Here is a 55,583-nt window from a genome sequence, read left to right on the forward strand (position 1 = left end):
ACCGCTGGAGTTTGTCACGGGATTTTCGTGCGCTGTTCGGCACCAGTCCGCATCGCTATCTGACCATGCGGCGTCTCGATCTCGTACGGGAACTCGCCGTCAAGGGGATATCGCTTGCCGATGCGTCGGCGGCAGCCGGCTTCGCCGATCAGGCCCACATGACGCGGCATTTCAAGCGCGCATGGGGCGTCGCGCCGGCACAGTGGCTGAAGATGCTGGGGCCGTCGGCTTCCGGTACCGGTACCGGGATGCACGAGGCGATGAACCGCCTGGCCTAGCGCCGCATTGAAGCCGCGCGCACAAACGTACAAGACCCGACAGCGCCTCACGCCCTACGCTCCAGGCTGGAACTGACCGCTCAGGAGGAGCACCGCAATGTCCAACGTTCAAGCGATTCAACGTCCTTACCGCGCCATCAACTTCGCTGAAAAACTGCAGCTTATCAACGACCAGTGGCTGCCGCGCGTCGTTGCCGAAATGAACGACTACCAGTTCAAACTGGTGCGGATCGAAGGCGATTTCGTCTGGCACGAACATGCCGACACCGACGAAACCTTCATCGTGCTCGAGGGGCAATTGCGCATCGACATGCGCGATGAATCCGTGCTTCTGTCAGCAGGAGAAATGTTCGTGGTGCCCAAAGGCACGGAGCACAAGCCGTACGCCGAACGCGAAGTCAAGCTATTGCTGATCGAACCGCGCGGCGTCAAGAACACCGGCGAAGAAAGCAACGAACGCACGGCGGCGAACGACGTGTGGATTTGAAGCGAGTCACGCTCGTGGCTCGCGTTCGTAGTAAATGTCCCACTCGCTTTCGGCCGTTTTGACGAAGCCATGCCGCTGGTAAAAGCGATTCGAATCGCTGTCGCGCAGCGCGCCCACTTTGAGCGGCAGCGATTTGGCATCCGCCTCGGCAAACAGTTCGGCCAGCACGGCCTGGCCGATCCCTCTGCCTTGCTGCGTTGGAACGACGTACAGATGATCCAGTAGCAGATGGTCGGCGTTGTGCCTCAATAGCACAAAGCCGGCACGCTCTCCGTCGGCCAGAATGAAGCGGCAAAAACCGGGATCGAACGACGCAACAAAGCGTTCACGCGCCCGAATGGGATCAAAGCGGCCGATGCGTTCCAGACTCTCTCGCATCGCCGCGATACGGATGTTCACGAGCGTATCGACGTCGGCGTGCGTGGTGTTGGCAAAACTCAGGTTCATGCGCTTCGGCTCTCCGGATCTTCTCTGGGATTGACGCGACGATGCCGCCCTCGGAACCGAAGAAGATAACCCGGATGTGAAAGCCCGTGCTGAACGGCGCGAACACGCGCGGGAGCGCACGTCAGACGCCGGCGCGCCGCGATTCCGTCAAATTGGCGAAGGTGCCGCGACGTGTCCGCGCGAAGGCTTGCGCAACGGCCGCGCGCCCTCGACGGGCGGCAATGCCGACACCGGCAGGTCGTCCGCATAGACAGGCGCCCCGGCAACCGGGGACCGCCCAGCCGAACGCACCGGCGTCATAGCTCGCGGATCGCGCGATTGAGCTTCGGTCTGCTGGAAATGCGCGACGAGATGGTCGATAAACGTGCGCACCTTCGCCGGCAAATGCAGGCGGCTCGGATAGGCAATCGTAATTTCGATCTTCGGCAAATGGTAGTCGCCCAGCAAGGGCACGAGTCGCCCGGACGCCAGATCCCGGCCGATCAGATAGCTCGGCAGAATCGCCACGCCCATGCCCAACAGGGCAAACTGCCGCAGCATCTCGGTGTTGTTCGCCGCAATCGCGTTGGTGGGCCTCACCCGCACTTCGCCGTCCGGTCCGGTGAATACCTTCTCGTCGCTACCCTGCTCGGCAGGCCGGCTCAGACACGGATGTGTCAGCAAATCTTCAGGGCGGGTTGGCGTGCCGTGCTGCTCAAGATAAGCGGGTGTCGCGCAGACCGTCATATAGCCGGTGGTCAGACGCCGCGTGACGATGCTCGCACTGCGCATCTGCCGCGCCACCATGATCCCCACGTCGAAACCCTCCTCCACCAGATCGACGTGGCGATCCGCCAGCGTGACGTCTGGCATCACGTCCGGATAACGCTCCGCGTACGACTGCACCACCGGCGCGAGGCTGTGCAACCCGAACACCACCGGCGCGACGACGCGCAAGGTCCCAACCGGTTCCTGATTACGCGCCACCACCATCTGCTCGACGCCTTCCAGGTCGTCGAGAATGTGGCGCACGCGTTCCAGATAGGTCGCGCCGGATTCGGTCAGCGAGAGACGGCGCGTCGTGCGATTGAGCAGCCGCACGCGCAGACGCGCTTCCAGATCCGCGACGTGACGCGTGACGACGGCAGTGGAAAGATCCAGCGCGCCCGCCGCGCCAACGAAACTGCCCAGATCAGCCACCTTGACGAAAACGCGCATCGACTGCAATTGATTCATGGGACGACTCCTGCCTCGGTGAAGCCGGGCCGGCGCGACGCTGCCGCCTGTGTCGACCCGAACGACAAGGTGCGCACGGGTTTGCCCAACGATTCGATTGTATCGATCCGACCTGTCCCAACCCTGACCCGAACATGACAATCCGGTCAGTTTCCCGAGGCGCTCGCGACACTATTGCGAGGCGTACTGTGGACGAATTGCGGACGAATTGTGGATATTGGGTAGGTATAAACCCTTAGATGCTGGTAATATAGCGCCCGAAAGGAAATTTATCGCTATGCCACATCGTTTTCAGCTTTTCGAAAAAATCGCGTTTTCACTGGTTTGCTGGTCCGCCGCGGCCTGTTCGGCTTTCATCGCTTACGAGCGGTGCCCGGACATCAAGGTCGTCCTGCACGCGGGTGAAGAAGTCCTGCGCTACAGCGGGCAGTATTCGTTCGTCTGCGCCACGCCGGTTGCGGACGCCTGCGCGCAGTTGCCGGCGAGCTGATTCGCCGGCATTGGTATTACGCAATTCGTATTACGCATCGCGCCCGAACACCACGCGCGCGAAAAACCCCGTCAGCACCTTTTCAGCCACTTCCCCCGACACGTTCTGCGGATCGACCGTGTAGAAAAACTGCACGCCGTCGCACAACCCCATCAGGCCCATCGCCAACGTCTCTGCCGGCAACGGTAATGGCGTGCCGACCAGCGCCGAAAATTCGCGGATGTACGCGCTCAACTGTTCGAGCTTCTCGTGCAGGAACGCGTTGAAGCGTACCCGGAAGCGGCCGTCGCGCACGGCGAGCAGCTTCGCCTCCACCCACAGCAGAAAACACTTGTTCTCGCGATGCAGGCTGCCGTAATAACGCAGCACGCGCTCTTCCATCTCTTCGCGCGAGGCCGCGCTTTCGAAGATGGCCTGCAGCCCCGCCTGCATGGTCTCGTGGTCGCGCCGCAGTAGTTCGAGGAACAACTCGTTCTTGCTGCGGAAGTTCGAATAGAACGCGCCGCGCGTATAACCCGCCGCCCCGGCGATGTCTTCGACACTCGCCGCGACAAAGCCTTTCTTCATAAAAATCGCCTGCGCAGCGTCGAGCAGACGCTGGCGCGTCTGGTCTTTGCTCTGCTCGCGTGTAAGTCGTTGCCGTTTCATGGGCGCAAGTCTAGCACCGAAAAGATTTCCAATTCACATCAACATTCAGATACAGGTGTGTATTAGAATTCAGCCATCCATTCGAAGTCAGACGCGTATGCCAAATGCATGTTTCGGCCCACGCGTCTTCGCTGGCGGGCCGCTGCGGCTTGCCGTGCTCGTTTGCTGTCTCCAGTTGGGGTAATTGTGAAGCGTCCCGGTCTTCCCGCATCGCCTGCGATGCGCCAGCAGTTCCTTCCGCATGCCCGTCCCGCGCACTTGCGCCGCGCAGCATTCGCCCTCGCTCTCGCCGGTATCGTCGCGCTCGCCGCCTGCTCGAAGAAAGAACCGCCTGCGCCCGCGCCGCGTCCGGTGGTCGCCGTTGCCGTGCAGTCAGACGGCAGCGCATTGGCCGCGGCATCGTTGCCGGGCGACGTGCAGGCGCGCTATTCCACACCGCTGTCGTTTCGCGTCGGCGGAAAAATCATCGAACGGCGCGTACGTTTGGGTGACGTGGTGAAGAATGGGCAGATCGTCGCCCGGCTCGATCCGGCGGATGCGCAAAAGAATGCCGCCAGCGCGCAGGCTCAGCTGGAAGCCGCGCAACACGGTTTCGTGTATGCGAAGCAGCAACTCGATCGCGATCAGGCCCAGGCGAAAGAAAACCTGATCGCGCCCGCGCAGCTTGAACAGACCACCAACGCCTACGCCTCTGCCGCCGCGCAGCGCGATCAGGCCGCGCAACAGGCGGCGTTGTCGAAAGACCAGTTGCAGTACACCGCGCTGGTTGCCGATCACGCCGGCGTGATTACCGCCGAACAGGCCGACACCGGTCAGAATGTGTCCGCCGGTCAGGCCGTCTACAACCTCGCGTGGAGCGGCGATATCGACGTGGTCTGCGACGTGCCGGAAAGCGCGCTAGCCGCGCTCTCGATCGGGCAGACCGCAAAGGTCACGCTGGCCGCGCTGCCGGGCCGCAGCTTTACCGCGCGCGTGCGCGAACTGTCGCCCGCCGCCGATCCGCAAAGCCGCACGTATCGCGCCAAGCTCACGCTCGACAATGCCGGCCCGGACGTGCGTCTCGGCATGACCGCCGACATCGCGCTCGCCGCAGCTTCGCCTTCGGACTCCTCCGGCAACTCGGATGCGAACTCGGCTACGGGCGAGAGCAGTTCCTTCACCGTGCCTGCCACCGCCCTGTTCCACGACGGCACGCAGCCGGCTGTGTGGGTCGTGCGTCCCGCGGACAATGCGCCGGGCGTCGGTACGCTAGAACTGCGCCGCGTGACGGTCATCCGCTATAACGAGCGCACGATCGTGATCGGCCAGGGGCTCAAAAATGGTGAACGCGTCGTGCTGCAAGGCGTGCATACCGTGACCGCCGGCGAAAAAGTCCACGTGATCCCGCCGTTGCATCCCGAGGACTTCGCTTCATGAGCAATACGCATGAAGAAGGACGCTTCAACCTGTCCGCATGGGCGCTGCGCCATCAGGCGCTGGTCGTCTTCCTGATCGCGCTCGCAACCGCGTTCGGCATTCTCGCCTATACCCGTCTCGCCCAATCTGAAGACCCGCCTTTCACGTTCCGCGTCATGGTGATCCGCACCTTCTGGCCGGGCGCGACCGCGCGCCAGGTCCAGGAGCAGGTCACCGACCGTATCGGCCGGAAATTGCAGGAAACGCCCGCCATCGATTTCGTGCGCAGTTACTCGCGCCCCGGCGAATCGCTGATGTTCTTCTCGATGAAGGACTCGGCACCGGTCAAGGACGTGCCCGAAACCTGGTATCAGGTGCGCAAGAAAGTCGGCGATATCGCGGCGACCTTGCCGCCGGGCATTCAAGGTCCATTTTTCAACGACGAATTCGGCGACGTCTACACCAATATCTACACGCTCGAAGGTGACGGTTTTTCCGCCGCGCAACTGCACGATTACGCGGACCAGTTGCGCACGGTGTTGCTGCGCGTGCCCGGCGTCGGCAAGGTCGATTATTTCGGCGATCCGGATCAGCACATCTACATCGAGATCACCAACACGCAACTCACGCGCCTTGGCATCTCGCCGCAGCAACTCGGCCAGGCCATCAATTCGCAGAACAGCGTCTCGCCCGCGGGCACGCTGACCACCACCGACGACCGCGTGTTCGTGCGCCCCACCGGCCAGTTCAAGGACGTCAATGCGCTCGCCGACACGCTGATCCGCATCAACAACCGCTCGTTCCGTCTCGGCGACATCGCGACCATCAAGCGCGGTTACGACGATCCGGTCGCCACGCAAATGCGCTCGGGCGGCAAGGCGGTGCTCGGCATCGGCATCACCATGCAGCCGGGTGGCGACGTGATTCGTCTGGGCAAAGCGCTCGATCAGGAAACGGTCAAACTGCGGGCCTACCTGCCGGCGGGCTTGCAACTGGTCGAAGTATCGAGCATGCCGAACGCGGTCGCGCGTTCGGTCGACGATTTTCTCGAAGCCGTCGCTGAAGCGATTGCGATCGTGCTGGTGGTCAGCCTGCTGTCATTGGGCGTGCGCACCGGCATGGTGGTCGTGATCTCGATACCTGTCGTGCTCGCCGTCACGGCGCTGTGCATGTATCTGTTCGACATCGGGTTGCACAAGGTCTCGCTGGGCACGCTGGTGCTCGCGTTGGGGCTATTGGTGGACGACGCGATCATCGCGGTCGAGATGATGTCGGTGAAACTGGAGCAAGGCTGGAGCCGCACGCGCGCCGCCGCCTTTGCGTACACCAGTACCGCCTTTCCGATGCTGACCGGAACGCTCGTCACCGTCTCCGGTTTCCTGCCGATTGCGCTGGCGAAGTCGAGCACCGGCGAATACACACGCTCGATCTTCGAAGTGTCGGCGATCGCGCTGATCGCGTCGTGGTTCGCGGCCGTGGTGCTGATTCCACTGCTCGGCTATCACATGCTGCCGGAGCGCAAACGTCAGGAACACGAAGCGGAAGATCACGAACACGACATCTACGACACCCGCTTCTACAAGCGGCTGCGTGGCTGGATCGGCTGGTGCATCGAGCGGCGTTTTGTCGTGCTGGCCATCACCGTCGGACTGTTCATTCTGGCCATGGCAGGCTTCACGCTGGTGCCACAGCAATTCTTCCCGAGCTCGGACCGTCCCGAGTTGCTGGTGGATGTGCGCTTGCCCGAAGGCGCTTCGTACGATGCGACGCTGCGCCAGGCAGAGCGATTGGAAAAAGCGCTGGTGGGCCGCCCGGAAATCGATCATACGGTGGACTTCGTCGGCACCGGTGCGCCGCGTTTCTATCTCCCGCTCGATCAGCAATTGCCGCAGCCGAATTTCGCGCAGTTCGTCATCACGGCCAAATCCGTGAAAGATCGCGAGAAGCTCGCGCAATGGCTCGAACCGGAATTGCGTAATAACTTTCCGGCGATCCGCACACGCCTGTCGCGCCTCGAGAATGGGCCGCCGGTCGGCTATCCCGTGCAGTTCCGCGTGAGCGGAGACGATATTGCCACCGTGCGTTCGATCGCCGAGCGCGTCGCCGCGACCCTGCGCGCCGACCGCGGCACCCGCAACGTCCAGTTCGACTGGGACGAGCCTGCCGAGCGCTCGGTGCGCTTCGAAGTCGACCAGAAGAAAGCACGCGAACTCGGCGTGACATCTGAGGACGTGTCGAGTTTCCTCGCCATGACGCTCTCCGGCTACACCGTCACGCAGTATCGCGAGCGCGACAAGCTGATCAGCGTCGACCTGCGCGCACCCAAAGCGGAACGCGTCGACCCCGCGAAGCTGATCACGCTGGCGATGCCGACGCCGAACGGTCCCGTGCCGCTCGGCACGCTCGGTCATCTGCGCAACGACCTCGAATACGGCGTGATCTGGGAACGCGACCGCCAGCCCACCATCACCGTGCAGTCCGACGTCGCGCCGGGCGCGCAAGGGATCGACGTGACACATGCCGTCGATAAGGCATTGAGCCAGATTCGCGCCGCGCTGCCGGTGGGCTACCGGATCGAAATCGGCGGGTCGGTCGAGGAAAGCGGCAAGGGGCAAACGTCGATCAACGCACAGATGCCGATCATGATCATCGCCGTGCTGGTGCTCCTGATGATCCAGTTGCAGAGTTTCGCGCGGGTGCTGTTGGTGGTGCTGACCGCGCCGCTCGGCCTGATCGGCGTGGTGCTGACCCTGCTTCTTTTCGGCCAGCCATTCGGTTTTGTCGCGATGCTCGGCGTAATTGCCATGTTCGGCATCATCATGCGCAACTCCGTGATTCTCGTCGATCAGATCGAGCAGGACATCGCTGCGGGATACAAGCGCTTCGACGCGATCGTCGGCGCGACGGTGCGGCGCTTCCGGCCCATCACGCTCACCGCGGCGGCCGCCGTGCTCGCGCTGATTCCGCTGTTGCGCTCGAACTTTTTCGGCCCGATGGCAACCGCGCTGATGGGTGGCATTACGAGCGCGACCATTCTCACGCTGTTCTATCTGCCGGCCCTGTACGCAATGTCGTTCAGAGTGCGCGACGACGAGCGCGAACCACCGCCGCCGCCCGGCACGACGCATTCGGGGAACTGAGATCATGGCTACCTTTGCATTCCCTCTGCACCTGCGTCTCACGCTGCTCAGCGGCGCCGCACTGGCCCTCGCCGCCTGCTCGTTCGGCCCGAGCGGCGAGCCGCCCGCGATGCCGCAACCGGCCCACTACGGCGCCGAAGCGCAGCCGGCGCAGACCGTGCCCGCACAAGGCGTCACCCAGCAATTCGTGGTCGGCGCGAAGCCCGTGCCCGAATGGTGGAAGCTTTATCAATCGGAGGCGCTGAATGCGCTGGTCGACGAAGGCTTGCGCAACAGCCCGACGCTTGCCGCGACCGACAGGAGCCTCGCCGCGGCGCGCGAGCAACTGCGCGCGCAGATTGGCAGTTCGCTGCTGCCGACCATCGACGCCGGCGGCCAGGCCACCCGCAATCGTGCGCTGGCGATCCCCGAGGCCGGTCCGAATACGTTCCTGTACAACATCTTCGTCGGTCAATTGCAGGCGCACTATACGCTCGACCTGTTCGGCGCCTCGCGTCTCGCCGATACCGCGCTCGCGGCTCGCGTGAATGTGCAGGCCTATCAGTTCGATGCCGCGCGCCGCGCGCTGGCTGCCAACATCGTGACGGCGACGATCACGAGTGCGGCATTGCATGCACAGATCGACACGACCGAGCGGCTCGTGACGCTTGCCAACGATCAGGCGCGCGACACACAACGGCGCTACCTCCTGGGCGCCGTCTCGCACGCCGATCAGTTGAGCGCGCAACAAAGTGCGGCGAGTCTGTCCGCGAGTTTGCCGGGTTTGAAGCAGCAATGGCTGACGACGCGCCATGCCCTGGCGGTACTGCTCGGCCGCACCCCGGACACGGCCCCGGACGACCTCGATCTTGCGCAACTGCACGTGCCTGAGCAGGTGCCCGTCGTAGTGCCATCCGAGCTGCTACGCACCCGGCCCGACATCCAGGCAGCGGACGCCGCCCTGAAGGCCGCGGCGGCCGACGTCGGCGTCGCGACCGCGCAGATGTTCCCGAGTCTTTCGCTGAGTGCATCGATGGGCCAAGGCGGCTTTAGCTGGCCGGTGGCGCTATCCGGCGCCGGGGCCATCTGGAGCCTTGGCGCGTCGCTGTCGCAACCGCTGTTTCACGGCGGCGCCCTGTTCGCACAGCGCCGCGCGGCGGTCGACACCTACGACGCCACGGTTTCGCAGTACAAGCAGACTGTGCTGACCGCGTTCCAGAACGTCGCCGATACACTTGCAGCGTTGCAGCACGACACGCAATCGCTCGACGCGGCGAGCATTGCCGCGCGCTCGGCGCAAGGAATATTTGACGAGACATCGGGACGGTACCGGCTGGGTGCGTTACCGATTGCGTCGACACGGACGAGTGAGCAGCAGTTCCGCAACGCGCAGCTTGACGAGATCCGTTACACGAGCGCGCGGCTGACGGACACTGCGGCCTTATTCCAGGCGATGGGAAATCCGCCATTGGAGCCGGGACCCTCCGCGACGGCATCGGCATCGGCGGTTCCAGCGTCGAGCGTGGGGGTATCCAACTAAACCTGGGATTCCGTACTGACGGCAGCGGAGTTATCCCCAGTTTATGTTGACAGGGCTGTTGATAACTCCGGGGCTACGCGCTTAAGTGCTTGATGCGGATCGGTTTGTTGCTTGCGGTGCGGGCGAACGCAGGGGTGATCGACCGGGCAGTTTGCGGGGATGGGCGTATTGCGGGGGAGAGACGTTATCCACAGATTTTGTGGAGAGGCGTGTTGATAACACCTGGACATCCACCGTAAGTCGTTGAATGCGCAACGGAATCGGACGTAGATATTACGGACGCAGCCCACAGCGAATGGCCATGTGAGGTACCGCCTCGGCGCGCGCAGCGCCGCCGGAAGAATGACGCCTTTGTCACTGACGCGGAGTGCGCGAGAACACGGATTCCAGATGCACCACTACCGTGGCTGCGCGGGGGACCCGCTTAAAAATTAGCGGTTTGAGCCGCTTTCTTTTGCCTACTTTTCTTTGCGGCAGGCAAAGAAAAGTAGGTGCCGCCCCGCACAGGGGCAACGCAAATAGACCACTAACAAAACAAGGAAAGGCCAACACCATAAAAACACAGCCCCCCAAGCGCCACGCGCAAAAAACCCCGATCAATAAACCCCAGCCTCCCCCACAGGCCGATTCTTAAACCGCTTATGCACCCAATAATATTGATCAGGAATCCGTCGCACTTGCGTCTCGAGGAACTCGGTAATCCGCCGTGCGTCAACCGTCACATCATCCGAAGGAAAATCGCTTAGCGCATCAAAAATGGTGAGCTTATAGCCACGATAATCCGGCAACACTTCAGTCACAAACGGCACCACCCGCGCATTGCCGGCCTTGGCCATCCGCGAAACAGAAGTCAGCGTGCAAGCCGGCACGCCAAAAAACGGCACAAACACCGAATCCCGTAGCCCAAAATCCATATCGGCAGCCAGCATCACCGGCGTACCATCACGCAAGGCACGCAAAGCCTTCCGCACACTATCGCTACGCGGAATCATCTCCGTGCCGAAACGCGCCCGTTGCCGCTTGGCCATCGCATCGAGCAAAAGATTCGACATCGGCGTATACAGCGACGCAACCGGATGCCGCGTCGAATACATCATGCAACCCGCTTCGATGCCGACAAAATGGAAGCCGACAAAAATCGTCGGCTTGCCTTCCATATCGTTGAGATCAATCGCACTCTCCACTTCGACAAGACGCGCCAGCGCCTGCGCATTGCCGAACCATTGCGGACCGCGCTCGACATAGCTGCGGATCACATGACCGAAATGCGCGCGCGCGAGGCGTTCACGCGCCTCGTCGCTCATGTCGGGAAAACATAGCTTCAGATTGGTATGCACGACGCGCCGGCGCGCGCTGGGAATCCGGTACAACAACGCACCGATGCCAGTGCCGATACGCGCGACAACGCCGTACGGCAGGAAGGCAAACGCACGCAGCAGAGCTGTCATCAGACAGATGAGAATTCGACTTTTCACGCGGTAAAAACCCGGTGGATGCTAGATGACAAACACGCCGGCCGCGGCAACCTGATAGTTGCCACGGGCGAAGTGGCAAGCGCGCGCGTCAAACGGGTCTTGCGCGGCGCGACTTTCGAAGGTGGCTGCCTCGCTCGAGGCGAGACAACACGGCGCTGGAGGCTGATACCTCTTAGGACTCGAGCGTCCCTATAAGACCCAATATGGACTCAATATTATAAAAGCGCCACAGACGTGATTAAAACACACCGCGGAAGGTGGGCACAAAAACTGCTGGCGGGGCTTACCCGAATAGCGCTGCCCCATCCGCGCCAGGCAGCGATTTCCCTGCCCTTTCAGAAACTTGCGTGTGCGGCCTGGACAAGCCGCACACACTCGTTACGCCCCTGGCTGGCTCCCCGAAGGAAGTCCCCTTTGGGGATTGGGGATATCAAGGCTTGTTCGTCTCGAACAGATCCATGATCTGCTTCTTTTCATTCGACGAGACGCTCGGCGGCGGCACCGCTGGCGGTGTCATACCCGCCGGCCCCACGCCGCCCACCGCGTCGCTCGCGCCGGCAGTCGGATTCGACGAATCGAGACCGATGCTGGCCACGAAACCGTTGCCCGGCGTCATGTCGGTGTAGAACAGTTCGCCGTCGACCGCGGTCACGCCGTCCGGCTGCGCGGGCTCGCCTTGCGGCACGCCGCGCAGCGCGCGCTGCATGTACTCGACCCAGATCGGCAACGCGAGCTGTGCACCGAACTCGCGGCTGCCGAGGCTCTTCGGCTGGTCGTAACCCATCCACGCCACCGCCACCAGCGATTGCTGATAACCGGCGAACCAGCCGTCCTTCGCGTCGTTGGTCGTACCCGTCTTGCCCTGCAAGTCCGAACGATGCAGCACGTTGGTACCCGCGCCCGTGCCGGCCGTGGCCACCGAATGCAGCAGGCTGTTCATGATGTACGCGTTACGCGGTTCGAGCGTGCGCGGCGCATCGCGGCCGGCAGTCAGCGGCTGTGCCTTGGAAAGCGGCTCGCCGCGTGCATCCGTCACCTCGCTGATCAGATACGGATTGATGCGGTAGCCGCCGTTCGCGAACACCGAGTAGGCGCCCGCCGATTGCAGCGGCGTGACGAGGCCGGCGCCGAGCGCCAGCGGCAGATACGGCGGAGTCTTGTCGGCGTCGAAACCGAAACGCTGCGTGACGAAATCTTGCGCGTACTTGGTGCCGATGAACGACAGGATGCGGATCGACACCAGATTCTTCGACTTCTGCAACGCAAGGCGCATCGGCATCGGACCGTCCGGCTGGTCGTCGTCCTTCGGCTCCCAGGCGTCGCCGCCCGGCGCGCTCGGCGGGAAGTACAGCGGCGCGTCGTTGATGATCGTGGCCGGTCCGATCCCCTTGTCGAGCGCGGCCGAATAGATGAACGGCTTGAAGCTCGAACCCGGCTGGCGCCACGCCTGCGTGACGTGGTTGAACTTGTTCTTGTTGAAGTCGAAGCCGCCCACCAGCGCGCGAATCGCGCCGTCCTGCGGAGTGAGCGAAACCAGGGCGCCTTCCACTTGCGGAAGCTGCGTGATCTGCCAGTTGCCGTTCTGGTCGGCAACGAGGCGCACGATCGAGCCTGGCTTGATCTTCGTGGCGGCCGCCGCGCGCGCGGAGAGCGCGCCCGCTGCAAAGCGCAGGCCGTCACCGCTGATCGTCACCTCGGTGCCGTCCACCAGTTGCGCCTTCACCTGCTTCGGATTCGCGTCCGTCACCACGGCGGCGATGATTTCGCCGTTGTCGGGGTGATCGGTGAGTGCGTCGTCGATAGTCTGATCGCGGTCGTCGCCCGGAGCGGGCAGTTGCACGAAGCCTTCCGGTCCGCGATAGCCGTGGCGCCGTTCGTAATCCATCACGCCCTTGCGCACCGCGCGATAGGCGGCGTCCTGGTCGGCGGAATCGATCGTGGTGGTGACGTTCAGGCCGCGCGTATAGGTTTCATCCTTGTACTGCGCGTACATCATCTGGCGAACCATTTCGGCGATGTACTCGGCATGCACGCTGTATTCGTTACCAGAATTTTTGGTGTGAATCTCTTCCTTGACGGCCTGGTCGTACTGATCCTGGCTGATGTATTTCAGTTCGAGCATGCGCTTCAGAATGTATTCCTGACGAATCTTCGCGCGCTTCGGATTGACCACCGGGTTGTAGGCGGACGGCGCCTTCGGCAAGCCCGCCAGCATCGCGGCTTCAGCCAGCGTGATGTCTTTCAGATCCTTGCCGAAATACACGCGTGCGGCCGCGGCAAAACCGTACGAGCGCTCGCCCAGATAAATCTGGTTCATGTAGACCTCAAGGATCTGATCCTTGGTCATCGCGCGCTCGATCTTGTACGCCAGCATCATTTCGTAAATCTTGCGCGTGTAGGTCTTCTCGCTCGAGAGGAAGAAGTTACGCGCCACCTGCATGGTGATCGTGCTCGCCCCCTGCGAGGCGCCGCCATGCGTGATGTCGGAAATACCCGCGCGCAAAATGCCGACGAAGTCCACGCCGCCGTGCTCGTAGAAGCGATAGTCCTCGATCGCGAGCACCGCCTTCTTCATCTGATCGGGAATGTCCTGGAAGCGCACGATGCTGCGCCGTTCTTCGCCGAACTCGCCGATCAACACGTGATCCGCGGTGTAGACGCGCAACGGCACCTTCGGGCGATAGTCGGTCAACGCGTCGAGCGACGGCAATTGCGGCCCCATGACCACGAGCGCGTAACCGACGATCAGCGCGCCCACCACGGCGACAGTGGCCAGCAGGCCGACGAACCAGATGGCGATGGCCCCACCGATCGACCGGCGGCCGGCCTCGGCGTCGCGCGAAGCAGCGTTGCGTCCTGGAGTGCGGTGGTAGGCGTTCCGGTCTTCACCGGCCGGAGAATTTGAAGAATGCGGTCGTTTGATGATTGGCATGACTGGAATAGTGGGCGCGTCACTGCAAGCGGGCTGCATGAGGCGCAAAGCACCGCGCGGCCCTTACGCCCCCGGGCGGCCGCACGGCACGCCCAGAGCATCGTCCGGCGCAACGTAACAGCGCATTTTAAAGAAATCAAGCGCCGTCCAAGACAGTTTTTTTGTAAGAATTCCCTTCGTGTGATGTCGCGACAGTAGATCGCGGCAGTCAGACAAGTGCCCGGCGCCGCCTGCCGGGGTTATCCCCAGAAAATGTTGAAAGGCCTGTGGACAAGCCCGCCGGAAACGCTACAACTCCTTGATGTCACGGGATTTTCATGTCGCGCCCGTTCCGCATCGGTGCAACTCGTCATATGATGGACTCGGCGCGCGAGTCGTCACCGGCGCGCGCGACGGCGTACACCAAATACACGCCTTGAACCGCCAATGCTAACAAGTATGCGAGCCGACCATGAACAAGCCCAGCGAACGCATCGTCGTATTTGTCACGGCCGCGCAGAAACGCGCGATAGCCGCCACCGCCGAAGACCTGGGCATTAGTGTCAGCGAACTGATGCGCCGCGCGGTGTTGAGCTTCGGTGCCACCAGCGAGCAGGTGAAGGCGGCCAGCATCGTCGACCGGTTGCGTGCGCCGCGCGCGCCGGATGCGCTCGACGCGGCGCTGCAGCGTGTCGCGCGCGGCACGCGCCATGCCCGGGCGGCGCTCCCGCCGGCCTTGCAAACCCACGGTGATAACGAAGCCCCCGCACCGGCGCAAAGCGCGGCCGCATCGCAAGCGGATGCATTGCTGGGCACACCTGCGGGTGCGAGCCCAGGGCCATTGCTGCCGGCCGGTGTCATGGCCGCGCTCACCGCTACCGCCGAGGAAATAGAAGCCGCTGCGGCAGCCGAAGCCGTGGCGCGCGTCGCCGCTGCCAAAGCAGCGTCCATTGCGGACTCGGCGCCGAAACCGGGCGATGTGGAAGCGCCATTGCGCAACGTGTTGAAGCGCCCGCGCGCCGGCGCCGCGCGGGACGAGGACGATCCGCAAAGCGATCCGAGCACGGAAGGCGGCCGCTTCGCCTGAATCGAATGCTGCGCGGCCAAACGGCGTGGGCCGCCGCGCATCGACTTGCATCGAAGTACGGCGGCCAAAGCGCAGGCACACCCCCCACGTGCCTCGCCTGTTCACATGCGCGACACCCGTCGCGCGGACACTCGCGCTCGGATGCCCGCCGCGCTCAAAGCGGGCAATCGCGTCATCGCGCCCTTTAAGACGGTTTTAAGAGTATGCGTGGTGTAATATCCGCGAGCGGCTGAATGATGCACCGCGCGTTTTAACTGCCGAGGCTGTTTGCAAAACGCTGTTTGCAATTCAGTTTCAAAAACGTAAATTTACGGCGCCGCTATTGCAATTGGCGAACGCGCCCCTAAATCCGGTCCGAACGTTGCGCAGCTTCTCGCGCAGCGGCGTAAAGTAGCATTTGAAAGCAGTTAAAGCGCGTGGGAATTATTCAGCGCCGATTTCATTCTTTGGAGGTTTTCATGTCGCTTTTTGACAGCATTTCGCGCACGCTTAAAGGTCTCCTGAACGACGCAGCCGATTCCGTGCAAGACCCGTCGCGCGATTCGCGCCAGATCGTGCGCGAACTCGACGAGAGCATCGCTAAAGCCGAGAACTCGCTGATCGAGATTCAGGCGCAAGTCGCCACGCAGCAAAGCAAGCGCGACGTTGCCGCCGACAAGGCCAAGAAATACGAAGACGGCGCGAAGCGCGCGCTGCAATCCGGCGACGAAGCGCTCGCGCGCGAAGCCCTCGGTGCGCAAGCCACGGCCGAAGCCGAGCGCGATGCGCTGGCGAGAGAACTGACCACGCTGGAGCCGTCGGTTGATCAATTGAAGAGCCAGATCGACGACATGCGTACGCGTCGTAACGACCTGAACGCGCGCTCGAACATTCTGCAAGCCAAGCAGCAGATCGCCCAGGCTAAAGATGTCGCAGCCACCGCGCTGGGCGGTATCGGCGGCAAGAATCTGTCCGAAGATTTCCAGAAGCTGGAAGACAAGGTTGCGTTGTCGAATGCCCGTTCCGACGCGCGCCTGAATACGGCCGACGTGAAGAGCGGCAAGGCGCTCGACGACAAGCTCGCGGATCTGAGCCGCGGCCCGTCCGTCGAAGATCGTCTCGAAGCGTTGAAGAAGCAGATCAACACGCCTGCCCAGTAATTGTGTCAGCAGTGAAGACCGGCTGCCGCGACAAGCGCAGCCGGTCTGCCGGGCCACCGGAGCGCCGGCCGCCGGAGTGCCGGCCACCGGAGCGCCGGCCGCCGGAGTGCCGGCCACCGGAATCGACTGAAGGAGACGGGTGCACCGCACCCGGTCCGTAAATGAAAAAATTTCTCGCAAGCGCATTCGCCTCACTGATGTTCGTGTCTGCCGCGGCGTTCGCTGTGCCGACGGTCCAGCAGATCGAATCCGCCATGGCGCAAGGCAACTGGCAGCAGGCTGACGCCGGTTTGAGCGAAGTGCTGCAGGCGCATCCGAACAATGCGCGCGCGCACTATCTGTACAGCCAGGTGCTCGATCGCGAAGGCCGTTCTGCCGACGCCCTCGCCCAGGTGCAACAGGCCAAGACGCTCGACCCGCAAATCCGCTTCACCGACCCGACCCGCTTCGCGCAAACCGAAGCGCGGATCCGCAAGAACGCGGAACGTGCCGGCGCCGCCGGCGGCAACACCACCACTCGCGCGGCCAATCCGTTCGTGCAGCAGAATTCGCCGACCGTGCAGCAGCAGTCGGCGATGATCCCGCAAGCGCCGCAACGGCACGGTCCTGGCATCGGCATGTGGGTCGGCATCCTGGTGCTGATCGGCGTGATCGCGCTGGTGCTGCGCTGGACATTGCGTCGCGCCCGCTCGCAAGACGATTCGCGCGCCGAGGACGATCGTCGTGTGCAGCTCAAGCGCGCAACCGAGATGCTCAACGCCGTGCGCTCGTTGAAGCTCGACGTGAAGCTCTCCACCTTGCCAGGTCATGAGGCGCTGGAGAAGGAAGTCGAATCGACCGAAGAGCAATTGCGCGGCCTCGTCGAAACCCTGTCGAACAGCAAGAATCCGGTGCCGCCGTATCAGCTCGACGAACTGGAGCAACGAATCGGCAGCATGCGCGCGCGCGCCGAGGGGCGTCCCGATCCGTATGCCGCACCGGCAGCCGCCACGCAGCAATCGCCTTATGCGCAGGAAGCCGAGCGTTTCGGCAACCCGCCGCAGGCGCCCTATCCGCAGCAGCAGCCGCAGGTTATCGTGCAACAAGGTGGTGGCGGTTTCGGCGGCGGCATGGGCGGTCTGCTGACCGGCGTGCTGCTCGGCGAGGCACTGAATTCCGGGCGTGATCGCGTCGTGGAGCGCGAGGTTATCGTCGATGACGAAGCGCGCCGCCGAGGCGGTGACGGCGGCAACGGCGGCGGCCTCGACTTCGGCCAGGGCTCGAACGACTGGAGCGACAACAGCGGCGGTGGCGTCGACCTGGGCAGTAACGACGACTCCGGCGGCTGGAGCGATACCTGAGCAACGCAGCACTAATTTGCTTGAGATGCAGCTAATCAAACGCTGAACAATCAGGCTGCAATGAAAACAGGCTCCTGCACGGAGCCTGTTTTTTTATGCCGATTCCCTTTCCATTTCTCTTCAGGCCCTCACTGACGCAGGCGCCCTCGCCGGCTCATGTTGCGCCAGCAGCACCGAACCCGCGAACAGCCGGACGATGAAACGCTCCGAATACGCGATCAGCGCTTCCTGGCGCGCCGCATCCCCTTCGATATACTCCGCCGACAGATGAAACAGCTGCAGCACGATCTGCGTGCAGACTTCATCGACGGTGGCGCGAGCGAGCGTCGGCATCAGCGCCAACTGCACGACGTCGTCCGCCATTTCCGCCGACACCTCGTGCAGATTCGCCCGCACCGCTTCACGCAGCGCCCGCGAGGTGCCGTGATACTCGGCCAGCGCGCTCAGAAACGCCTCGCGATTCTCGAGCGCAAACGCAAAGAACGCCACACACGCGCGACGCGGCACGCTTTGTGGTTCGTCGTGCGCGGCCAGCCAGCGCTCGCGCCGCAGCATCGGCCGCAAGCGGCGGCTCACCGATTCGACCGCCTCGCGCGCCAGGTCGTCGAGTGTGTCGAAGTGGCGGTAGAACGTGTTGGGATTCAGCCCCGCCTCGCGCGCCAGTTCACGCAGGCCGAGACTTGCGAAGCTGCGCCCGCCCGCGGTCAGACGCAATGCGGCTTCGATCAGTTTGCGCTTGCCGGGCGCGAGGTCCTGCCCGGCAACAGCGCCATGGCCGGCGGCGGACGGCGCTTCAGGTACGGGGTTCATGAGCATTCAGTCACAGCGCGGCTCGCGCGTTTAATAGTCGTACTCTAAACGATCTTGACGCGACGTGTACAGTTGTCTACCCTGCGCGTTATGCGAGTGTAGACATATGTAGACACCCGAATTTTGCCTATCTCCGGAGACCCGCCGTGACGCCTGCATCATCCGCCCAACCCGCCGCGCCACGCATTGCCATTGTCGGCAGCGGGTTTGCGGGCATTGGCATGGCGATCCGTCTTCTGCGAATGGGCATGACGTCGTTCACGGTCTACGAGGCGGCCGGCGATATTGGCGGCACATGGCGCGACAACACCTATCCCGGCGCGGCCTGCGATGTGCCGTCGCATCTGTATTCGTTTTCGTTCGAGCCGAATCCCGCGTGGTCGCGTGCGTTCGGCGGCCAGGCGGAGATCTTCGCGTACCTCAAGCATTGCGCGCGCAAATACGGCGTCGATCGCCATGTGCGTTGCAATGCGCGCGTGGCCTCGGCCCGTTTCGACGAAACGCGGCAAACCTGGCAAGTCGAGATCGAATCGAACGGCACACGCGAAAGCATCGAGGCCGATGTGGTGATCGCGGCAAGCGGTCCGCTATCGCGGCCGGCCATGCCGCAGATCGCGGGGCTCGACAGTTTCGAAGGCAAGCTGTTTCATTCGGCGCGCTGGGACCATGACTATCCGCTCGAAGGCAAGCGTGTCGCAGTGATCGGCACGGGCGCCAGCGCGATCCAGTTCGTGCCGCGGATCCAGCCGCGCGTCGCGCGCCTCGAGCTGTTCCAGCGCACCGCGCCGTGGATCATGCCGAAGCCGGACAAGCCGGTCGGTCCGCGCGCGCATTGGCTGTTCCGCCATCTGCCGTTCACGCAGCGCTTCGTGCGCAATACGATCTACTGGCAGCTCGAATCGCGCGCGATTGCGTTCGTCGTCAATCCGAAACTGATGAAATTGCCGATGAAGTTCGGCCTGAGCTACCTGGAGCGGCGCGTCAAGGACCCCGCGCTGCGCGCCAAGGTGACGCCGAACCACCGGCTCGGCTGCAAGCGCGTGTTGCTGTCGAGCGATTACTATCCGGCGCTTGGTCAGCCGAACGTCGACGTGGTGACGAGCGGCATCCGTGAAATCGTCGCCGGCGGCATCGTGACCGACGACGGCGCGCACCACCCGGCCGACGCGATCATCTGCGGCACGGGTTTTCAGGTCAACGACGTGGGCGCGCCATTCGAGGTGACCGGGCTCGACGGCGCGGATCTCGGCGCGATGTGGCTGCGCGACGGGCCGGAGGCCTACCTCGGCACCAGTGTCGCCAACTTCCCGAACTTCTTCATGATCGTTGGCCCGAACACTGGGCTCGGTCACAACTCGATGATCTACATGATCGAGTCGCAAGTGCGGTACATCGCGGATTGCCTGCGCGTATTGCGCCGACGCGAGGCGCGCACGATGACCCTGCGGCCGGACGTCCAGCGCGATTTCAATGACCGTCTGCAAAGGCAGATGCAGCACTCCGTGTGGGTCAGCGGCTGCCATAGCTGGTATCAGACGAAGAGCGGCAAGGTCACCGCGTTGTGGCCGGGCTTCACATTCAGCTTTCGCAAACGCACGCGGCGTGTACGGCCGCGCGATTATCGTTTTGCGCCTTGAAGCGCCTTGATGCGCCTTGAAACCGCGTGGGGCGGTTGAGGGACCGCTCGCAATGCGCAGGCCGAGGATGAGACGGATGCGATCTAACTCGAACTAAAGGGAGACAACAACCATGGCAAGCATCGAATCCGCGACATCCGCATCAACAGCACCGCTGCCGCCCCGCTCGCTCGCCGCGCGCCTCGGCATCACCAGCGTGCCGCGCGCCGAATTGCAGCGGCGCTACACACAGAGCGGTTCGAAGTTCGTCAAAATCATGGGCGCCGACGTGCACTACGTCGACGAAGGCAGCGGCGACACGATCGTGATGATTCACGGTTTCGCCTCTTCGTTGCATACATGGAATCGCGTCGCGGACGAACTCAAGCGCGAGCATCGCGTGATCCGCCTCGACCTGCCGCCGTTCGGCGTGACCGGGCCGCTGCGCTCCAGCGCCGGCGAAATCGAAACGATGAACCTGCCCACCTACCGGCGTTTCATCGACACGTTCATGCAGGCACTCGGCATTTCGCGCGCGACGCTGATCGGCAACTCGCTCGGCGGCCTGATTTCGTGGGATTACGCCGTGCGCCATCGCGATGCCGTCGAACGGCTCGTCCTGATCGACTCGGCCGGTTTTCCAATGAAGCTGCCCATTTACATCGGTCTCTTCAATAGCGCGCTGGTGCGGGTCAGTTCGCCGTGGTGGCTGCCCGAAGCCATTATCAGGAGCGCGGTGCGCAACGTGTATGGCGATGCGCGCAAGCTCGATGCGGTGACGCTGCGGCGTTACATCGAATTCTTCCACGGCGAAGGCACGCGCGCGGCAATCGGCAAGATGGTGCCGACGCTCGACTTCAAGGACGTCGACACCGACGTGCTGAAGACGCTCAAGGTGCCGTCGCTGATCCTGTGGGGGGCGAAAGATCGCTGGATCCCAACTGCGCACGCGGCTGAATTTGCGAGCCGCATTCCAGGCGCGAAATCCGTGATGTACCCAGGGCTCGGCCACATTCCGATGGAAGAAGCGCCCGAGCGCGTGATGACCGATCTGCGCGCGTTTCTCGGCACGAACGCCGTCGTAGCGCCCGTGACCGAAGACACGCGCCGCGCGCAAGTCTGACCGTGGCCGATTGCGCGGGGTGCGCTCAACCGCCCCCGAGCAAGCGCAGCAGTCCCCACAGGAATTTGCAGAGCAGTACGATCAGCTCCCACAGGTGATAGAGCTGCTGCCAACCTGAAACGCGTGCGAAGGAGTCAATCATGGCTGGCTGGTAGGAAAACGAATGGCGGCGGGCTTGCACGGCGAGTACACATCATAACGACTGCGGGATACCCCGTATCAAGTCGAACGAAAGTGTGCCGTCAATGCATTGAGAAGACGCGGCATCCGCACCGGGTGACCGCGCTAATCGATTGCACCCAATCGAACCCAACCGCACCAATCGCACCCACCGCGCCATGAAGGAGACGGGTATGTCGCGTTTCAGCTTTCGCCGGGCCGGCCGTTCACAAACGGTCGTCGGCGATATTGCCGCGCAAGCCGGCAAACTGGGAATTGAAATCTGCGACGTATCGGGACACGTCGAAGAAGTTGCCGCACGCGTGCAGCATCAGGCACAGGTATGCCGCGCACTGCGCGAATCCGCCGCACAGACGCTGGCGGGCAATCATCGCATTGCCACTGCCGCGCGCCAAATGCGCAGCGTGTCGGCTGAAGCCGCAACTGGCGTGCAGGCGTCGCAGCAGACATTGGAGGCATCGCTCGCCGACATCCACGGGCTGGTGGAAGGCGTCACGGTGATCGAGAGCCAGATTGGCGCGTTGCGTAGCGCGTTGGCCCATGTGAGCCGCGTCTCCGAGGAGATTTCGCTGATTGCCCGCCAGACGCATTTGCTGGCGCTGAACGCAGCGATCGAAGCCGCCCGCGCCGGCGACTCCGGCAAGAGTTTCGCGGTGGTGGCAGCCGAGGTGAAGAACCTGTCGGCGAAGACCGCGCAGGCGACGGGCCAGATCGAGACGACGCTGGCGCAGCTCACCCAGCAGACCGAGAAATTGATCAGCGAGGGCTCGGTGAACACGGCGCGCGCGCACCGCGTACGCGAAGGCACCCGCAAGATTGGCGACGTCGTGCATGCGACGGGCGATGCGATTACGCAGCTCAACGATGAGGCCGGGCAGATCGCCGCTTTGACCGGCGAGATCGAAACGCAATGCAACGGGCTTGAGGCGCAGGTGCTGGAGATGGCGAGCGGTGTCGAAGATTCGAGCGAGAACTTTGTCCAGGCGAAGGACCGGCTGGGAAATTTGCTCGGCGTGTCTGAGACGTTGATCGAGTTGACTGCGGCAACGGGAGTAGAGACGAGCGATACGCGGTTTATCGACGCCGTGCAGCAGGCCGCGGCCTCGGTGAGCAAGACATTCGAAACGGCCGTTGCCCGGGGCGAAGTGTCGATCGAGGATCTGTTCGATCAGCACTATGTGCCCATTGCGGGGAGCAATCCGGCTCAGTTCGTTACCCGGTTTACCGCTTTTACCGACCGGGTCTTGCCCGCTCTTCAGGAGCCGTTACTCGGACTCGATCCACGCGTCGCGTTTTGTGCTGCTGTCGATGCGCGCGGTTATCTGCCTACGCATAATCTGAAGTTTTCTTTGCCGCAGCGCGAGGATGGGGTCTGGAATATGGCCAATTGCCGGAATCGGCGGATGTTCGACGATCGCACCGGGATTGCGGCTGCTACGCATGTCAAGAAATTCTTGCTGCAAACGTATCGCCGCGATATGGGCGGTGGGCAGTTTGTTTTGATGAAAGATGCATCGGCACCCGTGTTTGTTGCCGGGCGGCATTGGGGTGCGGTTCGGATCGGCTATAAGGTTTGAGGGATTCCGCCTGCGCGACCCGTGCCTGTCTGTATGCCTGCGGCATTGGCCTTTCCAGGTTCAAGTCAAGGAAGGGCCAACGCCGTCCGTTCACAATCAAAACGCGCAGCAAAGGCCCCCGTTAATCCTCATCATCCGTCCAGGGAATATCCACATCGGAAATAAAGGCCACCGTTGCAAACGGCCCGCCATCCTGACGTCCGATCTTTCCATCTGCCCGCTGCCATTCGACCCTGAACACCGTGGCAGGATCGTCGGCAATCAACCTGACCGTTCGAACTTCGTCCGGATCGGCTTCCTCGACGGGACCGTCGAGCGAGACCTGTAATTCCTGTGGCCATAGCCCGTCGGCGGGATCGTAAATCTTGTCGCCGTCCGGAATCAGTGTGAATGCCTCTACACCGATGGTGGCCGATGCCTCGACAATCATCTTGCCCAACGCGCGCAGCAACGCAGTTGCCCGCGCCGAGTTGGCCTGGCGAATTGCAAGATCCCCGCGCGTCAGAGCCTGCTCAAGTTTTGGGTTTGTTTTTTGTTGCGCCATTCGATGTCCTGAGTCCTATTGCTCTGTTGTGGACGGCACGCCGATTCTTTGCGCGCCGCGCTCCATTTTTTCGGGCTGAATCCTACCACTGGTGTGGGCCGCAGCCTCGCGAGCCGCACAGGAGATGCCGTACAGCCCGTCCCGTCCCCACAGTTTAGGACGTGATTCGCCGTCCGGCAGGGAGATTTGCCTTTCAAAACGATCAAAGTGTCCGGCCGCGCTTTCGAGCCGTCTTCGGCACTGCAGCATCCGCAGGCTTCGCGCCGCCGATTTCCGCGATCAGATGGTCGCGGAACGCCTTCACGGACGGCGGCAACTCCCGTCCGGCCATCGTCTGCACCTGAATGCTGCGCTGGCGCATCTGCGGGTGCGTCAACGGTATCGCGACGAAGCCGTCGCCGGCGTAACGGTCGCGTACCGACAGCAGCCCCGTGAACATGATCGCCCCGGATTTCTGCGCGTAGCGGTACATCGCGCCGCTATTGTTGCAGGTGAGATCCGGCTCGAGCAGCACGCCTTCGAGCGCGCAGGTGATGTCGATCAACTGCCGGATCGTCGTGCCCGGCTCCGGCAGCACCAGCGGATAGCGCCGCAAGTCGGCAAGCGACACCCGCGCCCGCATGGCCAGCGGATGATCGGCGCGCAACAGCGCCAGCACGGGGGCGCGCTCGGTGTGTTCGACCTTGACGCCCTTTTCCGGCGCGAGACTGAACGTCAGCGCGAGATCGGCATCGCCATCGCGCACCCGGCGAGTCGCCTCGCCCGGCGGCACCACGGAGAGCGTGAAGTCGATTCCCGGATAGTGGCTGCGGAACGCCGCCATGGCACCGGGCAGGAAGTCCGCGGCGAAACCCTCCGAGCTCGCGACCTTGATCATGCTGCCGTGCAACGCCTCGAGGCCGCCGATCTCCTTCATCACGTGCTCCGCTTCGAGCAGGCTGCGCTGCGCGTAGGCAAGCAGACGCTCGCCCGCTTCGGAAAGCGACATGCCGCGCGGCCGGCGCTCGAACAGCGCGACGCCGAGCTCGCTTTCGAGCCGCGCGATCTGCCGGCTGATCGCCGAAACCGCCACATGCAGCCGCGCGGACGCGTCGCTGATCGAGCCGGTGCGAGCCACTTCAACGAAGTAGCGCAATGCGATGCCGTGCAATGAAAGAGCCATGAGCGATGCCTATGCGGGTGAACGCGCGAGCGTATGCGGCTGTGTCCGGAGGTGCTTAAGCTTTGCCTTTTCGGCAACGCAAGCTTCGAAAGACGATCATTGTGACAAAAATAACGGCCTCCTAGAATCGTTTCGAAGCTGATAGCCGCGAACCAGAGGCGCCCCGTAGGGCGCCGCGTCGCCGCCATCCCCGCACCCAGCCTCGGAGACAACCATGAGCCGCGACCAGGCCATCGAACACGCCACCCATCATTTCGAATCCGGCGCCTTTCTTGAGAACCTCAACCGGCGCGTCGGATTTCGCACCGAGAGCCAGGAAAGCGACCGCGACGCCACGCTGCGCGCGTATCTGACCGACGAAATCGCGCCGGAAGTCGAAGGGCTCGGCTTCAGCACGCGCATCGCCGACAACCCGGTCGAGGGCGCCGGGCCTTTCCTGCTCGCCAATCGCCACGAAGACGACCGTCTGCCCACCGTCCTGATCTACGGCCACGGCGACGTGGTGCGCGGCTACGACAGCCAGTGGCGCGCACCGCTGACGCCGTGGGCCGTGACCATTGAAGGTGAGCGCTGGTATGGCCGCGGGACCGCCGACAACAAAGGCCAGCACTCCATCAACCTGGCCGCGCTCGCCAGCGTGCTGGCCGCGCGCGACGGCAAGCTCGGCTTCAACGCGAAACTGCTGATCGAGATGGGCGAGGAAACCGGCTCGCCGGGGCTCGACGCGATCTGCCATCAGCACAAACGGGAACTGGCTGCGGACGTGCTGATCGCCTCCGATGGCCCTCGCCTCGCCGCCCGCCGCCCCACCGTGTTCCTCGGCTCGCGCGGTTCGGTGAACTTCAAGCTCTCGCTGAATCTGCGCGATGGTGCGCACCATTCGGGCAACTGGGGCGGTCTGTTGCGCAATCCGGCCACCGTGCTGGCGAACGCCCTTGCCAGTCTGGTCGACGCGCGCGGCGTCATCGCGGTCGACGGCTTGCGTCCGCCGCCGATTCCCGAGGCGGTGCGTCGTGCACTGGCCGATATCACGGTAGGCGGCGGCCCAGGCGACCCGGCCGTCGACGATAACTGGGGCGAGCCCGGTCTCACGCCGCCAGAACGCGTGTTCGGATGGAACAGCTTCGAGGTGCTGGCCTTCAAGGCGGGCAATCCGGAGAACCCGGTCAACGCGATTCCGTCGTCGGCGTTCGCGCATTGCCAGTTGCGCTTCGTGGTCGGCACGGACTGGGAAAACCTCGAGCAGCACCTGCGCATGCATCTGGATGCGCATGGCTTCTCGCTGGTCGAGATCAGCGTCGAGCGCGGTGCGCCGGCAACCCGTCTGAATCCCGACGACCCGTGGGTCAAGTGGGCTATCGCCTCGCTCGAACAGACCACGAACAAGAAAACGGCGGTGCTGCCGAATCTCGGTGGCACGCTGCCCAACGAAGTGTTCGCCGATACGCTCGGCCTGCCGACCATCTGGGTGCCGCATTCCTACCCGGCCTGCTCGCAGCACGCGCCAAACGAGCATCTGCTCGGACCGGTGGTGCGCGAGGGTCTGCAGATCATGGCGGGGCTGTTCTGGGATCTGGGCGAGAACGCGCCGCACGCAACGGCAACGCCACCCAAAGCCACTGCCTGAGCGATCAGCGCAACACGCCCGCAGTTTGTCAGCAGTTCCCTGTTAGCCGCATCCGCCACGAGGCACGCCCACGATGATCACGTCCACCTTGCCCGCCAGCGCCGCGCGGCCGTCCGCCGCGAAGGTCCATCGCATCATTCTCGCGGCATCGATCGGCAATGCGCTTGAATGGTTCGACCTCGTCGTCTACGGCTTTTTCGCGGTCACGATCGCGAAGCTGTTCTTCCCTGCCCGTACGGAAGCGATTTCGTTGATGCTCACGCTCGGCACCTTCGGCATCTCGTACATGATCCGGCCGCTCGGTGGACTCGTGCTCGGCTCGCTCGCGGATCGCGCGGGACGCAAGGCGTCGCTGCTGCTGTCGATCGGCCTCATGATGATCGGCACCTTGACGATCGCCGTCATGCCGCCGTATGCCGCGATCGGTTTGTGGGCGCCCGCCGGCATCATGCTATCGCGGCTGGTTCAAGGATTCTCGGCGGGTGGCGAGTTCGGGGCTTCCACCGCGTTTCTGGTCGAGCATGCGCCGGAGCGGCGCGGCTTCATGGGCAGTTGGCAGTTCGCGAGCCAAGGCCTCGCAACGCTGCTCGCCTCCGGTTTCGGCGCGCTGCTGACGAGCCAGCTCACGACGGCACAACTCGAATCGTGGGGCTGGCGCATTCCGTTTCTGTTCGGCCTCGCGATCGGCCCGGTCGGCTTCTATATTCGCCGCTACGTGGACGAAGGCGCCGAGTTCGACACGGAGCCCAAAACACTCACACCGCTGCGCGATCTGTTCGGCACGCAGAAGGTCCGCATGCTGCTCGCGGTCGGCTCGCTAATCATTTCGACCGCGGCCAACTACATGATCCTGTACATGCCGACCTACGCGATCAAGCAACTGCACCTGTCCGCTTCGACCGGTTTCGCGGCCACGCTCGCAACGGGAATCGTGCTGACCGTGCTGACGCCGTTCGCGGGCCATCTGTCCGACAGCGTGGGACGGATCCGCATCATGGCGGCCGCCGCGACGCTGATGCTGCTGACGGTCTATCCGGCCTTCGTGTATATGAATGCGCATCCGTCGTTCGCCACCATGCTGCTGGCGTTGATCTGGATCGGCGTACTGAAGGCGACGTACTTCGGCGCGCTGCCCGCGCTGATGTCCGAGATTTTCCCGACGCAGACGCGCGCGACCGGTCTCGCGGTCAGCTACAACATCGGCGTGACTGTGTTCGGCGGCTTTGCGCCCTTCGTGATCACCTGGCTGATCGACGCGAGCGGCAATAAACTCGCGCCAGGTTTCTATCTGATGTTCTGCGCGGTGGCGAGTTTGCTGGCACTCTATGCGGTCCGCTCGAAGCTGAAGATTCGCTGAGCGAGGAGCGGGATTAATCGCGCGTGAGCGAGTGCAATTGAGCGGGATTGACCGAGGTCAGTGACTGCGATTGAGCAAGTTTGCAGCGAGCAAGGCGAGTCAACTCGCCTTGCTCCCGACAACTACGTCAAGGCGCCGGATTAGGCTGCAATTCATGCAGCTTGTCGATCTCCGCGAGCGCTTCCGGCGAGAGTTTCACCTCGGCGCTGGCAATGTTTTCCTTCAGCTGATCGAGCGACGTGGCGCCGATCAGATTGCTCGTCACAAACGGCCGGCTGTTGACGAAAGCCAGCGCGAACTGCGCGGGCGACAACCCGTGACGCTTCGCCAGTTCCACATAGCGCGTGGTGGCCTGAACCGCTTGCGGCTTGCTGTAGCGTTGAAAGCGCTCGAACAGCGAAATGCGGGCGCCGGCCGGACGCGCGCCGCCTTCATACTTGCCCGACAGCCAGCCGAAGGCGAGCGGCGAATACGCCAGCAAGCCGATGTTGTCTCGATGCGCGTACTCGGACAAGCCCGCTTCGTACGTGCGGTTCAACAGGCTATACGGATTCTGGATACTGACGATGCGCGGCAAGCCGAGCTTTTCCGCCGCGCGCAGAAACTGCGCGACGCCCCACGGTGTTTCGTTCGACACGCCGATATGGCGAATCTTGCCTGCCTTGACGAATTCGGCGAGCACCGACAGCGTTTCTTCGATCGGCACCGTGTACGCGTCGTCGACCCACGGATAGGCGGGACGGCCGAACGTCATCGTGCTGCGATCCGGCCAATGCAACTGATACAGATCGACGTAGTCCGTTTGCAAACGCTTCAGGCTATCGTTCAGCGCTTCGGTCAGGTTCTTGCGGTCGAACTGGTTGCCCTCGCCGCGAATATGGCGCGGATTATGCGGTTGACGCGCCGGACCGGCGATCTTGGTGGCCAGCACGATCTTCTCGCGCGCGCCGCGATGCTGTGCGATCCATGTGCCGATATAGCGCTCGGTCGAGCCTTGCGTCTCGGGGCGCGGCGGCACCGGGTACATTTCCGCGGCGTCGATCAGATTGACGCCGTGGTCGAGCGCATAGTCGATCTGCGCATGCGCTTGCTGCTCGGTGTTCTGCTCGCCCCACGTCATGGTGCCGAGACCGATCAGGCTAACCTTCACATCCGAGTCGCCGAGTCTGCGGTATTCCATCGAACTTGTCCTGTTGATTGTGTATGCGGAAACCGCTGACGTTACCACGCCGGCGCAATGCCTGCAGCGCAGGCTAGAATGCTGCTTGAGCAGGCGCTCGCACCACCGCGCTCAACGAACTTTCCGCCACCCCATCTGCGATGAATCCCGAACACCTCGAACTGCTGGTCACGCGCGTGATGCCCTACGGAAAATACAAAGGCCGGCTGATCGCCGATCTGCCCGGTCATTATCTGAACTGGTTTGCGAGCCAGGGCTTTCCGCCGGGCGAAATCGGCCGTCTGCTGGCTTTGATGCACGAGATCGATCACAACGGTTTGTCGGCGCTGATCGAGCCGTTACGCAAGCGCTGAGCGCGCCCTCGATCGCGAAAACCACCGTGCCGGCCAGGTCGGCCGCCAGGACGAGCGTTTCGACGTTCAGCCTGATTTTTCGTATCGACAATGTCGGCATCGACGCATCACCCCTTCCATTCACGAGTAGCCGGAAAGGTATAGCGAAATGTCTGGCGCCGGGTGGAAAATTTGCGCGCTAGAAAAGCGACACGGCCCCCCCGCACTGACTATTTCGCGAGGCGCGGCTTGCCAAGCCCGCTCTCTCCCGGCAGGCAACCCATGGCGATCAGAGGCACAAGCAGGCGGTCTACCGCCTCTTCGACCGAAACCCGATCGGTTTCGATCATGACATCGGGGGCCAGCGGCACTTCGAACGGGCCGGAAATACCAGTGAAATGTGGAATCTCGCCGCGCCGCGCACGCGCGTAAAGCCCTTTGACATCGCGCGATTCGCACACCGTCAGCGGCGCATTCACGAACACTTCGACGAACCCGGCGCCGACGATCTCACGCGCCATGCGCCGATGCCCATGCTCGGGCGAGATCACCGCCGCAATCACAATGAAGCCCTGTTGCATGAACAGCGCCGCGACATGCGCGACCCGCCGCAGATTTTCGGCGCGGTCTTCGGGGGTAAAGCCGAGGTCGGCGGTCAGGCCGCGCCGCAACGCGTCGCCGTCGAGCACAACCGAAGCACGCCCGGCATCTTTCAGACGCCGGTGCAACGTATCGGCCAGGGTCGATTTACCGGCACCGGACAAACCCGTCATCCATATGACGGCCCCGCACGATGCGCTCATGATTTCCGCTCCGAGCCCGGTGCCACGCTGCCGACATCCGCCAGAGGCGCACAACCATGCATGCTGACGCTGTCAGCCGGCGCCAACGCCGGTCCCAACCCCTCTAACAAGGGTTGCAGCAACGCCTGCTGCGGCTGCCAGCGCTGCACCGACGTCTTGTAGAGCGGACGGCGCACCTGCGCGGCGCTGGCCGTGCTCACCTGCCGCGTGGCCTGGTGAAACGACAGGCAACGCTCGTCCCAGTCGAGTCCGCAATGCGCGAGCAGGCGCCGGACATTGCCTTCGAGATCTTCGACAAGCTCTTCGTACTTGATTTCCATCATCGTGCCCTCGGGCAAGACGGATTGCCAATGTGCCATCAACGCATCGTACGCACGATAGTAGCGGCCCAGTTCACCGAGATCGTAGCTGAACGGCACGTCGTGAAAAATGCGCGAAAAAATCGACAGGCAGCTTTGCAGCGGCGAGCGGCTGCTATGAATGAAGCGCGCATTCGGCAGCGCCAGATGAATCAGCCCGACGTTGATGAAATTGAACGGATATTTGTCCGTGAAGCGTGGGTAGCCCGATGCTCCGCTTTGCATTTCCGGCAGCGACGTGTGCATGCGGCGCAAATAGTCGGCGCCGAGCGTGCGCCATTGCGGGGCGCCGACGCCCTGCAATGCTTCGATATCGATGCGCAACGGATCGTCCAGATCGCGGCCGATGCAATTGACCAGCGCCTCCCCGAACTCCGTTCGCTCACCCGTGCCGAGAACCTGCGGATGACTCGCGAGGATCTGTTCGATCAGGGTCGAGCCGGAGCGCGGCATGCCGACGATAAAAATCGGCGCGGCCGACGGATCGCCCAGACCGCGTTTGTCCGCCAGCACCTCTGAAGTCAGAAGCTCGGGCAAATGCGCGAACAGGCCGAGCGACGCAGCTTCGTCATAGCGTACGCCGGCGTGGTGCAATGCGTTGCCCTTCAGGAAGTGGTCGAAGGACGCATCGTTGCGGCCCAGATCGGACAGCGCCTGGCCATAGGCGAAGTGAATCTCCGCCTGATTGGCGGGCGTGAGCGAAGCGGCAACGCCGACGAGTTGCTCAAGCGCGGCGAACACCGGATCGTCGGCGGTCAGGCGCCTGGATTGCACGAAGTTGCGGTAATACAGCGGCACCTGCGGGGCGGCTTCGATCGCGCGGCGATAGGCTTCGTGCGAGTCGTCGATGCGACCGAGTGCCTGCAGGCAATTGCCCATATTGTTGTACGAGCCGTCTGCGTTCGGATCCAGCCGAACCGCTTCGCGATAAGCGTCTATCGCCTGCTCGAGCCGGTGCATCTGCTCGAGCGACCAGCCGAGGCCGTGATGCAAATCCGTGTTGCACGGATCGAGCGCAATGGCTTCGTGATAGCGGGCGATGGCTTCGGAAAAGCGGTTCAGCGCGGCGAGCGTCGCGGCGATGCGCTCATGGAGGACGACGTCGGCGGGATCGAGCGCGCGCGCTGCCTCGAAACATTGGAGTGCGGCCTGGAGTTCGCCGCGAGCGGCTAAGGCGTCACCTTCGGCGAGCCATTCAGATGCGGTTGCAGGCTGTGGATCGTGCTTCATTGACGGCCAGGTTTTTGCAGGCTTCGCATCAGGCGGCCAGGCAATGTGGAATGCGTTCGTCGTCGTCCAGCGTCAGCGCAGGCATGAGTCTGGATTCAAGGGGAAATTGTCTGACGGGAAAATATCAGGCGTACCCTACAGTTACGTTTCGAAAATTTTACTAACTGTTACAAGGCAATGAATCCGTCATGGTTTGAAAGATTGCCGCAACGCGCAGCCGCTATGGCGTTGGATCGGGGCGCGGGCATCGTGGAGGCACGATGGTGCATCCGCCCCGTAATTTGCCGACACAAATCCGGCTGAACTCCCGGGCACGCCATTTTTCTGAATCTTATAGGCGGGAACGCGGGAGAAGATCGTGAGCAGGCTCGTTGCATCAGTCGCGATGTTGGCCGTGGCGGCCAGTCTCACCGGGTGTGTGGTCGCACCGGGCTATGACTACGCCTACGCGCAGCCGTATTACCCCGACTACGGTTATGCCTACGGGCCGGTGTATGGCCCGCCTTACGGCGCGGTGGACATCTGGGGCGGTTGGGGTGGCGGATGCTGTTACTACGGCCATGGCGGATACTGGCATGGCGGTGGGTGGCACGGCGGCGGTTGGCACGGCGGCGGCGGCTGGCATGGCAACGGCGGTGGCAGCTGGCACGGCGGGAGTGGCGGCTCCCACGGCGGCGGCGAGTCGTGGAGCAGTAGCGGCGGCCACGGGGGGCATGGGCATTGACCGCCAGCGCCTGTCCTTCAACGCCCCGAGTCCCCCGATTCCGCCAGATACCGGTGAACGAACGTGACCGCCATCGCCCCTTCCCCAACGGCCGACGCAACCCGCTTGACTGACCCGTAGCGGACATCGCCGGCCGCGAAGGAGCCGGGGATGCTCGTTTCCAGAAAGTAAGGGCGCCGCTCAAGCGGCCAGCACGTCCCAAACTGGGGAAAGTCGCTCAGATCGGCGCCTGTCACAAGATACCCATTCCGGTCCCGGACGATCGTGGTGTCTTTTGCCCACTCCGTGTTCGGTGCGCCGCCAATGCACACGAAAAGGCGATCCGCCGAAACAACCTGAGTGCCACCCGACCTGTTCATGATCTGCAGCGCTTCAAGCTGGGTGTCGCCATAGATCGCCGAGACAGACGATTCAAAAACAACCCGGACGTTGCTCGTGTGGGCAATGCGATCCAGCAGGTAATGCGAGAGCGTTTCGGCAAGAGACTCGCCGCGAACGATCAAGGTGACGCACTTTGCGGTTCGCGCGAAATTCATCGCGGCCTGCCCCGCAGAGTTTCCGCCGCCTACGATGAAAATCCTTTTGCCGGCGCACATGGGCGCTTCGCTTGCGCCAGCGCCGTAATACAACCCCGCGTTCAACAGCCTTTGCTCGTCGGGAATTCCCAGACTGCGGTACTCGATACCCGTTGCGCAAATATTGGCGCTTGCCCTGAGCAAGGTTCCGTCCGCGAGATTGACTTCAATCTTTCCATTCACAAAGGTGGCGTGCACACCCTCGCGCATCATGAGCAGCTCGACGCCGAACTTCACGGCCTGCTGACGCGCACGTTCCGCCAACTCCGCACCGGCGATGCCCTGCGGGAAACCCATGTAGTTTTCAATGAGCGAACTGGTGCCCGCCTGGCCGCCCACCGCAGCCCGTTCAATGACGACGGCCCGCAGTCCCTCGGATGCCGCGTAGACCGCAGCGGATAATCCCGCGGGCCCAGCGCCGTATATCGAAAGATCGTACTCCTGATAGCGCGGGCGCGACACCCATCCCAGCTTGGCGGCAATGTCCGCCAAACTCGGCGCCTCCAGCCTCGAGCCATCCGGAAAGACGACAACGGGCCAGTCTATTTCGTCAAATTTAGCAACGCCTAGCTCCCGGAGGCACGCTTCGTTCGACGCGATTTCGGACCATTCATATTCGACGACGCCTCGGGAGAGGAAGTCGCGGATCTCATACGCTTCCTTGCTGTGTGCCGCGCCCAGAACCCTGACCACGCTTGCGCCGTCCATCGCCCGCCTCCGCTGCAAATCCGCCGCGCCCGTCGAGATTGCCTTGCGTGGGCGGCATCGCTGCACATTGTTCACTGTGCATGCTGACCCAATGCAATCTCGCAGTCGAATTAAAGTTTCTGAATGTGTAGCGCGAGCCGGGCTGCCGCCCGACCTTCCAGGCAAGCAGCCCATGGCCACCGCGATGCAGCTTATTCAGCGATCGCACGCTGTTTCAAGGCACCTTCAAGCGTTGCCCGAAACAGCGCGACAGACTGTGCGCCGCTGATAACCTCGTCGCCAATCTTCACCGACGGTACCGAGTTGACACCATGCTCGATTTGCCGGGCTTCAAGCGCACGCACTTCGTCCACGCCACTTTCCGATGCGAAAAACGCTTCGACCTTGTCTTTCTTGAAGCCCGCGGCTACCGCGATCTCCGTCAACACGGCGACGTCTCCAATATCGCGGCCGGCGGAAAAATACGCATGGAAGATTGCCTCCACCAGCCCGGTCACGTCATGTCTTTCCTGCAACACCCAAACAAGCCGATGTGCGGCGAGCGTGTTCGGCGTGCGCTGCGCCAGCGCATAGTTGAATTCAAGACCGACCTGACGTCCGGCCTCCGTGACCTGAGCATCCATGACTTGCGAGCGCGCCCAGCTCCCGAACTTCGCCGACCGGTATTCTTTACGGTCGAGACCGCCCACGGGCATAGTCGGATTCAATTCGTAAGGAACGAACACGAGTTTCGTCTGCTCGCCGGCGTTCGCCTCGCGAATCGCCTTCTTCAGCTTTTCCTCGCCAATCCAGCACCACGGACAAATGAAATCGTAGGTAACCTCAATATTCAACCTGTTCATCGAACATCTCCAAAAGGGATTGTTTGCAAAAGCACAATAGCGCGGCTGCCAGCCGACCGGAATGGCAACGCGAGGCAATGCACTTTTGCGTGACAGGCAATGAGATGAGGATGACGCTTCGCCGTTAGCAACTGACTGGAAAAGTGATGGTCCCCGATACGGACCCCAGTGGCAGGACCGCCGGAGATCGAGGCCTGGACGGGCTTCAGACGGGCTTTAGACGGCCCTTAGAAACGGTGGGCTAACCCTATCGTATCCACAACCTGCTGGTTTCTCGCCGACGGCGTCATCCCCGCAATCGAAGCAACCGCGCTTTGTCGCAGCGAGTTCGTTCCGGAGGCACGCTGATAGGCGGCGACCATATACACGTCTGTGCGTTTGGAGAAGAAGTAGTGGACGCCGGCAGTCACCTGCTGATAACGGGCACTCTGATCATTGGGACCATCGTCTTTGGTGAACGAATACGCCAGTCCCACCGATACGGGTACCGTCACCTGATATTGGAGGTTCGCTTCAACCGTGTTGAAGGTAGAGCTACCCGAGTACGACAGCGGATTCGGTCCAGAAGACGAACCCAAACCGGCAAACCGCGTGTTGGTATAAACAAGGCCCAAAGTTGCCGGGCCAGCCACGTACGAACCGCCCATACCGAAGATCTGCTCCCGGTGCGCCGAAGCGTAACCCGCGATAATCGGGTTTCGCTGCGCGGTTGTCGCCGAACCGAAAGATCCAAAATTGTTCGTGGCGGCACTGCCCGCTGTTGGCGTTGATCCATATATCGACGTATTGGGCTCAAACGCATCCACAAACGCGATCCCCAGACGCAGCGCGCCTCCCGTATAACCCATCCCGACGGACCAGATCTGATTCTCCGAGAAACGACCCGCGACGCCCCCGGCTGAATACAGTTCATTGGCGCTCACGCCGTTCCAAGTGGGCGAGGTGTATTTGAGCGAGTTGTTCTGCCGATTCGTACCACCGATATTGTCGAGATCGTCCGGATGGGAGCCGAGATAGCCGGCCCACTGGGTAATCACCGCGAGCGGCGACACGAAATCCCACAGCGACGAATACTGGCGGCCAAACGTGACACGCCCCGCGGCTGCCGACAAGCCGACAAACGCCTGCCTGCCAAACAGCAGCCCTCCTTGGCCCAGCGTGCCATTTGCCGCATTAAATCCGTTTTCGAGCGTAAACAGCGCGGTCATCCCCCCGCCAAGATCCTCCACGCCCTTCAGGCCGAAGCGACTGCCAAAGTACGCGGATGTCGTTGCGTCCATCATCGAGACTTTCGGGTAAGACATGATCAATGTGAAAGCTACTGATATCTAGCAACTGGCGTGTGTAAGGGCACTTTCCAGAATGCGCCTCATAGAAGGCCTCTCGCTCTGCTGCGGAGAATTTTTGGTTTGACATAGGCGGTGCGTTGTTTGTGTTTTTGTGGGAAGGCAAGCCTAACTGGCGTGTCGGTCTGCTGGTCGTAAACGAGCGGCCTATAGACCCTTCAAAACTTCGGCGCGCTTTGCATCATATTCATCCTTGCTAATGAGGCCGCGCTTGTAAAGGTCGTCCAAGTTCGCGAGCCGTTGTGATGAATTCAATGCCGGGGTCGCGGCGACACTTCCTCTCGCTGGACAGGCCTGAACGCATAGTTGCATAGCATCCGTGCATTGGTGTTGCGCCATGAGGGGGAAGAGCGTGAACTTGCCCAGACATTCGGAATAGTTCGCCGTGCAAGAGTGGGCGCAATCGGGATCGGCCTTGCTCGTATCGATATCCGAAACGCTCGCGCATCCTGCCAGCAACATCGCCACAAGAAGCAACGCATTTTTCATTGTTGTTTTCCCCGATGACCGTCAGTCAAAAATCGCTTGTCTTCAGAAGTGCGCGCGCATTGCTTGGCAAGCCATCTTTGCGGGCGGCAACTTCGCAGACGCGAGACCCAACCCGATGAAACGCATCAATGAGTTCCGCGCCGTGGAGCTTTTGAGGTGCCTTGACCAAATCTTCAATCGCTTCGCTGCTAACCTGAAAGTGCTGAATCTTGCCGTCATCGATTTCCATGTCGAAGTCAACGCCAATGTCATCGCCCGCTTCGCGCACTGTGATTAGTTTGTACATGCTTTTGGTCTCCGGTGATTGTCTCCGAACTCTAGCACCGTGGCATGCATCGCTGTGCCGCGCGGCAATCGGCTATCGTCAAATTAGCGCCCAGACCGCCTTCTACCTGTCAATAATTACAAAATGCAGACTATCGCAACGCTCGCAACTGACCTGCCACGGTTAGCGCCGATCCGGTGCAGGCAGAACCGGCAAGCTGTGCTGAAATTGCGTTAGTCTGCTGCAATGCAGATAACGACATGGGGGAAACATGGCAGCAGGAAAGGCACAGTCCGCACAGCCGCAGGCCGCTAATCTCAGACCCGATCAGATGCGCGCGGCCATTCCCACGCTTCACCGTCGAATTGAAGAGCTAAGGACGTTTGATCCTACGTCAATCCAACAACGAAGCGATCCCCGTATCGAGACGCTAGACAAGAAGCTGGACGAAACAATAGCCAGCATATTCGGCATGGGTACGCAGGAATATTTGAGGTACGCGCCGCGCGACCTTGACGGCGCTGGCTACAACCTTGCCTATCCGATCCCGCTTTCAGAGGTGATGGCGAGTCTAGTTGAAAGCAAGGCGCGCGAAATCGCCAATCTACAGGCCATCATTGAGTCATTCGAAGAAAAGCTTGCAGACGGTAGCGAGACGCCAGCGACCAAGGCGCGCCGCGCGTTCGGTGATCTCGATCTTCATCCCGACATCGCGCAAGAATCCACAAAGCTGTTTGAGGATGGTCACTATTCGGCGGCAGTCGAAACCGCGTGCAAGGTGCTGGAGATGCTGGTGCAACGGCGAAGCTTAAAAAACGACCTGAGCGGAACCGCACTAATGCGTACAGTCTTTAGCGTGAAGACGCCGATCCTGACGTACAACGACCTGCAAAGCGAAACTGGAAGAAGCGAACAGGAGGGCATGATGCACCTGTTTGAAGGTGCGGTGCTGGCACTACGTAACCCGCGTGCGCACGGGATAATTGACGACCATCCCGAACGCGCCGTGGAATACTTGAGTTTCCTGAGCATGCTTGCCCGGTCGCTGGACCGGACGCAGCGCGTGTAATGATTGTGATTGCAATTGACTGTGACTGAGCGCGTGGCATTTAAACGGACTTCCTCGACAGCGCGGCGCTTTTTTGAAAGCAGAAACCTCCGCCGCGTATTTGACGAAAAGGTCTTCCATGAGGGTGTCGCCCACCGCTGACAGGTCGATGAATTCGCCCTTGCGCATCAGCCATATACAACTAGGCGACTACTTCACAACGGGGATCGAGCATCGCAAAAAGCGAACTGCATGTGCGTACGGCTCGCACGAACCCCGCCGCGTTGACCGGAAATGCCTACATGATGCCTACATGGATTCCAGAAAACAAAAAGCCCAGTCGATTGACTGGGCTAAGTGCTTGATTCTTTTGGGGTGGCTGATGGGGCTCGAACCCACGACAACAGGAATCACAATCCTGGACTCTACCAACTGAGCTACAGCCACCACTGACATCTGCTTGACTTGCTTAGCAACTCATTGCTGAGAAACTTGGCTCGTCGATGAAGAAACGAGATTATACGAACAAGAATTCCATTTGCCTAGCCCTTTATTCAAAAATTTCGATGGGCTCCCGCAGATGCTGTCTTGCCTCGTCGAAGATGCTCAGATCGCGCAACGCGAGGCGTTTGCTATCGGACAGCACACGGCGCCAGCCACGCGCACCGGCCTCGCCCCGGTAGAGACCGAGCGCATGACGCGTGATCGCGCCAAGGTACGTGCCACGTGCCATTTCGGCGGCGCAATATTCGATCAGCTTCGCTTCGACCTGCTCGCGCGTGAGCGGCGCATCAGTGGCGCCGTAAAAGCGTGCGTCGACATCGGCCAGCACATAGGGGTTGTGATAGGCCTCGCGCCCGAGCATCACACCATCGACGTGCTGGAGATGCGTCTCCACTTCATCGAGCGTCTTGATGCCGCCATTGATGATGATCTCCAGATGCGGGAACTCACGCTTCAACTGATACGCGTAGTCGTATTTGAGCGGCGGAATCTCACGGTTCTCTTTCGGGCTCAAGCCTTTGAGAATCGCGTTGCGCGCATGCACGACGAACACGTTGCAACCGGCATCCGCTATCGTGCCGACGAAGTCGCGCACAAAGCCATATTCTTCCACCGCATCGACGCCGATCCGGTGCTTGACCGTCACCGGTATCGACACGGCATCGCGCATTGCCTTCACGCAATCGGCGACGAGTTTCGGCTCGTTCATCAGGCAAGCGCCGAACGCACCGCGCTGCACGCGCTCGGACGGGCAGCCGCAATTCAGATTGATCTCGTCATAGCCCCATTGCTCACCCAGCCTGGCCGAACGCGCGAGGTCGTCCGGCTCACTGCCGCCGAGTTGCAAGGCAACCGGCGCTTCTTCGGGCGTAAACGCGAGATGGCGCGGCACGTCGCCGTGCAGCAACGCGCCGGTGGTGACCATTTCGGTGTAGAGCCACGTATGGCGCGATATCACGCGATGCAGCGAGCGGCAGTGACGATCGGTCCAGTCCATCATCGGCGCGACGCTAACGCGGCGCGGACTGGGAGTTTGAGCTGAAGACATGGGGCGGCCAGACGGCTTGAATCAAACCGCAATTTTACCGCAAGTGGCCAACTGCCCCTGACACGCCGAGCACAAGCCGGGAATTCCCCCGAAATACAGCCGATAACCCGCCCTGCCAAGCGGGTCTTTCAACGCCGAAAACGCTTGGCCGGCGGGGTCGGACCACCGCGAACGCCTGTCGCATAACCCTCCAGGCGATTATTTCAGTAGCAAGAACAGTAATTTCAGATTATCGATACAAATTTTCGATAGTAGGGGTATACACTGCCTTCCATCGACGTTGCAGATACCACCCATCGGCCCCTGCGACGCTTTCCTGAAATGAAATCGAAACGTTACCGGAGTCATACCATGAAGACCAAGCTTATCGCCGCCCTGTTGGTTGCTGCTTCTGCCTCGATCGCTGCCCCCGCATTTGCTAGCGGCTATGGCCCGGCACCGTTCTATCGCCCGTCGGTCGGCGCACCGGCTTCGCAACAAGGCCAGAGCGCGCAAACCGTGGCGGCTGAACGCGCTAACGCCGATTCGAACGCATACGGCGGCGTGAAGAACGTGTCGTCGCAATCGGGTACGCGTGCACCGGCTTCGTCGGGCCCGCAATCGGTTTTCTTCGGCCAGTAATCTGTCGCCGCTGAAGGCTGACGTCCACAAGACGTCAGCCGAACTGGGCGCCGCGTTTGCAGCGATGCAGGCCGGCGCCCAGTGCTGTTTACCGTCCGGTTGACTGCCCCGGCTAAACGGCTGCTGCTGCTGCGGCTGCGCCCGCAACACCCAGCCCCAGCCCCAGCCCCGCTTCATCACGCCCCGCGCGCTTCCTCTTTCGGCGATTCGCAAAAACGAATCCGGTTGCCGAACGGATCGACCGTCTCCAGCACGTTCCCCCACGGCAGCGCTTCAACACCCGGTTTCCCGTATTTGTAGTCTTTACGCTGAAGTTCGGCTTGCAACGCGCCGATGTCCTGCACCGGCACGAAAATCGTCGAGCCCGGCGTCGCGTCGCCATGATGCTCGCTCAAGTGCAAAATCAGATCGGACCGGCGCACCTGCACATAGAGCGGAAAATTGGCCTCGAAGCGGTGTTCCCAGTCGATGGTGAAGCCGAGAAAGTCCACGTAAAACTCTTTGGCTTTCTCTTCAGAGAAAATGCGGATGATCGGAATGGCAGGTGCCAGGTGCACAGCGGTCCCTAGTCGGTTGAAAGATCCGTCAGCTTAATAGAATGCGCTTGCCGGCTCGCGTGCTTTTGACTAGGTGGCGAGGCCGGCATCGATCGTTTCGCGCGCCGCCCTGAAGCCCGCCTCCGCCGCGCCATGCTCGGTGGACCATAAGGTGTCGATACGCACCAGCCGCCAGTCGACCACCACGGCGTCGTTGCGCAACACCCGAAAATGCGCCTTGACACCGGTGAGCACCTGTTCGACCGCGACTTCGATGTCGTAGTCCCGATAGCGCTCCTGGTAGTCGCCCATGTCGAGGCCCTTCGGCTCCATGATCGTCTCCCTGGTGTAGTGCGTGTGCCTCGCGAAACCGCGGCCACACCTGTCCACCGGGCCGTCGTCGCGGCTCGGAATACGCACCGGCTGGCCCCCATCTGACGATCAGTCGCAATCGCCGGATAGGTACTGCCGGCCGCTACAGGTGATTTCGACGTCGCCTCCGCTCGCTTCGGCGGCAAGCCCGCTCGCCAGCAACTCCGCCGTGACGGATTGCACAAACTTCGGCATGGGCTGTCCGACGCCGACATCGTTCAGGCGCCGCAATGCTTCAATCGCTTCAGGACTTAATGACTTCGACATGGCCGTCTCCGTCGTGACGCTGAATTTATCGTAGCAAGTTTCGCGGCAGTACGCAGGGGCGTGTCGAAGTATGGCGAAACCGGGCTTACAGACGCGCGATCGACACCTCCGTCGACTTGACCAGCGCAACCACCTCCGAGCCGACCTTCAGGTCGAGTTCGTCGACCGAGCGCGTGGTGATCACCGAGGTGACGATGCCGAACGGCGTATCCACATCGACCTCGGACACCACCGGCCCGCGGATGATTTCCTTGACCTTGCCTTTGAACTGATTGCGTACATTGATTGCGGAAATGCTCATGTCGAGTGACTCCAAAAAAGCGATTAAGAACAGTCAGTCAAGGGATATCAGACGGCCCAGCGGACGTCTGTCGGCCGCGTGAGGCGGCCCTCGTCACGTGCGACGTCAGCGCGATGGGACAGCGCGCCGTCGTTCGGCGCCGTCTTCAGTACGCGTTGCAACACATGTTCTTCCAGCGCGGCAAAACCGGCCGATGCACGCGCCCGTGGACGCGCAAGCGGCACCGGCTGATCGAGCGCGATGTGGCCCTCCTCGATCAGCAGAATCCGGTCGCCTAGCGCGACGGCTTCATGCACGTCGTGCGTCACCAGCAGCGCGGTAAATTGATGCTCGCGCCACAGGCGTTCGATCAGCGCGTGCATTTCGATGCGCGTCAATGCGTCGAGCGCGCCGAGCGGTTCGTCCAGCAGCAGCAATTGCGGCCGGTGCACCAGCGCACGCGCCAGCGCCACACGCTGACGCTGACCGCCGGAAAGTTGCGCGGGCCAATCATTGGCGCGTTCAAGCAGGCCGACTTCGGCGAGCACGGCGCGCGCATCTTCACGCGCGCTGCGGCCGAGGCCGAGCATGACGTTTTGCAGCACGCTCTTCCACGGCAAAAGCCGCGCGTCCTGGAACATGATGCGGGTGTCGAGCGGCCGGCCGTCTTCGGCGCACTTTTCGAGCACGCCCGACGTGGTCTTTTCCAGACCCGCGACCAGCCGCAGCAAAGTCGATTTCCCGCAACCGCTGCGCCCGACAATGGCCACGAAGCTGCCGCGCTCGATCGACAGATCAAAATCGGCCAGCACCTGGCGCTCGCCGTACTGCTTACCGACGCCGCGCAGTTCGACCGAATAATCGGCGGACCGGCTTGCGTCGTTGCGCGCCGATGCTCCCGCCGCCAGGGGCACGACGCCCACGCGATGGTGATCGCGCGCCGGATCCGCGCGGTCGAAGCCGGCAGCCTCGTCCGCGTTGTGGTCTACGGTGCGCGGTTGCGCCAGTTCGGCCTCGAGATCGCTGCCCGCGATGCCGCCGAACGACGCCGACAAAGTCGTTGCGTTCATGCTTTCGCTCCTCGTTGATAGGCCGGATGCCAGCGCAGCGAGACGCGCTCGAGACCCTTGGCCAGCACGTCGGCGAGTTTGCCGAGTGCTGCATACAGCAGGATGCCCACCACCACCACATCGGTTTGCAAGAATTCGCGGGCGTTCATCGTCATGTAGCCGATGCCCGATTGCGCGGAGATGGTTTCAGCCACGATCAGCGTGACCCACATCAGTCCGAAGGCGAAACGCACGCCGACCAGAATCGATGGCAACGCGCCCGGCAGAATCACGTGCCGGTAAAGTGCGAAACCCTTCACGCCATAACTCCGCGCCATTTCGATCAGGTTGGCATCGACCGAGCGGATGCCGTGAAACGTGTTCACGTAGATCGGAAAAAACACGCCCAGCGCGACGAGAAACACCTTGGCCTCCTCCTCGATACCGAACCACAGGATCACGAGCGGGATCATCGCCAGCGCGGGAATGTTGCGGACCATCTGCACGGTCGAATCGAGCGCGATTTCGGCGGGTTTGAAAAGACCCGTCGCGAGCCCGAGCACGAGTCCGATACCGCCGCCGATCGCAAAGCCGGACACCGCGCGCCACGTGCTGACCTTCACATCGGCCCACATTTCGCCGGACTGGATCAGCGACCAGGCGGCCTTCACGACCGCGAGCGGTTCGGGCAGCACGCGCGTGGAGAGAATGCCGCTCTTCGCCGCGAATTCCCACGCCAGCAGAATCGCCAGCGGCGCGAGCCACGGGGCAACATGCGCGCCGATGCGGCGCAATACGGCAAGACTCGCGCCCCGGCCCGCGCGTGGCCGCGTGCCTGCGTTCAGGTCCGCATTGACGTCCGCATTGACGTTTGTAAGCGTGCCTGCGTTTGTGCCTCGTTGCGCACTCACAGTGGATTGAGCCATGATGATTGTCCTCAGTGCTTATCGATGGGAGTCCTTGCCGAACCGAGCGAAAACGCTCAACTCGAACTCGCCGCTTTCGGCAGATAGTTGTTGCCCACGATCTCGCCGAACGGCCCCGACAGCGGACCGCCCGAAGTCTTGCTTTGACGGCCCGGCAGCAACGGAAACACCAGTTCGGCGAAGCGATACGACTCTTCGAGATGCGGATAGCCGGACAGAATGAACGTGTCGACGCCGAGCGCCGCGTACTCGTTCATCAGCGCCGCCACCTGCTCGGGATTGCCGACCAGCGCCGTGCCTGCGCCGCCACGCACGAGCCCCACGCCCGCCCACAGATGCGGATAGACCTCGAGCTCCGCGCGGCCGCCGCGCTTGCCGCCGTGCAATGCGGCCATGCGGCGCTGTCCTTCGGAATCCATCTTCGAGAACGAAGCCTGTGCACGGGATATGGTTTCGTCGTCGAGCTTGCTGATCAGCTTGTCCGCGGCGGCCCATGCTTCTTCTTCGGTCTCGCGCACGATGACGTGCAGACGAATGCCGAATTTGATCTTGCGGCCACGCGCTTCGGCACGGGCGCGAATGTCGGCGATTTTCTTCGCGACGGCTGCGGGCGGCTCGCCCCACGTCAGGTACGTATCGATGTGATCCGCCGCGATGTCATGCGCAGCCGCCGACGAACCGCCGAACCATAGCGGTGGATGCGGGTTCTGCACCGGCGGATACAGTGCCTTGCCGCCCTTCGAGGTCAAATGCTTGCCGTTGAAATCGATTGCGTCGTTGGTGTGCGCGGCGGTGAGCAGCTTGCGCCAGATATGCAGGAATTCGTCGGTGATTTCATAGCGCGTGTCGTGATCGACGAACACGCCGTCGCCTTCCAGTTCAGTCGAATCGCCGCCCGTCACGACGTTGATCAGCAGACGTCCATTCGAGAGCCGGTCGAAGGTCGCCGTCATGCGCGCCGCCAGACCCGGTGACGAAATGCCCGGACGGATCGCCACCAGAAACTTCAGGCGTTGGGTCGCGGCAATCAGGCTCGACGCGACGACCCATGCGTCTTCGCACGAACGGCCGGTCGGCAGCAGCACGCCCTCGTAGCCGAGCGTATCGGCGGCGACGGCGATCTGCTGGAAATAGTCGTAATCGGCTGCGCGTGCGCCTTGGGCCGTGCCGAGATAGCGGCTGTCGCCGTGAGTCGGAATGAACCAGAACACATTCATGTGCTGCTCCTGCATAGTCGAAACTGAATTGAATGGAGACGTGTATAACGACGGTGCGTCGAGTGAAAGCGCACACGCTGGCCGCGCACCGCTGGCCGCGCGCATCCCTCCGGCACAAGGCCGGAGATGCAGGCTCAAAAAAGGACGGAAATACTGCGGTGAAACGCGGATTAGTTCCGACAGCGCATCCACAAACGCGCGTGCGCCATGGAGCAGTTGAAGATCGGCATCAGGCAGGACATCGCGACGGCTTCCCTCGACCAAACGTGCGCGTGACGCGCTCGATTAAACAGGCGACGGCGGCAAACGCCGTCTGCATGGAGAAACAGTCTATGGATCGGGACCCGGCTTTTGAACGATTTTTTTTAGCTTAGGTTTTCCACTTTCGTGATTAGCCCGACGTTCAAGCATACGGATGTTGCGTCTGACTCACGCTGAAAATGGGATACCCCTATATATAATGGCGCCACATTTCCAATAATCCGGTGCAGGCCGCGCGAACCGCGCCGCCTGAGCTCTCGCGGTGCAATGCATGCAAAAACTCATCCTGCCGTTCGTCGCCGGCTTTCTGGCTTCGCTGTTCTTTCATGAATCGACCCTGGCGCTGCTGCATGCAGCCGGTCTGATCGACCCAACCGGTTTTTCGACCGCACCGTTTTTGCCACTCGGGTTGCCCGAGTTCATTGCAAACGCAATCTGGAGCGCGTTCTGGGCGGTGCTGATGGCGTGGCTATTGCGCGTTGCGCCGGAGCGGCGCGCGCCATGGGTGCCCGCCTTCGTATTCGGCGGCATTGCGTTGACGGCGGCGAGCGTGTTCGTGGTCGATCCGCTGCGCGGCATCTGGCCGAGCGGCAACATGCTGCCGCGCCTCGCGGTAGGTTTCGCGGCGAACGCCATGTGGGGCTGGGGCGCGCTGGTGTTCATGCGCGCCTTCATGGCGAGCGAAGACGAAGAATGAGCGGGGACTGAGCGAGGGCTGAGCGTCTTTACGCCGCCTCGCAAGGCTATGCTGCCCGGGTAACCGGCCGGGCTTCTACTGCTGCTGTCACGGTTGCCCGAACCTGCTCAAGCCCGCAGATCGCGCAACGGGTGTTCGTTTGCCGGCCACGGGCTTTCGAACATCGCCGTCACCTCGGCGTCGCTCACGTCTTCAATACGCGCGAAACGCCAGCGCGGCGCGTTGTCCTTGTCGATAATGCGCGCGCGAATCCCTTCGATCGTGTCGCCCTGTGCAAAGCTCGTGCGCGTCAGATCGAGATCGCAGCGCAGTACATCCGCCATCGAACCCTCGGCGCGCGTCACCACTTCCAGCGACACGGCCATCGACAACGGCGAACGTTCGCGCAACACGGCGATCGTCTGCTCGGCCCAATCGGCGGCCTCGCCGCCCTGCTCCCGTTCCTGCTCCAGCGAAGCGAGAATCTGCTTCATGTCCGGCAATGCGAAATGCCGGTCGATCAATGCACGCGTGCTCGCCAGCAGCGAAGCTTCGGGTGCCGGCACGACCTGATACGCCGCTGTCTCGCGCTCGATGCACGCCACCACGTCTGCGCCACGCTCGAACAGTTCGGCGCGCAGCGTATCGACTAGCGCGGGCAAGGCCGCGTCGTCGATATAGGCGTCGGCGAGGCCCGCATAGAGCGCATCGGCTGCGCCAATCGTTTCGCCGGTGACCGCCAGGTAGCGGCCCAGCGCGCCGGGCGTGCGCGCCAGAAACCAGCTCGCGCCGACGTCGGGAAAGAGGCCGATGCGGGTCTCGGGCATCGCCATCTTCGTCGAATGGGTTACCACGCGCAGGCCGCCGGTACGATGCGCGCCCTGCGAAATCCCCACGCCGCCGCCCATGACGACGCCGTTCGTCAACGCGATGTACGGCTTCGGGTAGGTGAAGATTGCGTGATTGAGACGGTATTCCTCAGTGAAAAACGTATCGCGCGCGTCGTGCTCGCCGCGCTGCGCCGACTCGTATAGAAAGCGGATATCGCCGCCCGCGCAGAACGCGCGCGGATGCGCGCTGCGCACCACCACGGCGAGCACGTCGGGATCTTCGCGCCACTGATCGAGCGCCGCATGCATCGCGCGGATCATGCCGGTCGACAGCGCGTTGAGCGCCTTCGGCCTTTCCAGTTCAATGAACCCGATGCGGTTGGCTACGTAAGTTGCGACTTCGTCGCTGACGGCAGGCGAGGTGGAAATGGACATGGAGAGCTAGGCACAGTGGCGCAAAATGAATCGGAACTGAACGTTATCACGCACTCGCGGCTTTGGGCCGGGTGGCGGGTTTGGCGTTGGATTGAGTATCCGCTTCGGCAGACTTCTTTTTCCGCGAGCGGGAAACGCTTGTGACGTCTCGCGGCTGCCCGGCGCCTTGCGTGCCGAGCCAGGTATCGAGCGCGACACCCACCACCGTATCCAGCGGCGCGCCCGGAAACACGGGGCAGGTGAGATTGAGCGCGACGATGCCGTGCAGAGTCGCCCAGAACGCCTCCGCCCACACCCCCACGTCCATCGACGCGGACAAGCGCCCCGCCGCTTTCAACTCCTCGATTGCGGAGATCATGATGGTCAAGGCGGCGTCGCCGGGGTCGTCGTCCGGTTTCGGCGGCGCGAGGCTCGCTTGTCCGGACGCGGCAGAACCCACGGCCGCGGTTTCCGGCGCCGTGATCCCGGCTGCTTCGACCGGCGCCCCCGTATCCGCGATTGCGGCCACCGGCGTGCCCGCCCCCGCTGCCCCCGATGCAGCCGCCGCGGCGCCCAGCGCCGCGCCCGTGTAGCTCGGATCTTCCATGAAGATCAGCCGGTAGGTTTCCGGATGTTCGACCCCGAATGCCACATAAGCACGCCCGAGCGCCTTCAGGCGCTCAGTGGGATCGGCGATCTGCGCGAGCGGCACGAACGTCTGCAGCAATTGTGCATAGCCTTCCGCGCACAACGCCTGGGCGATCTCATCGCGGCTTGCGAAGTGAAGGTACAGCGTGGCGGGCGAATACTCGATAGCGTCGGCAATCTTGCGCATTGACAACGCGGCAAAGCCTTCGCGCATGACGATGCGCCGCGCTGCATCGAGGATGCGCTCACGCAGCGCCTGTTTCTGACGGCTTTTTCGTTCGACGATTCCCATGCGATACATTTTCAGATTGACAAACTGAAAAGTCAAATTAAACTGAACACTGTTTACTGAACGGTGTTCAGTAAATTCTCATCGGTCAGCCAGCATCATCCGGGCGCGATACGGCGCCACCTTCAGGAGTCGTCATGCAAACCACAGGAACGGTGGGTTTATTCGGTGCCGCGGGCGCGGCAGGTCAAGTCATCGCGGCCGCGCTGAGCGCGGCGGGCCGGGATTACCGGGTGGTCGGCCGCTCGCGCGCGCCGCTCGAGGCGGCATTCGGCCACGACCCGCATGCGCAAATCGTCACGTGGAATCCGGACGATCCGGCTTCGATCAAGGCCGCGGCAGCCGGTTTGCAAACCGTGATCTATCTGGTCGGCGTGCCCTACGATCAGTTCGCCGCGCATCCGCCGCTCATGGAAAAAACGCTCGCCGGCGTGACGGCGGCGGGTGTCGAGCGCTTCATTCTGATCGGCACCGTGTATCCGTACGGCCGGGCGCGCAGCAATCCGATTAGCGAAAATCATCCGCGGGAACCCCATACGTTCAAAGGCAAGATGCGGCTCGCGCAGGAAAATCTGGTGCTGGCGGCACACGGGCGCGCAAGCGGGTCGACCCGCCTGTCGACACTGGTGCTGCGCCTGCCGGATTTCTACGGCCCCTGCATCGAACGCAGTCTGCTGAACGGCGTGTTCGAGGGCGCGGCACACGGCAAGCGCGCGCAAGTGCTCGGGCCGGTGGATGTGCCGCACGAATTCATCTACCTGCCGGATATCGGACCTGTGGTCGAGACGCTCACGCGCACACCCGACGCATACGGCCGGTGGTGGCATCTGGCCGGGACAGGCACGATCACCCAGCGCGAGGTGGTGAGACAGACTTTTGCGCTCGCGGGCCGCGAGCCGAAGATGATGGTTGCCGGCAAGACCATGCTGCGCGTGCTCGGTCTCTTCAATCCGATCATGCGGGAACTGGTGGAGATGAACTATCTGCTGACCGAACCGGTTGTGCTTGACGACTCGGCATTGACGAAGCTGATCGGCCCAATCGCAAAAACCTCATACGAGGAAGGTATCCGTCATGCGTTCAACGCTGCGCGCGAGGCGGCGTCGATGAGCACCGCGACACATGGGAAGACGGCAAAGGCAGCGTGAGCCGCCACTTAAACCGCCATGTTGCCGGGTGGGAAATGACCGCTCCTGAGCAGCACGGGTGTGCCATTGCTGATCTGCAAATGTTCGCGCGCAACCGCCTCGATGCGCGGGCGCCCGGCGTCGAATGCGCGCATCCAGCCATCGAGATCCTCTGAGTACGCGCCGAAGTGATCTTCGAGCGCCTCGACCGAGATCGCGCACGGCACCGGCTCGCCGTCCACGAGCGCGGGAAACACAACCGTCAGATTGGAATCGCGGTAAGCAGGCGCATCCGCGGGAAACCTAATTTCCATGGCCGCCTCATCAGAAGTATCCGGCAGTAAAGGGACGCCGGTATAAACCGGCCGCCCCCGGACATGCCCGTTATGGTACTCGCGCGGCTGGACCGCGGTCCAGCCTCCCTCGCCCTTCTGCCCGATGGCGCGTGCCCCGGGCAGACAGGTTCCGCATGCGAAACGATACGCCGTGATACGCCAGATTGCACTTGTGCCGCCTGCCTCTGTCGAACCGGTTCACCAGCACACCGGTGCTGGCGCAATGACGCCATTTCGAATTCAACGAGCGCAATATGGGAAAATATTTTCTGAACAACCGCGAACTGCCTGAGCCGGATGCGGCAAATGCATGGTTTGCCTACGCTGAAAGCCACGGTATCGACATTCCGAAAGCCATCAGCATCTGGGAAGACGCGGCGACCGGGAGCGGCGTGGAAAGCCACCAACAGGTTAGCGCGGCAGGCATCACGATCGAAACGGCTTAGCCTCCCAGGCGCTCACTTCCGGTGTGCGCGGCGAGTTTCGCTATCTGAGTCTCGAACCCTATTTGAAAGGAAAACTTCACGATGCATTTCATGACACCACTGCGCCGTTCCGGCCGATTCCGACCCGGCAGTGCCGCGCTTGCTCTGGTCCGCAGGGTGTCCCTGTCCGCCGCCCTGCCCGCTGCCGTGCTGCTCGGCGCGGGCCTGAGCGGCTGCGCGTCGTCGAACACCACTTCGCTGATCAATCTGCCGAACGGTCAGACCGGTTTTGCGGTGAACTGCAGCGGCGCCGACGCCGCTTCAAGTTGGGCCTCCTGCTACGTGCAGGCCGGCAAGGCATGTGGCGCGACCGGCTACGACATCATCTCGAAAGACAACGACGAAGGCGGCGCCGCGGGCGGCAGCATCACGAACGTCGTCTCGGCTAATGTGAAAAACCGTTCGATGATCGTGCGCTGCAAGTAACGCTCAGTGGTCAGGCTCAGTGCGCCTGCATCTTCGAGAACATGTTCAACACGGCGACCCCGGCAATGATCAGCCCGAGCCCGATGATGGCCGGCACGTCAGGTACCTGCCGGTACAGCACGACAGCGACCAGCGTAATCAGCACGATGCCGGCGCCGGACCACACCGCGTAGACGATACCCACCGGAATAGTCTTCAACGTGAGCGACAGGCAATAGAACGCGATGCCGTAGCCGATCACCACGACCGTTGCCGGCACCAGCCGCGAAAAACCTTCCGACGCCCGCATCGCGGAGGTCGCGATGACTTCGGCGACGATCGCAATCGCGAGCAACGCATAAGGAGGCGTCCGCATCGGCTCAGGCCTTTGCAAGCGCGAGCTTGCTGTAGTCGTGGCCGAGGTGGGCACACAGCGCTTCCACCACCAGTTCGTGATCCGCGCGCTGCGGCAACCCGGATACCGTGATCGAGCCGATCACGCCGGCGCCCGCTACCGTCAATGGAAACGCGCCGCCATGCGACGCATATTCCGTGTTTGGCAAGGCGTGCTTGTCGGCGAGCGTGCTGCCCGCCTGTTGCATCTTCAAACCGATCGCGTACGAACTGCGCCGGAAATGCGCGACGGTGTTGCCCTTGCGGCGCGCCCAGTCGACATTGTCCGGCGTCGCGCCGTTAAGCAGGCTGAAGAACAGCGGCTGACCGAACGTGCGCACGTCGATAGCGGCGGCGATGCCGCGTGCTCTCGCGACCTCGTGCAGATAGGCGCCCACCTGCCACGCGCGGTCGGCATCGAATTGCGGGAACACCAGCGCATGTTCCTGAGCGGCAATCACCTGTAGATCGTGTGCGATATCCATGGAGTTCATAGCAGGGTAAGAAGTGAAGCGCGGGCCGTTGCACTGGCATCCCGGCGCCGCGATGAGAACCTGAATTCTAGCGCAGCGCCCTTCAAGAGCCTTCCGGTATGCGACGCGAGCAATGCGCGCCGCGACTTTGGAGCGCGCCGCGCCCGGGAAGTCGCGTCGCTTTGGCCTGTATTGAAGCCGGTTCTTAAATAGCTATTGCGCTGGTTGTCGCTTTGTCCTATAATCTTTTCTTCGACGGACGCGGGGTGGAGCAGTCTGGCAGCTCGTCGGGCTCATAACCCGAAGGTCGTAGGTTCAAATCCTACCCCCGCAACCAAATAGCGTTTAAGTAGCTAAAGCGGTTCGAAGCGTCGAAACACGATGAAAGGCTTGCCCAACCGGCAGGCCTTTTTTGTTTTCTGCTTCGCTTTTCATTGCGGTAGTGTGTGTTCTGCGCTCTGCCCCTTCAATTTGTTTGCACTCCGACACATACGCACGCGTCCTGAATAGGCGTCATCGGCGCGCGTGCCGGTGCAGGCCGCGCCTTCGCACCAGCGGCGGCACACCGCCTTCGCCGGACCTCAGCAAACTCCGCCCCAGTGATAAACTCCCATCACTCTTTCTCGTCCCCTTCCTATGAAATTCTGTTCTGTCTGCGGCCACGGCGTCAGCCTGAGCATTCCGCCGGGTGACAACCGCGAGCGCTTCGTATGCGGCAGTTGCGGCACGGTGCATTATCAGAATCCGCGCAACGTGGTCGGCACCGTTCCGGTCTGGGACGACAAAGTGCTGCTGTGCCGCCGCGCGATCGAACCGCGCTACGGCTACTGGACACTGCCGGCAGGCTTCATGGAAATGGGCGAAACCACCGCCGAAGCGGCTTCGCGCGAAACGCTGGAAGAAGCCGGCGCGCGCGTCGAGGTGCAGAACCTGTTCTCGCTGCTGAACGTGCCGCACGTGCATCAGGTGCATCTGTTCTATATGGCGCGCCTGCTCGATCTCGACATCGCTGCCGGCGAGGAAAGCCTCGAGGTGAAACTCTTCGAGGAACGCGACATTCCGTGGGACGAGATCGCCTTCCCGACCGTCGGCCAGACCCTGCGTTTCTTTTTTGCCGACCGTGCCGCCGGCAGCTTCGGCCTGCATACCGGCGATATCTTCCGCTCGCTGCGCGAAGGTTGAGCGGCGCGCATGGTTCCCTGGCTCGGACCTGACGATCCGTTTCCCTCCGTCGAGCGCGCGCTCGGCGCGGCAAGCGGCGCACCCGGCCTGCTCGCCGCCAGCGGCGACCTGCTGCCGTCGCGGTTGATCGACGCCTATCGGCGCGGCATTTTCCCGTGGTATTCGGACGGCCAGCCGGTCTTGTGGTGGAGTCCCGATCCGCGCATGATCCTGCGCCCCGCCGAGTTCAAAGTATCGCCGTCGCTGCGCAAGACCCTCAAGCGCGTGCTGCGAGAGGACGCATGGGAAATCCGCGTCGACCATGATTTCGCCGCCGTGATGCGCGCCTGTGCGCAGGCGCCACGGCACCGCCAGCGCGGCACGTGGATCACCGCCGACGTGGTCGAGGCGTATTCGTCGCTGCACAGAATGGGCGATGCGCACAGCATCGAAACCTGGTTCGAAGGCAAGCGCGTAGGCGGTTTGTACGGGGTGTCGTTCGGCCGGATGTTCTTCGGCGAATCGATGTTCGCGGAGGTCACCGATGCGTCGAAAATGGCGCTGGCCGCGCTTGTCGGACACTTGCGCCGTCACGAAATAGAAATGATAGACTGCCAGCAGAACACGTCGCATCTGGCGTCGCTGGGCGGCCGCGAGATAGCGCGCAAAGCGTTCATTGCGCATGTTCGCGCGTCTGTCGATGCACCGCCGATTCCCTGGCGATTCGACAAGAGCGTATTGCGCGATGTCGTCGAGCCGGCGGCGTAGGAAGAATCAGGCCGAATCCGGATCCGTCGCCCACCGAGCCGCGGGTCACGAGCCGTCAGGCACGCCGGGTTTGCAACACCAGAGACGCTTCGAGAGCTGCCAACGTGACTCATCCCAACGAGCTGCCTCTTTCCCCGCTTTCCGCGCTGCAATTTTATGCAACAGCGCCCTATCCCTGCAGCTATCTGGATGGCCGCATCGCGCGTTCGCAAGTCGCCACGCCGAGCCATCTGATCAACTCCGACGTCTACACCGATCTCGTCAAAGCCGGCTTCCGCCGTTCGGGTGTGTTCACCTACCGCCCGTATTGCGATGGCTGCCGCGCCTGCGTGCCGGTGCGCGTGCCGGTCGATCAATTTCAGGCGAACCGTACGCAACGCCGCGTCTGGAAGAAGCACGGCGAACTGATCGCAACGGTCGCCCCACTGCATTACGACGAAGAGCACTACGCGCTCTACATGCGCTATCAGTCGGCACGGCATGCCGGCGGCGGCATGGACCGCGACAGCCGCGACCAATACGAACAGTTCCTGCTGCAGAGCCGGATCAACTCGCGGCTCGTCGAGTTTCGCGAACCGCTGCCGGATCATCCGGGAGCGCCAGGCATTCTGCGCATGATCAGCATGATCGACATCCTCGGTGACGGGCTCTCGTCGGTCTATACGTTTTTCGAACCGGGTATGCCGCACACCAGCTTCGGCACGTACAACATCTATTGGCAGATCGAGCAGGCGAAGAGCCTCAAGCTGCCCTACGTGTATCTCGGCTACTGGATTCGCGAGAGTCCGAAGATGGCCTACAAGGCGAATTTCCGGCCGCTCGAAGGCTTGATCGACGGCGCCTGGAAAGTGCTCGATCCGGCCAGCATCGATCTGCCGCCGGTCGATCTGGCGATTCAGGGCCGGCGCGGACCGTTGCGGCCGTAACGTCTGCGGCCGTAACAGCTGCGGGCGCTCCCGGCGCCCACGCCTTCGCGCTCTGTCCAGTTAGTCTCATTAACGCCCTAAAGCCGGTAAAATGGCGGGTTCCCATTTTCCGGCCGCCCGGCTTCGTCCCGTGTTCAGTTCCCTCTACCCGCTCGTACGCGCCCAACTCTTTCGCATGGACGCGGAAGACGCTCACCACCTGACCTTGCGCATCCTCGGCGCCGCCGGTCGCACCGGCCTTGCTGGCGTGCTCGCGCCACACGTGCCGGACGCGCCGCGCACCGTGATGGGTTTGACATTCAGGAACCCGGTCGGGCTCGCCGCGGGTCTCGACAAGGACGGCGCGTGCATCGACGGACTGGCGGCACTCGGCTTCGGCTCTATTGAGGTGGGCACGGTCACGCCGCGCGCACAGCCGGGCAATCCGCGCCCGCGCATGTTTCGCCTGCCGCAGGCGAATGCCGTGATCAATCGTATGGGCTTCAACAACGCGGGCGTCGACCAGTTCGTCAAGAACGTGCAGGCCGCGCGCTATCGCGGCATTCTCGGGCTGAACATCGGCAAGAATGCCGACACGCCGATCGAACGCGCCGCCGAAGACTATCTGTATTGCCTCGAACGCGTGTACCCGTTCGCGAGCTACGTGACGGTCAACATCTCGTCGCCGAATACAAAGAATCTGCGCCAGCTGCAAGGCGCGGGCGAACTCGACGCGCTGCTCGCCGCCCTGAAGGACAAGCAGCAGCGTCTGGCGGACATGCACGGCAAGCTGGTGCCGCTCGCCCTCAAGATCGCGCCGGACCTCGACGACGAACAGGTCAAATCGATCGCCGATACGCTCCTGCGCCACCAGTTCGAAGGCGTGATCGCCACCAACACCACGCTCTCGCGTACCGCCGTCACCGGCATGCAATACGGCGACGAAGCCGGCGGCCTGTCGGGCAAGCCGGTGTTCGACGCGTCGAACGAGGTGATTCGCAAGCTGCGCGCTGAAGTCGGCGAGACGGTGCCGATCATCGGCGTGGGCGGGATTTTCTCGGGCGAGGATGCGCGCGCGAAGCTGGCCGCGGGCGCCTCGCTGGTGCAGCTCTACACCGGTTTCATCTACCGCGGGCCGGCGCTCGTTGCCGAATGCGCGCAGGCACTGCGCTAAGCGGCGGCGTGCGGGCGTCCGCGGGCCGTGCCTGGGCCGCCCGCCGCATCCTCACGGATTCCCCACCCAATCCGCATCAGTAATATAGACATAAACAAACGGTATTTACGTTTCGATAGTCTGCTTTGTTATGCTTTTGTCTGTTAAAACGCCAGACGAACAATAAAGGAACACGATGAAATTTGGCTTGCTGAAGAAGATGCTCGTCGCCGGCCTGATCGGCGCGTCATTCACCGCTGTCACCGCCCACGCGGACGACCTGCTCGACCAGGTCAAGCAACGCGGCACGCTGCGCATCGGCCTGGAAGGCACCTTCCCGCCGTTCAATTCGAAAGCGCCGTCGGGCGAACTGGTCGGCTATGACGTCGACATCGCCAAGGCCGTGGCCGCGAAGCTCGGCGTGAAACCGGAATTCGTCACCACCGAGTGGAGCGGCATCATCGCCGGTCTGCAGGCGAACAAGTTCGACGTGATCGTCAACCAGGTCGGCATCACGGACGCGCGCAAGCAGGCACTCGACTTCTCGCCGGCGTACACGTACTCGGCCGCGCAGCTCATCCAGCGTAAGGACGACACGCGCCAGTTCAAATCGCTCGACGAGCTGAAGGGCAAGAAGCTCGGCGTCGGTCTGGGCACGAACTACATGGACATGGCGAAGTCGGTGCCGGGCATCGACGTGAAGACGTATCCGGGCGCGCCTGAATACCTGCGCGATCTGGCTGCCGGCCGCCTGGACGCGGCGCTGAACGACCGCCTGATGCTCGCGTATCTGATGAAGAACTCGCAACTGCCGCTGCGCACGGGCGCGACGGTCGGCGCGGGCAACCCGTCGGGCATTCCGTTCAAAAAGGGCAATCCGAAGTTCGCCAAGGCGATCGACGACGCGATGAGCCAGCTCGAAGCGGACGGCACGTTCTCGAAGATCTCGGACAAATGGTTCGGCATCGACGT

The 55,583-nt window shown here is 62.4% G+C and carries 56 protein-coding genes and 2 tRNA genes (2 of these 58 cut by a window edge); 28 read left to right on the forward strand and 30 right to left on the reverse strand.

Going from position 1 to position 55,583, the window contains the following annotated elements; all coding sequences use genetic code 11:
• Together KHO23_RS21610 and KHO23_RS21615 are read left to right on the forward strand one after the other, a co-directional pair.
• On the forward strand, positions 1-278 hold the final stretch of the coding sequence (locus KHO23_RS21610) for an AraC family transcriptional regulator (protein ID WP_211613275.1). Its footprint begins 628 nt before the window's first position; only the last 278 of its 906 coding nucleotides appear in the window; its start codon lies off the left edge, out of view; the stop codon is at positions 276-278.
• 97 nt (positions 279-375) lie between these two features.
• Positions 376-765 (forward strand): cupin domain-containing protein, encoded by a 390-nt coding sequence (locus tag KHO23_RS21615; protein WP_211613276.1) that lies wholly within the window; start codon positions 376-378, stop codon positions 763-765.
• Positions 766-771: 6 nt separating this feature from the next.
• Here the strand turns inward: KHO23_RS21615 and KHO23_RS21620 are convergent, their stop codons facing one another.
• Both KHO23_RS21620 and KHO23_RS21625 read right to left on the reverse strand, forming a co-directional pair.
• Positions 772-1,212: a GNAT family N-acetyltransferase gene (locus KHO23_RS21620; RefSeq protein ID WP_211613277.1), complete on the reverse strand. Its 441-nt coding sequence runs from the start codon at positions 1,210-1,212 to the stop codon at positions 772-774.
• A gap of 147 nt (positions 1,213-1,359) precedes the next feature.
• Positions 1,360-2,427, reverse strand: a complete 1,068-nt coding sequence (locus KHO23_RS21625) for a LysR family transcriptional regulator (RefSeq protein WP_211613278.1) — start codon at positions 2,425-2,427, stop codon at positions 1,360-1,362.
• 277 nt (positions 2,428-2,704) lie between these two features.
• On the opposite strand from KHO23_RS21625, the gene KHO23_RS21630 reads away from it, so the two are divergent.
• Complete coding sequence (locus KHO23_RS21630) at positions 2,705-2,917, forward strand: hypothetical protein (RefSeq protein WP_172170743.1); 213 nt, start codon at positions 2,705-2,707, stop codon at positions 2,915-2,917.
• Between the two features lie 30 nt (positions 2,918-2,947).
• On the opposite strand, the gene KHO23_RS21635 is transcribed toward KHO23_RS21630, so the two are convergent.
• Positions 2,948-3,565, reverse strand: coding sequence for a TetR/AcrR family transcriptional regulator (locus KHO23_RS21635; RefSeq protein ID WP_211613279.1), 618 nt, complete (start codon positions 3,563-3,565; stop codon positions 2,948-2,950).
• A gap of 219 nt (positions 3,566-3,784) precedes the next feature.
• On the opposite strand from KHO23_RS21635, the gene KHO23_RS21640 reads away from it, so the two are divergent.
• From KHO23_RS21640 to KHO23_RS21650, 3 genes are read left to right on the forward strand one after another with little or no spacing between them, the layout of a single operon-like run.
• A complete protein-coding gene (locus KHO23_RS21640) occupies positions 3,785-4,981 on the forward strand; it encodes an efflux RND transporter periplasmic adaptor subunit (RefSeq protein ID WP_211613280.1) in 1,197 nt (398 codons plus the stop codon).
• On the forward strand, positions 4,978-8,100 hold the full coding sequence (locus tag KHO23_RS21645) for an efflux RND transporter permease subunit (protein WP_211613281.1): 3,123 nt from the start codon (positions 4,978-4,980) through the stop codon (positions 8,098-8,100). Before KHO23_RS21640 ends, KHO23_RS21645 begins: the two co-directional genes overlap by 4 nt.
• Before the next feature lie 4 nt (positions 8,101-8,104).
• On the forward strand, positions 8,105-9,619 hold the full coding sequence (locus KHO23_RS21650; RefSeq protein WP_211613282.1) for an efflux transporter outer membrane subunit: 1,515 nt from the start codon (positions 8,105-8,107) through the stop codon (positions 9,617-9,619).
• A gap of 596 nt (positions 9,620-10,215) precedes the next feature.
• Here the strand turns inward: KHO23_RS21650 and KHO23_RS21655 are convergent.
• Both KHO23_RS21655 and KHO23_RS21660 read right to left on the reverse strand, forming a co-directional pair.
• Positions 10,216-11,094: a lipid A biosynthesis lauroyl acyltransferase gene (locus KHO23_RS21655; protein ID WP_211613283.1), complete on the reverse strand. Its 879-nt coding sequence runs from the start codon at positions 11,092-11,094 to the stop codon at positions 10,216-10,218.
• Positions 11,095-11,524: 430 nt separating this feature from the next.
• A complete protein-coding gene (locus KHO23_RS21660; protein WP_211613284.1) occupies positions 11,525-14,026 on the reverse strand; it encodes a penicillin-binding protein 1A in 2,502 nt (833 codons plus the stop codon).
• 451 nt (positions 14,027-14,477) lie between these two features.
• Here KHO23_RS21660 and KHO23_RS21665 point away from each other — a divergent pair, with 451 nt between their 5' ends.
• From KHO23_RS21665 to KHO23_RS21675, 3 genes are all read left to right on the forward strand, one after another.
• Complete coding sequence (locus KHO23_RS21665) at positions 14,478-15,092, forward strand: hypothetical protein (protein WP_211613285.1); 615 nt, start codon at positions 14,478-14,480, stop codon at positions 15,090-15,092.
• A gap of 458 nt (positions 15,093-15,550) precedes the next feature.
• Positions 15,551-16,231: a PspA/IM30 family protein gene (locus KHO23_RS21670; RefSeq protein WP_211613286.1), complete on the forward strand. Its 681-nt coding sequence runs from the start codon at positions 15,551-15,553 to the stop codon at positions 16,229-16,231.
• Between the two features lie 161 nt (positions 16,232-16,392).
• Positions 16,393-17,571: a tetratricopeptide repeat protein gene (locus KHO23_RS21675; protein ID WP_211613287.1), complete on the forward strand. Its 1,179-nt coding sequence runs from the start codon at positions 16,393-16,395 to the stop codon at positions 17,569-17,571.
• 120 nt (positions 17,572-17,691) lie between these two features.
• On the opposite strand, the gene KHO23_RS21680 is transcribed toward KHO23_RS21675, so the two are convergent.
• On the reverse strand, positions 17,692-18,381 hold the full coding sequence (locus KHO23_RS21680) for a TetR family transcriptional regulator (protein WP_211613288.1): 690 nt from the start codon (positions 18,379-18,381) through the stop codon (positions 17,692-17,694).
• Positions 18,382-18,527: 146 nt separating this feature from the next.
• Here KHO23_RS21680 and KHO23_RS21685 point away from each other — a divergent pair, with 146 nt between their 5' ends.
• The 3 genes from KHO23_RS21685 to KHO23_RS21695 all read left to right on the forward strand — a co-directional run bounded on the left by KHO23_RS21685 (position 18,528) and on the right by KHO23_RS21695 (position 22,877).
• Positions 18,528-20,018, forward strand: a complete 1,491-nt coding sequence (locus KHO23_RS21685; protein WP_211613289.1) for a flavin-containing monooxygenase — start codon at positions 18,528-18,530, stop codon at positions 20,016-20,018.
• 112 nt (positions 20,019-20,130) lie between these two features.
• On the forward strand, positions 20,131-21,120 hold the full coding sequence (locus KHO23_RS21690; RefSeq protein ID WP_211613290.1) for an alpha/beta fold hydrolase: 990 nt from the start codon (positions 20,131-20,133) through the stop codon (positions 21,118-21,120).
• A 353-nt stretch (positions 21,121-21,473) separates the two neighbouring features.
• Positions 21,474-22,877, forward strand: coding sequence for a methyl-accepting chemotaxis protein (locus tag KHO23_RS21695; RefSeq protein WP_211613291.1), 1,404 nt, complete (start codon positions 21,474-21,476; stop codon positions 22,875-22,877).
• 121 nt (positions 22,878-22,998) lie between these two features.
• Here the strand turns inward: KHO23_RS21695 and KHO23_RS21700 are convergent, their stop codons facing one another.
• The gene (locus KHO23_RS21700) at positions 22,999-23,421 is read right to left on the reverse strand and encodes a hypothetical protein (protein WP_211613292.1); all 423 of its coding nucleotides are present in this window, start codon (positions 23,419-23,421) and stop codon (positions 22,999-23,001) included.
• Between the two features lie 202 nt (positions 23,422-23,623).
• On the reverse strand, positions 23,624-24,583 hold the full coding sequence (locus KHO23_RS21705; protein ID WP_211613293.1) for a LysR family transcriptional regulator: 960 nt from the start codon (positions 24,581-24,583) through the stop codon (positions 23,624-23,626).
• A gap of 214 nt (positions 24,584-24,797) precedes the next feature.
• Here KHO23_RS21705 and KHO23_RS21710 point away from each other — a divergent pair, with 214 nt between their 5' ends.
• Positions 24,798-26,210, forward strand: a complete 1,413-nt coding sequence (locus tag KHO23_RS21710; RefSeq protein ID WP_211613294.1) for a M20 family metallopeptidase — start codon at positions 24,798-24,800, stop codon at positions 26,208-26,210.
• Positions 26,211-26,283: 73 nt separating this feature from the next.
• Positions 26,284-27,567: an MFS transporter gene (locus tag KHO23_RS21715; RefSeq protein WP_211613295.1), complete on the forward strand. Its 1,284-nt coding sequence runs from the start codon at positions 26,284-26,286 to the stop codon at positions 27,565-27,567.
• A 127-nt stretch (positions 27,568-27,694) separates the two neighbouring features.
• Here KHO23_RS21715 and KHO23_RS21720 read toward each other — a convergent pair whose 3' ends face one another.
• A complete protein-coding gene (locus KHO23_RS21720) occupies positions 27,695-28,747 on the reverse strand; it encodes an NADP(H)-dependent aldo-keto reductase (RefSeq protein WP_211613296.1) in 1,053 nt (350 codons plus the stop codon).
• A 140-nt stretch (positions 28,748-28,887) separates the two neighbouring features.
• On the opposite strand from KHO23_RS21720, the gene KHO23_RS21725 reads away from it, so the two are divergent.
• The gene (locus KHO23_RS21725) at positions 28,888-29,100 is read left to right on the forward strand and encodes a DUF3820 family protein (RefSeq protein ID WP_211613297.1); all 213 of its coding nucleotides are present in this window, start codon (positions 28,888-28,890) and stop codon (positions 29,098-29,100) included.
• Positions 29,101-29,309: 209 nt separating this feature from the next.
• Here the strand turns inward: KHO23_RS21725 and cysC are convergent, their stop codons facing one another.
• Both cysC and KHO23_RS21735 read right to left on the reverse strand, forming a co-directional pair.
• Positions 29,310-29,882, reverse strand: a complete 573-nt coding sequence (gene cysC / locus KHO23_RS21730) for an adenylyl-sulfate kinase (RefSeq protein WP_211613298.1) — start codon at positions 29,880-29,882, stop codon at positions 29,310-29,312.
• Complete coding sequence (locus tag KHO23_RS21735) at positions 29,879-31,471, reverse strand: tetratricopeptide repeat-containing sulfotransferase family protein (RefSeq protein WP_211613299.1); 1,593 nt, start codon at positions 31,469-31,471, stop codon at positions 29,879-29,881. The genes cysC and KHO23_RS21735 overlap by 4 nt, the downstream gene beginning before the upstream one ends.
• Before the next feature lie 358 nt (positions 31,472-31,829).
• Here KHO23_RS21735 and KHO23_RS21740 point away from each other — a divergent pair, with 358 nt between their 5' ends.
• Complete coding sequence (locus KHO23_RS21740; protein WP_211613300.1) at positions 31,830-32,195, forward strand: hypothetical protein; 366 nt, start codon at positions 31,830-31,832, stop codon at positions 32,193-32,195.
• Between the two features lie 17 nt (positions 32,196-32,212).
• On the opposite strand, the gene KHO23_RS21745 is transcribed toward KHO23_RS21740, so the two are convergent.
• The 5 genes from KHO23_RS21745 to KHO23_RS21765 form a co-directional block, all read right to left on the reverse strand.
• Positions 32,213-33,478, reverse strand: a complete 1,266-nt coding sequence (locus KHO23_RS21745; RefSeq protein ID WP_211613301.1) for an NAD(P)/FAD-dependent oxidoreductase — start codon at positions 33,476-33,478, stop codon at positions 32,213-32,215.
• 191 nt (positions 33,479-33,669) lie between these two features.
• A complete protein-coding gene (locus tag KHO23_RS21750; protein WP_211613302.1) occupies positions 33,670-34,320 on the reverse strand; it encodes a DsbA family oxidoreductase in 651 nt (216 codons plus the stop codon).
• Positions 34,321-34,547: 227 nt separating this feature from the next.
• Positions 34,548-35,603, reverse strand: a complete 1,056-nt coding sequence (locus KHO23_RS21755) for a porin (RefSeq protein WP_236066947.1) — start codon at positions 35,601-35,603, stop codon at positions 34,548-34,550.
• Between the two features lie 210 nt (positions 35,604-35,813).
• A complete protein-coding gene (locus tag KHO23_RS21760) occupies positions 35,814-36,155 on the reverse strand; it encodes an SHOCT domain-containing protein (RefSeq protein ID WP_211613304.1) in 342 nt (113 codons plus the stop codon).
• 25 nt (positions 36,156-36,180) lie between these two features.
• Positions 36,181-36,441: a hypothetical protein gene (locus KHO23_RS21765; protein ID WP_211613305.1), complete on the reverse strand. Its 261-nt coding sequence runs from the start codon at positions 36,439-36,441 to the stop codon at positions 36,181-36,183.
• A 250-nt stretch (positions 36,442-36,691) separates the two neighbouring features.
• On the opposite strand from KHO23_RS21765, the gene KHO23_RS21770 reads away from it, so the two are divergent.
• Positions 36,692-37,489, forward strand: coding sequence for a TIGR02391 family protein (locus KHO23_RS21770; protein WP_211613306.1), 798 nt, complete (start codon positions 36,692-36,694; stop codon positions 37,487-37,489).
• Between the two features lie 350 nt (positions 37,490-37,839).
• Here KHO23_RS21770 and KHO23_RS21775 read toward each other — a convergent pair.
• Positions 37,840-37,915, reverse strand: a tRNA-His gene (locus KHO23_RS21775).
• Between the two features lie 103 nt (positions 37,916-38,018).
• On the reverse strand, positions 38,019-39,020 hold the full coding sequence (dusA, locus tag KHO23_RS21780; RefSeq protein WP_211613307.1) for a tRNA dihydrouridine(20/20a) synthase DusA: 1,002 nt from the start codon (positions 39,018-39,020) through the stop codon (positions 38,019-38,021).
• A 351-nt stretch (positions 39,021-39,371) separates the two neighbouring features.
• Here dusA and KHO23_RS21785 point away from each other — a divergent pair, with 351 nt between their 5' ends.
• On the forward strand, positions 39,372-39,641 hold the full coding sequence (locus KHO23_RS21785) for a hypothetical protein (RefSeq protein ID WP_211613308.1): 270 nt from the start codon (positions 39,372-39,374) through the stop codon (positions 39,639-39,641).
• 176 nt (positions 39,642-39,817) lie between these two features.
• Here KHO23_RS21785 and KHO23_RS21790 read toward each other — a convergent pair whose 3' ends face one another.
• The 7 genes from KHO23_RS21790 to ssuD form a co-directional block, all read right to left on the reverse strand.
• On the reverse strand, positions 39,818-40,198 hold the full coding sequence (locus KHO23_RS21790) for a glyoxalase superfamily protein (protein ID WP_211613309.1): 381 nt from the start codon (positions 40,196-40,198) through the stop codon (positions 39,818-39,820).
• 69 nt (positions 40,199-40,267) lie between these two features.
• Positions 40,268-40,510 carry a DUF6566 family protein gene (locus tag KHO23_RS21795; protein ID WP_211613310.1) on the reverse strand — a complete coding sequence of 81 codons (243 nt, stop codon included), beginning with the start codon at positions 40,508-40,510 and terminating at the stop codon, positions 40,268-40,270.
• A gap of 108 nt (positions 40,511-40,618) precedes the next feature.
• The gene (locus tag KHO23_RS21800; RefSeq protein WP_211613311.1) at positions 40,619-40,816 is read right to left on the reverse strand and encodes a hypothetical protein; all 198 of its coding nucleotides are present in this window, start codon (positions 40,814-40,816) and stop codon (positions 40,619-40,621) included.
• 85 nt (positions 40,817-40,901) lie between these two features.
• A complete protein-coding gene (locus KHO23_RS21805) occupies positions 40,902-41,117 on the reverse strand; it encodes a TOBE domain-containing protein (protein ID WP_011488137.1) in 216 nt (71 codons plus the stop codon).
• 47 nt (positions 41,118-41,164) lie between these two features.
• Entirely contained in the window at positions 41,165-42,166 is a 1,002-nt protein-coding gene (locus tag KHO23_RS21810; protein ID WP_211613312.1) for an ATP-binding cassette domain-containing protein, read from the reverse strand.
• Positions 42,163-43,071: an aliphatic sulfonate ABC transporter permease SsuC gene (ssuC, locus tag KHO23_RS21815; protein ID WP_236066948.1), complete on the reverse strand. Its 909-nt coding sequence runs from the start codon at positions 43,069-43,071 to the stop codon at positions 42,163-42,165. The genes KHO23_RS21810 and ssuC overlap by 4 nt, the downstream gene beginning before the upstream one ends.
• Positions 43,072-43,127: 56 nt before the next feature.
• A complete protein-coding gene (gene ssuD / locus KHO23_RS21820) occupies positions 43,128-44,288 on the reverse strand; it encodes an FMNH2-dependent alkanesulfonate monooxygenase (protein ID WP_211613313.1) in 1,161 nt (386 codons plus the stop codon).
• Positions 44,289-44,820: 532 nt separating this feature from the next.
• Between ssuD and KHO23_RS21825 the strand changes: the two genes are divergently transcribed.
• Positions 44,821-45,246: a hypothetical protein gene (locus tag KHO23_RS21825; RefSeq protein ID WP_211613314.1), complete on the forward strand. Its 426-nt coding sequence runs from the start codon at positions 44,821-44,823 to the stop codon at positions 45,244-45,246.
• Positions 45,247-45,353: 107 nt separating this feature from the next.
• Here the strand turns inward: KHO23_RS21825 and KHO23_RS21830 are convergent, their stop codons facing one another.
• Together KHO23_RS21830 and KHO23_RS21835 are read right to left on the reverse strand one after the other, a co-directional pair.
• A complete protein-coding gene (locus KHO23_RS21830) occupies positions 45,354-46,490 on the reverse strand; it encodes an enoyl-CoA hydratase/isomerase family protein (protein WP_211613315.1) in 1,137 nt (378 codons plus the stop codon).
• A 46-nt stretch (positions 46,491-46,536) separates the two neighbouring features.
• Positions 46,537-47,409 carry a TetR/AcrR family transcriptional regulator gene (locus KHO23_RS21835; protein WP_211613316.1) on the reverse strand — a complete coding sequence of 291 codons (873 nt, stop codon included), beginning with the start codon at positions 47,407-47,409 and terminating at the stop codon, positions 46,537-46,539.
• Positions 47,410-47,543: 134 nt separating this feature from the next.
• On the opposite strand from KHO23_RS21835, the gene KHO23_RS21840 reads away from it, so the two are divergent.
• Positions 47,544-48,554 carry an NAD-dependent epimerase/dehydratase family protein gene (locus KHO23_RS21840; RefSeq protein ID WP_211613317.1) on the forward strand — a complete coding sequence of 337 codons (1,011 nt, stop codon included), beginning with the start codon at positions 47,544-47,546 and terminating at the stop codon, positions 48,552-48,554.
• Positions 48,555-48,562: 8 nt separating this feature from the next.
• On the opposite strand, the gene KHO23_RS21845 is transcribed toward KHO23_RS21840, so the two are convergent.
• Positions 48,563-48,847, reverse strand: coding sequence for a DUF1488 family protein (locus KHO23_RS21845; RefSeq protein WP_211613318.1), 285 nt, complete (start codon positions 48,845-48,847; stop codon positions 48,563-48,565).
• 275 nt (positions 48,848-49,122) lie between these two features.
• Here KHO23_RS21845 and KHO23_RS21850 point away from each other — a divergent pair, with 275 nt between their 5' ends.
• Entirely contained in the window at positions 49,123-49,314 is a 192-nt protein-coding gene (locus tag KHO23_RS21850; RefSeq protein WP_211613319.1) for a hypothetical protein, read from the forward strand.
• An 81-nt stretch (positions 49,315-49,395) separates the two neighbouring features.
• Positions 49,396-49,779, forward strand: coding sequence for a hypothetical protein (locus KHO23_RS21855; protein ID WP_211613320.1), 384 nt, complete (start codon positions 49,396-49,398; stop codon positions 49,777-49,779).
• Positions 49,780-49,795: 16 nt separating this feature from the next.
• Here KHO23_RS21855 and KHO23_RS21860 read toward each other — a convergent pair whose 3' ends face one another.
• Positions 49,796-50,134, reverse strand: a complete 339-nt coding sequence (locus KHO23_RS21860) for a DMT family transporter (protein ID WP_211613321.1) — start codon at positions 50,132-50,134, stop codon at positions 49,796-49,798.
• 4 nt (positions 50,135-50,138) lie between these two features.
• Positions 50,139-50,636 carry a heme-degrading domain-containing protein gene (locus tag KHO23_RS21865; protein WP_211613322.1) on the reverse strand — a complete coding sequence of 166 codons (498 nt, stop codon included), beginning with the start codon at positions 50,634-50,636 and terminating at the stop codon, positions 50,139-50,141.
• A 248-nt stretch (positions 50,637-50,884) separates the two neighbouring features.
• Here KHO23_RS21865 and KHO23_RS21870 point away from each other — a divergent pair.
• The 6 genes from KHO23_RS21870 to KHO23_RS21895 form a co-directional block, all read left to right on the forward strand.
• A tRNA-Met gene (locus KHO23_RS21870) sits at positions 50,885-50,961 on the forward strand.
• Positions 50,962-51,260: 299 nt separating this feature from the next.
• Positions 51,261-51,806 (forward strand): NUDIX hydrolase, encoded by a 546-nt coding sequence (locus KHO23_RS21875; protein ID WP_211613323.1) that lies wholly within the window; start codon positions 51,261-51,263, stop codon positions 51,804-51,806.
• 9 nt (positions 51,807-51,815) lie between these two features.
• Positions 51,816-52,553, forward strand: coding sequence for a leucyl/phenylalanyl-tRNA--protein transferase (aat, locus tag KHO23_RS21880; RefSeq protein WP_211613324.1), 738 nt, complete (start codon positions 51,816-51,818; stop codon positions 52,551-52,553).
• A gap of 104 nt (positions 52,554-52,657) precedes the next feature.
• Positions 52,658-53,479, forward strand: coding sequence for an arginyltransferase (locus KHO23_RS21885; RefSeq protein WP_211613325.1), 822 nt, complete (start codon positions 52,658-52,660; stop codon positions 53,477-53,479).
• A gap of 91 nt (positions 53,480-53,570) precedes the next feature.
• The gene (locus tag KHO23_RS21890; protein WP_211613326.1) at positions 53,571-54,632 is read left to right on the forward strand and encodes a quinone-dependent dihydroorotate dehydrogenase; all 1,062 of its coding nucleotides are present in this window, start codon (positions 53,571-53,573) and stop codon (positions 54,630-54,632) included.
• Between the two features lie 175 nt (positions 54,633-54,807).
• On the forward strand, positions 54,808-55,583 hold the 5' portion of the coding sequence (locus KHO23_RS21895) for a cystine ABC transporter substrate-binding protein (RefSeq protein WP_211613327.1). 19 nt of this gene lie beyond the right edge of the window; only the first 776 of its 795 coding nucleotides appear in the window; the start codon lies at positions 54,808-54,810; its stop codon lies beyond the right edge, outside the window.

The sequence above is a fragment of the Paraburkholderia haematera genome, from assembly GCF_905220975.1.
Classification (GTDB): Bacteria; Pseudomonadota; Gammaproteobacteria; order Burkholderiales; family Burkholderiaceae; genus Paraburkholderia; species Paraburkholderia haematera.

Coding starts and splice junctions, on each gene's coding strand:
- KHO23_RS21615 (WP_211613276.1), top strand. CDS start 376: ATGTCCAACGTTCAAGCGATTCAACGTCCTTACCGCGCCATCAACTTC.
- KHO23_RS21620 (WP_211613277.1), bottom strand. CDS start 1,212: ATGAACCTGAGTTTTGCCAACACCACGCACGCCGACGTCGATACGCTC.
- KHO23_RS21625 (WP_211613278.1), bottom strand. CDS start 2,427: ATGAATCAATTGCAGTCGATGCGCGTTTTCGTCAAGGTGGCTGATCTG.
- KHO23_RS21630 (WP_172170743.1), top strand. CDS start 2,705: ATGCCACATCGTTTTCAGCTTTTCGAAAAAATCGCGTTTTCACTGGTT.
- KHO23_RS21635 (WP_211613279.1), bottom strand. CDS start 3,565: ATGAAACGGCAACGACTTACACGCGAGCAGAGCAAAGACCAGACGCGC.
- KHO23_RS21640 (WP_211613280.1), top strand. CDS start 3,785: ATGCGCCAGCAGTTCCTTCCGCATGCCCGTCCCGCGCACTTGCGCCGC.
- KHO23_RS21645 (WP_211613281.1), top strand. CDS start 4,978: ATGAGCAATACGCATGAAGAAGGACGCTTCAACCTGTCCGCATGGGCG.
- KHO23_RS21650 (WP_211613282.1), top strand. CDS start 8,105: ATGGCTACCTTTGCATTCCCTCTGCACCTGCGTCTCACGCTGCTCAGC.
- KHO23_RS21660 (WP_211613284.1), bottom strand. CDS start 14,026: ATGCCAATCATCAAACGACCGCATTCTTCAAATTCTCCGGCCGGTGAA.
- KHO23_RS21665 (WP_211613285.1), top strand. CDS start 14,478: ATGAACAAGCCCAGCGAACGCATCGTCGTATTTGTCACGGCCGCGCAG.
- KHO23_RS21670 (WP_211613286.1), top strand. CDS start 15,551: ATGTCGCTTTTTGACAGCATTTCGCGCACGCTTAAAGGTCTCCTGAAC.
- KHO23_RS21675 (WP_211613287.1), top strand. CDS start 16,393: ATGAAAAAATTTCTCGCAAGCGCATTCGCCTCACTGATGTTCGTGTCT.
- KHO23_RS21680 (WP_211613288.1), bottom strand. CDS start 18,381: ATGAACCCCGTACCTGAAGCGCCGTCCGCCGCCGGCCATGGCGCTGTT.
- KHO23_RS21690 (WP_211613290.1), top strand. CDS start 20,131: ATGGCAAGCATCGAATCCGCGACATCCGCATCAACAGCACCGCTGCCG.
- KHO23_RS21695 (WP_211613291.1), top strand. CDS start 21,474: ATGTCGCGTTTCAGCTTTCGCCGGGCCGGCCGTTCACAAACGGTCGTC.
- KHO23_RS21700 (WP_211613292.1), bottom strand. CDS start 23,421: ATGGCGCAACAAAAAACAAACCCAAAACTTGAGCAGGCTCTGACGCGC.
- KHO23_RS21705 (WP_211613293.1), bottom strand. CDS start 24,583: ATGGCTCTTTCATTGCACGGCATCGCATTGCGCTACTTCGTTGAAGTG.
- KHO23_RS21710 (WP_211613294.1), top strand. CDS start 24,798: ATGAGCCGCGACCAGGCCATCGAACACGCCACCCATCATTTCGAATCC.
- KHO23_RS21715 (WP_211613295.1), top strand. CDS start 26,284: ATGATCACGTCCACCTTGCCCGCCAGCGCCGCGCGGCCGTCCGCCGCG.
- KHO23_RS21720 (WP_211613296.1), bottom strand. CDS start 28,747: ATGGAATACCGCAGACTCGGCGACTCGGATGTGAAGGTTAGCCTGATC.
- KHO23_RS21725 (WP_211613297.1), top strand. CDS start 28,888: ATGAATCCCGAACACCTCGAACTGCTGGTCACGCGCGTGATGCCCTAC.
- cysC (WP_211613298.1), bottom strand. CDS start 29,882: ATGAGCGCATCGTGCGGGGCCGTCATATGGATGACGGGTTTGTCCGGT.
- KHO23_RS21735 (WP_211613299.1), bottom strand. CDS start 31,471: ATGAAGCACGATCCACAGCCTGCAACCGCATCTGAATGGCTCGCCGAA.
- KHO23_RS21745 (WP_211613301.1), bottom strand. CDS start 33,478: ATGGACGGCGCAAGCGTGGTCAGGGTTCTGGGCGCGGCACACAGCAAG.
- KHO23_RS21750 (WP_211613302.1), bottom strand. CDS start 34,320: ATGAACAGGTTGAATATTGAGGTTACCTACGATTTCATTTGTCCGTGG.
- KHO23_RS21755 (WP_236066947.1), bottom strand. CDS start 35,603: ATGATGGACGCAACGACATCCGCGTACTTTGGCAGTCGCTTCGGCCTG.
- KHO23_RS21760 (WP_211613304.1), bottom strand. CDS start 36,155: ATGAAAAATGCGTTGCTTCTTGTGGCGATGTTGCTGGCAGGATGCGCG.
- KHO23_RS21765 (WP_211613305.1), bottom strand. CDS start 36,441: ATGTACAAACTAATCACAGTGCGCGAAGCGGGCGATGACATTGGCGTT.
- KHO23_RS21770 (WP_211613306.1), top strand. CDS start 36,692: ATGGCAGCAGGAAAGGCACAGTCCGCACAGCCGCAGGCCGCTAATCTC.
- dusA (WP_211613307.1), bottom strand. CDS start 39,020: ATGTCTTCAGCTCAAACTCCCAGTCCGCGCCGCGTTAGCGTCGCGCCG.
- KHO23_RS21785 (WP_211613308.1), top strand. CDS start 39,372: ATGAAGACCAAGCTTATCGCCGCCCTGTTGGTTGCTGCTTCTGCCTCG.
- KHO23_RS21795 (WP_211613310.1), bottom strand. CDS start 40,510: ATGGAGCCGAAGGGCCTCGACATGGGCGACTACCAGGAGCGCTATCGG.
- KHO23_RS21800 (WP_211613311.1), bottom strand. CDS start 40,816: ATGTCGAAGTCATTAAGTCCTGAAGCGATTGAAGCATTGCGGCGCCTG.
- KHO23_RS21805 (WP_011488137.1), bottom strand. CDS start 41,117: ATGAGCATTTCCGCAATCAATGTACGCAATCAGTTCAAAGGCAAGGTC.
- KHO23_RS21810 (WP_211613312.1), bottom strand. CDS start 42,166: ATGAACGCAACGACTTTGTCGGCGTCGTTCGGCGGCATCGCGGGCAGC.
- ssuC (WP_236066948.1), bottom strand. CDS start 43,071: ATGGCTCAATCCACTGTGAGTGCGCAACGAGGCACAAACGCAGGCACG.
- ssuD (WP_211613313.1), bottom strand. CDS start 44,288: ATGAATGTGTTCTGGTTCATTCCGACTCACGGCGACAGCCGCTATCTC.
- KHO23_RS21825 (WP_211613314.1), top strand. CDS start 44,821: ATGCAAAAACTCATCCTGCCGTTCGTCGCCGGCTTTCTGGCTTCGCTG.
- KHO23_RS21830 (WP_211613315.1), bottom strand. CDS start 46,490: ATGTCCATTTCCACCTCGCCTGCCGTCAGCGACGAAGTCGCAACTTAC.
- KHO23_RS21835 (WP_211613316.1), bottom strand. CDS start 47,409: ATGGGAATCGTCGAACGAAAAAGCCGTCAGAAACAGGCGCTGCGTGAG.
- KHO23_RS21840 (WP_211613317.1), top strand. CDS start 47,544: ATGCAAACCACAGGAACGGTGGGTTTATTCGGTGCCGCGGGCGCGGCA.
- KHO23_RS21845 (WP_211613318.1), bottom strand. CDS start 48,847: ATGGAAATTAGGTTTCCCGCGGATGCGCCTGCTTACCGCGATTCCAAT.
- KHO23_RS21850 (WP_211613319.1), top strand. CDS start 49,123: ATGGGAAAATATTTTCTGAACAACCGCGAACTGCCTGAGCCGGATGCG.
- KHO23_RS21855 (WP_211613320.1), top strand. CDS start 49,396: ATGCATTTCATGACACCACTGCGCCGTTCCGGCCGATTCCGACCCGGC.
- KHO23_RS21860 (WP_211613321.1), bottom strand. CDS start 50,134: ATGCGGACGCCTCCTTATGCGTTGCTCGCGATTGCGATCGTCGCCGAA.
- KHO23_RS21865 (WP_211613322.1), bottom strand. CDS start 50,636: ATGGATATCGCACACGATCTACAGGTGATTGCCGCTCAGGAACATGCG.
- KHO23_RS21875 (WP_211613323.1), top strand. CDS start 51,261: ATGAAATTCTGTTCTGTCTGCGGCCACGGCGTCAGCCTGAGCATTCCG.
- aat (WP_211613324.1), top strand. CDS start 51,816: ATGGTTCCCTGGCTCGGACCTGACGATCCGTTTCCCTCCGTCGAGCGC.
- KHO23_RS21890 (WP_211613326.1), top strand. CDS start 53,571: ATGGCGGGTTCCCATTTTCCGGCCGCCCGGCTTCGTCCCGTGTTCAGT.